The sequence below is a fragment of the Ferruginivarius sediminum genome, assembly GCF_003344765.1.
Taxonomy (GTDB): Bacteria; Pseudomonadota; Alphaproteobacteria; order Kiloniellales; family Rhodovibrionaceae; genus Ferruginivarius; species Ferruginivarius sediminum.
In genome coordinates, this window is the sequence record NZ_QPMH01000011.1 from 1 (window position 1) to 54,836 (window position 54,836).

Consider the following 54,836-nt stretch of genomic DNA (forward strand, 5'->3'; position numbering starts at 1 on the left):
TCCATGGTCCGTCTCCACTGTGCTTGTGGCTCGGCACCCGCCGGTGCAACCCACGTATCTCAGCACACCTGGAGGCGGGCCACCCGCCCCCGTGACGGACATGTCGTCTAGGTCCCGTTCCCTTCGCCTTGCAGCACCGCCAGCATACGCTGACCGATACGGTCGATGTCGAAGGCGGCTTCGGCATAAGCGCGTCCGGCCCTGCCAAGACGCTGGCGCAGGTCATCGTCGGACCGTAGCCGCCGGGCGGCGGCGGCGAAACCGGCCTCGTCCTCCGGCGGAACCACAAGTCCTGCACCCGCCCCTTCGACCGTCCGCGCGGCCAGGTTGGAGGTCGGCACGGCGCCGAGGATGGGCCGGCCGCTGCACAGGTAGGTCAGTACCTTCGAAGGTACCGACAGCACCCCGGCATAAGGCTCCAGGATCGCCACCAGCACGTCGCCGGCGCCGATGACCTCCGGCACGCGGGCCGCCGGCTGGTAGTCCAGCAGGACAAGGTTCCGCAGTCCCTCGGATGCTTTCGCCCGCTCCAGCCAATCGCGGCCCAGGCCCTGCGTGACGACGACCACCGCCACCTCCGGGTCGTCGCGAAAGGCGCGGGCCAGCGCCGCCAGCAGCGCCGGATTGTGCTTCAGGCCCAGCGTGCCGGAATAGAGGAACAGGAAGCGCCCTTCCAGGCCGTGCTCCTCGCGCCATGTTCGCGTCGCCGGCGGCGTCGCCTCGGCCAGCGGGGCCCAGTTCTCGATCACGTGCACGCGCTCCGCCGCCACGCCGCCCCGCGCCAGGATCGGCCGGAAGTCCTCGGTGATGGCGACGACGCCGTCGCTGTCGCGAAGCGCGGCCATCTCCATGCGGCGCAGCACGCCGACGGCGGGCCGGCCCAGGCGTGGCAGGCGGCTCGCCAACGCCCTCTCCAGCGCGAAGTAATAGATGTCGTGCAGCCAATAGACGAAGCGCGCGCCGGCTCGATGCGCCGCGCGCAGCAGGGCGCGCTGCACCCCCGGACTACAGTTGCCGGAGATCACGGCATCCGGCGCGAAGGCGTCGAGCCGCCGGGCCAGCAGCCGGCCATAGCCTCGCTCCTGCAACAGGCGGCGCGGCAGGTCGTACTTGCTGAGTGCCGCTCCCAGGTTGACGGCCTCGATGGTCAGGGTCGGCGGGTCGTCGGGCCGGGCGTCGGTGCGCCCGCGCGGCGCCTCGATGGAGGTGGAGAACAAGTGCAGCACCTCATGCCCCTGCGCGGCCAACCAGCGGCTGAGCTGAAAGGGAAAGGCATAGCCCGGAAAGTCGTGCACCAGGATGCGCATCGGCGGCTCAAGCTCCGGTGCGGGCCCGGTCGCGGTTCCGCAGGAACCAGTCGCGCGTCGCCCGCAGGCCGTCCTCAAGCGTCGTCCTCGGTCGCCAGCCAAGCGCCGTTTGCCGCGAGACGTCCAGCAGCTTGCGCGGCGTGCCGTCCGGCATCGAGGTGTCGAACGCGATCTCGCCCTCGAAGCCGACGACCTTCGCGATCAGCCGGGCCAGTTCGGCAATCGTCAGGTCCTCGCCCGTGCCGACGTTCAGGTGCATCTCCCCCGAGTAATATTTCAGCATGTGCACCAGGGCGTCGGCGCAGTCCTCGACGTAGAGGAACTCGCGGCGCGGCCGGCCGGTGCCCCAGACGGTGACCCGCGATTCGCCCTGTTCCGCCGCCTCCAGCATCCGGCGCATCAGGGCGGGAACGACGTGGCTTTCGCGCGGGTCGAAGTTGTCGCCGGGGCCGTAAAGGTTCGTCGGCATCGCGGAAATGAAGTCGCGGCCGTGCTGCCGGCGATAGGCCTGGCACAGCTTGATGCCGGCGATCTTGGCGATGGCGTACCACTCGTTCGTCGGCTCCAAGGGCCCCGTCAGCAGCGCTTCCTCGCGGATCGGCTGCGCGGCCTCGCGCGGGTAGATGCACGACGAGCCGAGCAGCAGCAGCTTCTCCACGCCGACGCGGGCCGCGGCCTCGATGACGTTCGCCTCGATCGCCAGGTTATCGTGGAGGAAGTCCGCCGGACGCGACTGGTTCGCCAGAATGCCGCCCACGGTTGCAGCGGCCAGGACAATTGCATGCGGACGCGCCTCGGCCATCCAGTCCTCCGCCTCGCGCTGGCGGCGCAGGTCCAGCCTTTCGCGCCCGGCCGTCACGACCTCGCACGGTTCGCTCGCCAGCCGGCGCGCGACGGCGGCGCCCACCATGCCACGATGGCCGGCCACCCAGAGGCGCTTGCCGGTCAGGTCATAGGGCGGGTCCAGGGGTGCGACGTCGCTCATCCCGCCTCGCGCCGTCCGGCGTTGTGTTCCAGGGCAATCCGCTGCCGGTCGGCTTGCACCATCTCCTGCACCAGTTGCCGGAAGCCGACCTTCGGCTGCCAGCCCAGCGTCGCCCGCGCCTTACTCGCGTCGCCCTGGAGGAACGGCACCTCCGTCGGCCGGAAATAGCGCGGATCGACCTCCACCAGCACGCGTCCGGTGGCGGCGTCGATGCCCGTCTCGTCCACGCCGCTGCCGCGCCATTCGATACCGATACCGACGTGGGCGAAGGCCGCTTCGACGAACTCGCGCACCGAATGCGCCTCGCCGGTAGCAAGGACATAGTCGTCGGGCGTCTCCTGCTGGACGATGCGCCACATTCCTTCGACATAGTCGCGGGCATGGCCCCAGTCGCGCATTGCATCCATGTTGCCCAGGTACAGCCGCTCCTGCAGGCCGGCCTCGATGGCCGCGACCGCGCGGGTGATCTTGCGCGTGACGAAGGTCTCGCCGCGCGTCGCGCCCTCGTGGTTGAACAGGATGCCGTTCGAGGCGTGCATGCCATAGGCCTCGCGGTAGTTCACCACGATCCAGTAGGCATAGAGCTTGGCGGCGGCATAGGGGCTGCGCGGACGGAACGGCGTCGCCTCGCTCTGCGGGGCCGGCGCGTCGCCGAACAGCTCGGAGGTGGAGGCCTGGTAGAATCGGGTGCGCTCGCCCATCCCCAGAATACGCAGCGCCTCCAGGATACGCAGTGTGCCCAGACCGTCGGCATTGGCGGTGTATTCCGGCGTCTCGAAGCTGACCTGCACGTGGCTCTGGGCCGCCAGATTGTAGATCTCGTCGGGCTGCACGTCCTGGATGATACGGATCAGGTTGGTCGGGTCCGTCATGTCCCCGTAATGCAGGATGAACCGCCGGTCCGCCTCGTGCGGGTCCTGATAAAGATGCTCGACCCGCCCGGTGTTGAAGGACGACGAGCGGCGCTTTATCCCGTGAACGATGTAGCCCTTGGCCAGCAGGAACTCCGCCAGCAGGCCGCCGTCCTGGCCGGTGGCGCCCGTAATCAACGCCGTTTTCATTTTCCCCTGCCCCCGAGGTTTACGCGATGCCCCCGTTTACAAATCAAGGTTAACCTGGGCGAAATCGGGTCGCTACGCAACTCGAACCCGGAGCCGCGCGCGCCGGGAAGCCATGTTCCGCGGCACCGGGCCGGCGGCGGGTTCCATCGTCCGCGTGGCGCGATATAGTCGTCGCCCATGAATCGGGCTTCCAGCAACACCACCATAAGCGGGAATCGACGCCAGCGCCCTGTCTTCAAGGGCATCCGGGAGGCGGTCGGCGTGCCCGCCATCGTCATGTGCGCCAGCTTCGTCGGCTTCGGCGCGCTGGTGCGTCATGCCGGGCTGTCGGTGTGGCACGGCATGCTCTCGACCGCGACCGGCTGGGGCCTGCCGGGGCAGATCGCACTGGTGGAGATGTACGCGGCGGGCGCCTCGCTGTTCGCCATCTCGCTTGCCGTGGCGATGGCGCAGGCGCGGCTGCTGCCCATGACGATCACGCTGATGCCGGTGCTGAACACGGGGAAAACGCCACGCTGGCAGCCCTTCGCGGCGGCGCACCTGGTCGCGGTCACCGGCTGGGCCGTGGCGATGCGCGAGTGCCCGGATATGCCGGGCGAGTCGCGGATGCCCTACTACTTCGCCTTCGCCGGGACGCTTTGGGTGCTCACCATCGTCGCGACGGCGGCGGGTTACGCGCTGGCCGGGGCCGTGCCGGCGATGGTCAACCTGGGTCTCGTGTTCCTGAACCCGCTCTATTTCATGCTGCTCTTCGTCGGCGACGTGCGGCGCAGGGCGCGGGCGCTTTCCCTCGGCTTCGGCGCGGTCTGCGGGCCACTCATGCACCTGGCCTCGCCCGATTGGGGTCTGCTGGCGACGGGACTTATCGCCGGCACCGCCGTCTACGTGGCCGACCGTCAGCTTGGTGCGCGCCGCCGTGCCTGAAGCGCTACAGGAATCGTCCGTATACTGGCCGCTGATCCTGCTGGCCGCCGGTGCTGTCGTCACCTACGCATGGCGCGCGCTCGGGGTGCTGCTTTCCGGGCGCATCGACCCCGACGGCGCCGTTTTCGCGTGGGTGGCCTGCGTCGCCTTCGCGCTGCTGGCCGGGCTGGTCGCGCGGATGATCGTCCTGCCGATGGGCATCGTCGCCGAGACCGCGCTGCTGGACCGTCTGCTCGCCGCCGGCGCGGCGCTGGCGGCATTCTTCCTGCTCAGCCGCCGCAACATGCTGATCGGCGTCGCCGCCGGCTCGGGCACGCTGATCCTGCTGACCTGGGCGCGGACGGAACTTGGACTTTAGACTTCGCGGCTGGGCCGGCCGTTGAGGTCGCAAGGGCGCTGCGCGGCCCAGCGGCGGCCTAGAGGTATTCGCCCTCGATATCGATGGTGGAGCGCTGGCCCAGGGCGTCGAAGTTCTCTTGCAGCCATGCCTCGCCCTGCCGGTTGCCGAGTTCGCGCAGGTGGCAGAGGAAGTCCCACTCCGCGTTCATCTTGGACGAGGCGTTGTAGCGGGTCATTTCCTCCGGCACGTCCACGCGGTGCATCAGCACCCGTTTGTAGCGCTTGGGATCGATCTCGTGTTCTTCCAGCAGGCGGGAGACGAAGGCGATGGCGCGCATCTCCCGCATCAGGGTGGCATTGAAGGTGACTTCATTGAGCCGGTCCACGATCTCGGGCGTCGTGGTGGGCGTCTCGCTGCGCTCGATCGGATTCACCTGCACGATGACGACATCGGGAGAGGCGCAGTTGTAGATCAGGGGGTACAGCGCCGGGTTGCCCATGTAGCCGCCGTCCCAATACGGCTCGCCGTCGATCTCCACCGCCTGGAACACCTGCGGCAGGCAGGCCGAGGCCATGACCGCCTTCGCGGTAATCTCCTCGCGCCCGAATACCCGGATCTTGCCGGTGCGCACCGAGGTGGCGGAGACATAGAGCTGCACCTGGTCGCAGCGGCGCACGAGGTCGAAATCGACCGCGCTTTCCAGGACGTCCAGGACCGGGTTCAGGTTCGCCGGATTGAACTGGTAGGGGGAGAGATAGCGGCTGATCGCGTCAAATATCATGTAGCTGGGCGTGTAATCCAGGTTCCACGCCTGCCCCGCCATATCGAACGGCGTTCGCACGAAGGGGGCGAAGCGGCCAATCCTCGACACCGCGCCCCAGAAGTGCTCCAGCGCCCGGATCGCGCCTTGCCGGCCGCCCTGCATCAAGCCCTCGGCCACGACGGTGCCGTTCATCGCGCCCGCCGAGGTGCCGCTGATGCCCTCGATCTCCAGCCGCTCGTCGGCGAGCAGACGTTCCAGCACACCCCAGGTGAAGGCGCCATGCGCACCGCCGCCCTGCAGGGCCAGGGTGACGGCCTTGCGCTTCGGCTTGGCGCTGCTGCCGACGCTGTCGTCCGGCTCAGCCATCACGCCGCCTCGGGCGGCAGGCATTCCAGGAAGCGCACCGGCTCACCGGCGGGTTTGCCTTGCAACTCGCCGTCGCGCGCCACCGGCTGGCCGCGCAGCACCGTCGCCACCGGCCAGCCCGTCACCTGCATGCCGGCGAAGGGCGACCAGCCGCTTTTCGAGGCCAGCCAGTCCAGCGTGATCTCGCGACGCGCCTTCAGGTCCACGAGCGTCAGATCCGCGTCGAAGCCGACCGCGACGCGGCCCTTGCGGGCGACGTTATAGACCCGCGCCGGGCCGTGCGCCGTCAGCTCCACCAGCCGCTGCAGGCTCAGCCGCCCTTCGGCGACGTGGTTCAGCATGATCGGCAGCAGCGTCTGAACGCCGGGAATGCCGGAGGGCGAGGTCGGGTAGGCGCGCTCCTTCTCCTCCGCGCTGTGCGGCGCGTGGTCGGAGCCGATGACGTCCACGATCCCCTGCGAAAGCGCGCGCCACAGGCCCTCGCGGTGCCGGGCGTCGCGGATCGGCGGGTTCATCTGCGCGTGCGTGCCGAAGCGCTCGTAGCACTCCGGCGCGGCCAGGGTGAGGTGCTGCGGCGTCACCTCGACGGTGGCGACGTCCTTGTAGGCGGCCAGCACCTCCATCTCCTCGGCGGTGGAGACGTGCAGCACCTGCACGCGCCCGCCATACCGCCGACAGAGTTGCACGATCCGCGTGGTCGCCAGCACCGCCGCCTCGACGTCGCGCCAGTTCGGATGGTCGCGCACGTCGCCGCTGTCGCGTGCGATGCCAAGGCGCTCGCGCAGCCGGGCCTCGTCCTCGGCATGCACGGCGAAGCGGCGGCGAACGCTGCTCGCGACAATGGCCAGGGTCTCCTCGTCCTCGACCAGCAGCGTGCCGGTGGACGAGCCCATGAACACCTTGATACCGGCGCAGCCGGGCAGGCGCTCCATCTCCGCAAGCTCGTCGGCGTTGTCCGGGCTGCCGCCGACGAAGAAGGCGTGGTCGCACCAGGCACGGCCGCGCGCGCGATCCAGCTTGTCCCGAAGCGCCTCGGGCGTCACCGTCGGCGGCTTGGTGTTCGGCATCTCGAAGATGCTGGTGACGCCGCCCAGGATGGCCGCGCGGGTGCCGCTCTCCAGGTCTTCCTTGTGGTCCAGACCCGGCTCGCGGAAATGTACCTGGCTGTCGATCACGCCCGGCAGGACGTGCAGCCCGGCCGCGTCCACCGTCTCGCCGGCAGAGGCGCCGCCCAGGTCGCCCAGGGCGGCGATCAGGTCGTCGCGCACGCCAAGATCGCAGGTCTCCGCGCCCCACGGAGTGACGACGGTGCCGCCCCTGATGAGCAGGTCATAAGTGTCGGTCATGCGCTCTCCTTCCAGCGTTCGCGTTCGGCCAGCAACCGCTCGAACATCTCGCGATAGCGCCGCACACAGGCCTCCTCGGTGAACTCGGCCCGGTAACGTTGGCGGCCGGCTTCCACCAACCGCGCGGCCAGTCCCGGCTCTTCCAGCACGCGGCGGATGGCGTCGGCCAGCGCCTCGGCGTCGTCCTTGGGCACCAGCAACGCGTCCTCCTCCGGGCGCACGAGGCCCGCCGGGCCGGCGGCGTCGGCGGCGACCAGCGGCCGCTCGTAGGCCCAGGCCTCCAGGCTGACCGTGCCGAACGGCTCGTAGCGCGAGGGGAAAACCACCACGTCGGCGGCGCGGAACACCGCCCCCTTGTCGGCCCGCCAGCCAAGGAAACGCACACGCTCCGCCACGCCAAGCTCGTGTGCAAGGTTTTCCAGCGCCGCGCGTTCCGGCCCCTCGCCCGCCAGCCAAAGATACACGCCCGGCAGGCTTGTCAGCGCCCGCAGCATCACGTCCAGCCCCTTGGCGGTGTGCAGGCGGCTTGGAACCATCAGCAGCGGCGCGTCCGCCGGCGTGTCGTGCGCGGCGCGCTCGGCCGCCGGGTGCGCGTCGGGCGTGGCGAAGTTCGGCATGTAATGCGCTCGCGCCGCTGGCCAGCCCTGGTCGATAACATGCCGGCGGATGTCCTGCGTGATACACAGCAGATGGTCGCAGCGGCGGTAATACTTGATGTCGTAGTAACCGCCCAGCCGCGCCAGCTTCAGGTGCGGGCCGGCGGGCATCCACGACGCCGCCCGGTTCATGTAGGCCAGCACGATGTCCGGGCGATAGCGCGCGACCTCCCGCTTCAGCGCCCGTCCCGTGCTGAAGTCCAGCCACTGGCCGAAGGGAAGCTGCACCGGCTCCACGCCGCCGTTGCGCAGGGCCTCCGCGCGGGCTGGATTGCCGCGGATGACCGCATGCTGGTCGAAGCCGGCCCTGTGCAGTGCCGTCACCAGCGAGACGAAGAAGGTCTCCGCCCCGCCCTGCGGCGCCCCGGCCAGAAGCTGCATCACACGCATTGGTCCTCTTGCCTCCGCAGCCTTCTTTGCATAGCGGACACGGCCGATCTTGTGTAGGAGGGGACGGCCGCTGTCCATCGTTTGCTTGCAATACTCATGGCCGAACCGCAGCGTATCCTTATCATCAAGCATTCCGCCCTGGGCGATTTCGTCCTGGCGACGGCGGCGTTCCAGGCCATCCGGCGGCATCACCCGGCCGCGCACATCACGCTGCTGACCACCAAGCCCTACCGCGCCATCGCCGAGGCCAGCGGCCTGTTCGACGCCGTCTGGATCGATTCGCGCCCGCCGCTGACGCAGCCGGCAGCGTGGTGGCGACTGGCCCGGCGGCTTCGCGGCGGCGGGTTCCAGCGGGTCTACGACCTGCAACGCTCCAGCCGCACGGGTTGGTACCTGCGGCTGTTCGGCCGGCGCAAGCCGGAATGGGTCGGCCGCGCGCCGGGCGCCAGCCACCGCTACGACGGCGCCGGCGACCGCCGCCACATCGCCGAGCGCGAGGCGGAGCAGCTTGCGCTTGCCGGCATCACCGCCATCGGTCTGCCGGACCTGTCGTTCCTCACCGCCGACACCGCCCGCTTCCAGCTGCCGCCGCGCTTCGCGCTGCTGGTGCCCGGCGGGGCGCCGCATCGCCCGGCGAAGCGCTGGCCGGCTGCGCACTTCGCGGCCTTGGGCCAGCATCTGGCGGATCTCGGCATGGTTCCCGTCCTTCTCGGTACGGCCAGCGAAGCATCCGAGATCGCGGAAATCCGGCAAGCCTGCCCGGCGGCGCGCGACCTGCACGGGCAGACGGACTTCGCCGATCTGGCGGAACTGGCGCGCCGGGCCAAGCTGGCGGTCGGCAACGACACCGGGCCGATGCATCTGATCGCCGCCGCCGGCTGTCCGTCGGTGGTTCTCTTTTCCGCCGAGTCCGATCCGGTCAAGGTGGCGCCGCGCGGTCCCTGGGTGCGTACGCTGCAACGCGAGACGCTGACAGAACTACGGGTCGAAGACGTGGTGGCCAGCCTGCCCGAAGCGGCGCCGAGCTAACCGACCCGCGCCCACAAATCACGAGCGGCGGCCTCCACGGCATCGATGCTCAGGCTGTCCATCAGCGTGTCCGTCGTGCGGTGATCGTAGTCCGCGTGGCCGATCAGTTCCGCCATGCTTTCCGGCGTGCGCACATAGGCCGCCTTCGCGCCCCAGGGGCGATAGCGCTGATGCGGGCTGGGGCCGAACAGGCCGAGAGTCGGCGTCCCCGTTGCGGCCGCCAGATGCATTAAGCCGCTGTCGTTGCCCACAAAAAGCGCGCAGCGCGACAGGCACGCCCCCGCCTGCGGCAGGTCCACCTCGCCAACAAGGTCGATGCGGCGCTCAGCCGGCAGCGCCTCCAGCACCGGCTTCGCCTGCTCCCGCTCGTGCGCGGCGGCGAAGACGGCGACCCGCGCGCCCGGCAGCAAGCCGTCCGCCGCCGTCAAGCGCGTCACCAGTTCAGCGAAACGCTCGCCCCGCCATTGCTTGCCGCGCCAGTTCGCCGCTGGCCCGACGGCCAGCACGGGACCGTCGTCCGGGATCAGCTTCGCCGCCATCTCTCGGTCGGCGTCGCCCAGCCACAGGCGCGGCGCCGGCGCCTCCGGCAGGTCGAGAAGCGCGGCCAGTTCCTCCACCCGATGCAGGCTGTCGGACTTGCGCCGGCTGATGACGTGGCGCCGCCCCGCCCATAGGAAATAGGCCGTGCCGGTCGCGCGCAGGTCCACGATCAGGTCCCAGCGGCGCGTGGCCAATCGTCCCCACAGTTCGAACCAGTGCCAGTGCCAGCGCCGCTTGCGCATCGCGATCAGCCGCTCCAGCCCCGGAACACACCGGAACAGCGGCGCCGCGACCGGGCCGGCAACGACGGTGACGCGGGCGTCCGGATGCTGCTTCAGCAGGTGGTCGAGCACGCCCGTGGACAGGATGGCGTCGCCGATGCGGGTGGCCGTGATGAAGAGGATGCGCATGACTCTTTCGGTGACGCGGCAGCTTCGGCGCCGCTTATAGGCGTGGAGGGGATACCTTGCCAACCCGCCCGCGCTTGCCCAAATGCGGAACGGAACTCGAAACCAATGGCGCGGGAGTGGCCGAAGCCCACATGACACAGCCGATTGCCGTACCGCTTGCCCATCGCGGCGTCCTGCGCGTCACCGGCGCGGACGCGCGCAGCTTCCTGCAAGGCATTGTCAGCAATGACGTCATGCAGGTCGGCGCCGAACGCGCCATCTGGTCCGCCTTCCTGACACCGCAGGGCCGCTTTCTGCACGAGTTCTTCCTCGCGGAAGGACCGGACGGCAACCTTTGGCTGGACTGCGAGGCGGAGCGGCGGGAGCATCTGCGCAAGCGGCTGTCGATCTACAAGCTGCGCGCGCAAGCGGATATTCTGGACGCGAACGAGGAGTTGGCAGTCGCGGCGCTGATCGGCGAGCGCGCGCTGGGCCTTTTGGATTTGCCGGCGCTGGAAGGCTATGCAAGGCCATTCGGCGCGGGCGTGGCGTTCACCGATCCGCGCCTGGGCCCGCTTGGCGCGCGGGCCATCCTGCCGCGCGCGTCGATGGAGGAAACGCTGAGCGAGGCCGGATTCGCGCTGGGCGAGGTCGCTGACTACGACAGGCACCGCCTGAGCCTCGGCGTGCCCGAGGGCAGCGGCGACCTGGAAGTCGAGCGCGCAACCCTGATGGAAAGCGGCTTCGACGAGCTGCATGGCGTGTCGTGGGAAAAGGGCTGCTACCTGGGCCAGGAGCTTACCGCACGCATGAAGTACCGCGGGCTCTCGAAGAAGCGCCTTGTCCCGGTCGAGATCGAGGGACCGGCCCCGGAGCCGGGCACCGACATCCGCCGCGACGGCAAGCCGGCCGGGACGCTGCGCTCCGCCGTCGATGGCGTGGGCCTGGCGCTGATCCGCCTGGACCAGCTCGACGGCGCCGAGGCGGGTGCGTTCGAGGCGGGGGAGGCCCGGCTGACCGCGCGCAAACCGGACTGGGCGAACTTCTGAACCCGCCATGCGCGAGGCCGTGCGCAGACTGGTCGCCTTCACCGCCGGCGTGATCGTGGAAGACCACCAGCCTGACGGCGTCTTCGACTTCGCCACCGGCAGCCGGTTTCCGGTGACGGGCGACATCGACGGCGACAGCGTGGACATCGCGGACGAGACAGAGGGTGTGCGGCTTACCGGAACGCTGCCAAACCTGCAAACGGGCGACGGCCAAGCGCTCACTCTCAGGATCGAGGACGACGCGTTCAGTGGCACCGACAGCCTCAGCGGGACGGCATTTCACGGGCGCGTGTCGGGGCGCAATATCGACCTCGCCGACACGGAAACAGGCGACAGCTATACGTTTTGCCTGTAAGTCGGTGACTGGATGCCGGGCCGGCTCGCTTCCAACCGTCTACTCGGCGGCGTCGGACGCGTCCTCGGCCGCCCGGCGCTTGACGATCTGCATCGCGGTGAAGGTCAGCACCGCCTCGTCCTTCTGGTTCTTCACCGTATAGGCCACCCGGATCCGGCCCCGGTCGGGGCGGGATTTCGATGGCTCGGCGTGGACGACCTCCAGCTCCATGTGGAGCGTGTCGTCAGGGTAGACGGGCTTCAGCCAGCGCACCTCGTCCAACCCAGGCGAGCCCATCGAGGCGGCCGTGAAGATATTCTGCTGGATCGCCATGCGAAACGCCGCCGACAGCGTGTGAAACCCGCTGGCGATCAGCCCGCCGTATTGCGAGCGGGCGGCCGCGACCTTGTCGATATGGAACGGCTGCGGGTCGTACTTGAAGGCGAAGTCGATGATCTCGGCCTCGCTGAGCGTCACGCCACGGGTGACGAAGCGGCGGCCAACGTGGAAGTCCTCGAAATACAGCGCGTCACGGTCCGGCATGCGTTCTGGTTCTCCATCGTGCGGGGTCGGCGGTCGGCGCGGGCATTATGCCCGCACCGCCACCACGCGGCCAGACGTCAGGCGCGCCAGAACGGCTTGTCGGCTTCGCGGCGGACGTCTTCCCACGAGAGGCCCATGTCCCGGCGCATTCGCTCGTCCATCGCGGCAAGATGCGCGCGCTCGGCCGCGCGCTGTTGCCAGGTAAGGACCACATGCCAGACCGCGACGGGAATCCGCTTGATCGCCCCACCGACATCGCGCGGCTCGGGGATCGGGATCGTCACATTGACGGTCAAGGCCTTGCGGGACATGGCTGTTTCTCCTTTCATGCTCGCTTGCCGGGCAGCCTAGACCCGGCCTCGCGGGCGCCGCACTCCGAAGCTTGCGCTCAGATCAGCAGGCGCCCTTCCAGATAGAGGGCACAGCGCCCTCCGATCTTCACGCGGTTTTCATCCAGGCGGCAGTGCAACTCGCCGCCGCGCGCGGAAATCTGCCGCGCGGTCATCTCCGCCTTGCCCAGGCGCGCGGCCCAATAGGGAATCAGCGCGCAGTGCGCCGAGCCGGTCACGGGGTCCTCGGGAATCCCCGCCTTCGGCACGAAGCAGCGCGAGACGAAGTCGTGCGCCTCGCCCTCGGCCGTCGCCACCACGGCGCCATCCGGCAGCGCCGCGACCTTTTCCAGGTCCGGGCGCAGATCCGCGACGGCCGTCTGGTCTGCATAGACCGCCAGCGCGAAATCGCCCCCGCGCCAGACATCGGCCGGCGCCGCGCCCAATGCGTCCGCGTAGGACTGCGGTTCCGCCACGCGCCGCGGCGGGGCGGCTGGGAAGTCCAGGACGAAACGTTCTCCCTCCCGCGCCACGGCGAGCGGACCGCTCATCGAGGAGAATCGAATCACCGGCTTGTCGTCGCCGAACTGCTCGGCAAGAACGTAGGCCGTAGCCAGCGTGGCGTGGCCGCACAGGTCCATCTCCACCGTCGGCGTGAACCAGCGCAGGTCGTAATCCGCGTCAGCGTCCCTTGAGGGCACGAAGAAAGCGGTTTCCGCCAGATTGTTCTCCGCCGCGATCGCCTGCATCGTCTGGTCCGGCAGCCACTCGTCCAAGGGGCAAACGCCTGCCGGATTCCCGCTGAACAGCCGCTCGGCGAAGGCATCGACCTGGAAGAAGCGTATTGTCATGACGCGTACCCCATTCACGTCTTTCGCGGATATTATATCGATACAATCCACATCGCTCTTGGATTGTTTCTGGCTTTGTGATACTTTGTCTCCAAGAAGAGGGTCAATAGCTTTTTTGTAGCGATACAATGTGGCAGCCAAACCTGGACAATCGACACGGCGCTCTCTACCGGATGATCGCCGATGCACTGGCCGACGACATCGCCGCAGGTCGCCTTCCGGGCGGAACGCGCCTGCCGACGCACCGTGCGCTGGCCGACCGTATCGGGGTGACGGTGGGGACAATCACCCGCGCCTACGCCGAGGCGGAGCGGCGTGGCCTGGTCGATGCGACCGTCGGCCGGGGGACATTCGTGCGTCAGGGGGCGGTCTTCGACGACGGCGGCGACGGCCGCTTCCCCGCGATGCGGCCCGATACGCCGGTCGGATCGTATCGAGACAATCTGGGGCAGGCCCTGCACCGCACCCTGCCCTCGGCCGAACGCACTAGCGAGGTCGCCGACTTCTCGGCGAACTATCCGGTCAATGCGCCGATCGGGCCCGCGCTGGCGCAGGCCATGCAGCAGCTTGCCGACCCGGCGCGGTGGGCAGAGGTCGGTGGCTATCAGCCGGCGAATGGCCGGGCGGACCATCGCAGGGCGGGCGCGGACTGGCTGGCGCGCACGGGCCTGCACGTCGATCCGGACGAGGTGATCCTGGTTTCCGGCGCCCAGGGCGGGCAAAGCATCACCTTCCAGGCACTCTGCCGGCCCGGCGACGCGGTCATGGTGGAAGAACTGACGTGGCCCGGCATCAAGGCGGTGGCGCAGGCGCAGGGCCTTCGCCTTGTCCCCGTCGCGATGGACGGCGAGGGGCTACGCCCCGACTCGCTGGCCGAGGCCTGCGCGCGCAGCGGCGCCCGCGTCCTTTATTGTATCCCGACACTGCACAATCCGACCAACGTGACGATGAGCGCGGAGCGGCGGCGCGAGATCCTGAAGGTTGCCGCCGCGCACGACATCACCGTCGTGGAAGATGATGTCTACGGCTTCCTGCACGCCGGCCGGCACGAGCCGCTGGCCCAGATGGACCGCGACCGCGTCGTCCACGTCACCAGCGTTTCCAAGTCGGTGGCGCCTGGCCTGCGGACCGGCTTCCTCGTCGCCCCGCGCGGCCAGGTCGGGCGCTTCGCCGGAGCGATCCGGTGCAGCACGCTGATGGCGTCGTCGGTGGCGGCGGAATGCGCGCGCATCCTGATCGGGAATGGCGGCGCCGAGGCCGCGGCGGATGCCCAGACACGGGAGGCCGAGGCAAGGCAGCAGCTTGCCGCGAGGTATCTCGGACACCTGCCGCTCCATGCCGACCCCCGCTCCTTCCATGTCTGGCTGGAACTGCCGGCGCCGTGGCGGACGGCGCAGTTCGCGGCGCAGGCCCTGTCGCGCGGCATCGTGGTGACACCCGGACACGCCTTCGCCATCAACGAAGACCCGGACGCCGTGCGCATCTGCCTCAGCGCCGTGCCGGATCGCGGGCTTCTGGAACGTGGCCTGCGCGACATCGCAGACCTCCTCGCCGTCAGGCCGGAAGCCGCCCTGCCCGTGGTCTAGGCGTGGGGTTGGGCGGCGGGCGCTTGCGAGCGGCCCGCCGCGCCGGGATGGAATCAGAACCGCAGCGGTTTCACCTGCTTGATGTGCGGCAGCTTGCGGACCTGGTCGAGGACAGGGGGCGACAACGGTTCGTCGATCTCGATCAGGGCGATGGCGTCCGACCCCCTGGCCGCGCGGCCCAGGTGGAAGGTCGCGATGTTGACGCCCGCGTCGCCCAGGGTCCGGCCGAGGTTGCCGATCAGGCCCGGCTTGTCCTCGTTGGTGATGTAGAGCATGTGCGGACCGACCTCAGCCTCCACCGGGATGCCCTTGATCTCGACGAGACGCGGCTTGTCGCCGCCGAACAGCGTGCCGGCGACCGAGCGCTTCTGGTTCTCCGTCTGGACCGTCAGGCGGATCAGCGTGTGATAGTCGCTGGGCCGCTCGTACTTGATCTCGGCCACGTCGATGTCGCGCTCGCGGGCAATGACGGGCGCGTTCACCATGTTCACCGTGTCCAGCATCGGCCGCAGCAGCGAGGCCAGCGCCGTCTGCGTCAGCGGCCGGGTGTTCAACTCGGCGACATGGCCCTCGTACTCCAGCGTCACCGCGCGGAGCCCGCTTTCGGTCAACTGCCCGGCGAACGAGCCAAGCTGCTCCGCCAGCGTCATATAGGGGCCCAGGCGCTCGCTCTCCTCGGCCGTCAGAGAGGGCATGTTGAGCGCGTTGGAAACCGCGCCGGTCAGCAGGAAGTCGGACATCTGCTCGGCAATCTGCACCGCCACCTTCTCCTGCGCCTCGTTCGTGGAGGCGCCCAGGTGCGGCGTGCAAATGGTCTCTTCAAGCTCGAACAGCGGGTTGCTCTTGGCCGGCTCCTCCTCGAAGACGTCGATGGCCGCACCCGCGACCTGGCCCTCCTGGATGGCCGCCTTCAGGTCCTCCTCGACGATGAGGCCGCCGCGCGCGCAGTTGATGATGCGCACGCCCGGCTTCATCTGCGTCATCGCGCCGGCGTCGATCATGCCCTTGGTCTGATCGGTCATCGGCACGTGGAGCGTGATGAAGTCGGCGTCCTTGTAAAGCTCGTCCAGGGTGTCGACCTTGCGCACGCCGATGTCGCGCGCGCGCTCGTGCGAGAGGAAGGGGTCATAGGCCACGACCCGCATCTTCAGGCCGCGGGCGCGGTCGGCGACGATGGCGCCGATATTGCCGCAACCGACGACGCCGAGGATCTTGTTCGTCACCTCGACGCCCGTGAATTTGGACTTCTCCCAGCGGCCCGCCTTCGTCGACTCGTTGGCCTGGGGAATCCGCCGGGCCAGCGCCAGCATCATGGAGATGGCGTGCTCGGCCGTGGTGATCGCGTTGCCGCCGGGCGTGTTCATCACGACGATGCCGCGCTGGGTCGCGGCGGGCACGTCGATGTTGTCGACGCCGATGCCGGCACGGCCGACGACCTTCAAGCCGCTGGCCGAGGTCAGGATGCTCGAGGTGACCTTGGTCGCCGAGCGCACGGCCAGGCCATCATAGGCGGAAATCTTCTCCTTCAGCTCTTCCGGTGTCAGGCCGACGGCAACGTCCGCCTCGATGCCGTTGCGGCGGAACACCTCAACGGCGCTGGGGCTGAGTTTGTCGGCGATCAGAACTTTCGGCATGTCCTTGGGTTCCATCAATTATTCGCAGCCATCGTGTCCGGGCGCGGGCGCGCGCCGGCTGCCTCGGTAAGGGCGCATTGATATTCGCGGGGCCGCCGTCGAGGGCGGCGGCTGAATCCGACCCTGGCGGCTCAGGCCGCCGCGCGCTCGGCCTTGACGCTTTCGAACGCCCAGTCGAGCCAGGGCAGCAGGGCCTCGATGTCCCGGGTTTCCACCGTAGCGCCGCCCCAGATGCGCAGGCCGGCCGGCGCGTCGCGGTAGCTGCCGAGGTCGTAGCCGGCGCCGGCCTTCTCCAGCATCTGCACCATGCGCTTTGCCGTGTCCGCCTTGCCCGCGTCGTCCATGCCCGCGAACCAGGGATCGACAATCTTCAGGCAGATCGACGTGCAGGAGCGCACGGCCGGGTCCTGTGCCAGGAAGTCCACCCAGTCGCGCTCGCCGGCCCAAGCGGCGATGGCGTCCAGGTTGGCCTCGGCCCGGCGGATCAACTCGGGAAGTCCCCCGATTTCCTCCGCCCATTTCAGCGCATCGAGATGATCCTCGACGCACAGCATCGACGGGGTATTGATCGTCGCGCCCTTGAAGACGTCCTCGTTGAGCTTGCCGCCCTTGGTCAGCCGGAAAACCTTCGGCAGCGGCCACGCCGGCGTGTAGCTCTCCAGCCGCGCCACCGCCCGCGGAGAGAGCACCAGCATGCCGTGCTGCGCCTCCCCGCCGAGGACCTTCTGCCAGGACCACGTCGCCACGTCGATCTTGTCCCAGGGAATGTCCATCGCGAAAACGGCGGAGGTGGCGTCGCACAGCGTCAGACCCTGCCGGTCGCCAGCGATCCACTCGCCGTTCGGGACGCGCACGCCCGATGTCGTGCCGTTCCAGGTGAAGACGACGTCGCGCGCCGCGTCGACCTGCGAAAGGTCCGGCAGCGCGCCGTAGTCCGCCTCGAAGGTGCGCACGTCGGGGAGCTTGAGCTGCTTGACGATGTCCGTCACCCAGCCCTTGCCGAAGCTTTCCCAGGCCAGCACGTCGACGCCGCGCGCGCCCAGCAGCGACCACATGGCCATCTCGAACGCGCCGGTGTCGGAGGCGGGCACGATGCCCACGCGATAGTCGTCGGGAATGCCCAGCAGCGTGCGCGAACGCTCGATGACCTCGGCAATCCTGGCCTTGCCGTCCTTGGCGCGGTGCGAGCGCCCGAGAAAGGCCCCCTCCAGCGCCGCCAGGCTCCAGCCCGGGCGCTTGGCGCAGGGACCGGAAGAAAATCGGGGATCGGCCGGCCGATTCGCCGGCGGTTGAGGACCGCTCATGGCGTGCTCCATCGTAAGCTGAAAGCTTTTGGGCGGGCTGCGGCGCGATAGTAGGCAGCATGCTGCAGCGCGTCAACTTGCGGTTCGGATTTTCCGTTGCAGCGCAGCATGGGCCTCGCCTCAGATCGGCTGTGGCCCATCATTCTACGAAAGATAGACTCGCGCTCTTATCGACACCGGGGCCGCGAACCCTTAAAAGGGCGCTTCGGCCGATGAAGCGACGGTGGGAAAGCTGGCCTGAACGGCATGACGACCGAACAGATAATGCTGTTCGCCATCCTGGCGACGGCCCTGCTGCTTTTCGCATGGGGGCGCTGGCGCTATGACGTGGTGGCCGTCGCGGCGCTGTTGGCCGCCGTGGTGCTTGGCATCGTCCCGATGCGCGAGGCTTTCCAGGGATTCGGCCACCCCGCCGTGATCACCGTCGTCGGCGTGCTGATTCTTTCGCGCAGCCTGCGCAACTCTGGCCTGATCGAGTGGCTGACGCGGGTGCTGCGCCCCACGACGGGACGGCCAACCTCGCACATCATGGCGCTGTCCGGCCTGACGGCCGCGTGCTCGGCCTTCATGAACAACGTCGGTGCCATGGCGCTGATCCTGCCGGTCGCGTTGCAGTCGTCGCACAGCAGCAAGCGGCCGGCCAGCATGATCCTGATGCCGCTGTCGTTCGCCTCGCTCCTGGGCGGGCTGATCACGCTGATCGGCACGCCGCCCAACATCATTATCGCCAGCTATCGCGGCGGCGAGACTGGTGAAGCCTTCGGCATGTTCGATTTCAGCCCGGTGGGACTCGGCGTGGCCGCGGCCGGCGTGGCTTTCGTCTCGCTTCTCGGCTGGCGGCTTCTACCAACGGAGCGCCAGGGCGAGGTCGAGGGGAAATCGCTGTTCCAGCTTGAGGACTACATCACCGAGGTGCGCCTGCCCGAGGGGTCGAGCTATGTCGGCCGCCGGCTCGTGGAACTGGAAACGCTGGCGCAGGGCGACGTCGCGGTGGTGGCACTGGTGCGACGCAAGGACCGGATGCTGGCGCCATCCGGCTATCTGCGTCTGCAGGCGGGCGACATCCTGATCATCGAATCGGACACGGCCGCACTGCAGCGGCTGGCGAAGCAGGCCGGGCTGGACATGGTGGGGGAGGCCGAGCTGTCGGCCGAGAACCTGCGCAGCGAGCGCGTCGGCCTTGTCGAGGTGGTGGTGACCCCCGGCTCGCGCCTGGAAGGGCGAACCGCGCGCAGTCTGCGCCTGCACACGCGCTATGGGCTGAACCTGCTGGGTGTTGCCCGGCAGGGTCACCCCATCACGGAACGTCTGGGCCAAGTTCGCTTCCTCGCCGGCGACGTGCTGCTGCTGCAAGGCGAGCGCGACGCCATGCCGGAGGCATTCCAGGCGCTGGGCTGCCTGCCGCTTGCCGAACGCGAGCTGCCGCTGGGCCGGCGCGGGACCAGCGCGACGGCGCCGCTGATCTTCGCCGGCGCTATCGGACTGGTCGCCTTTGGCGTCCTGCCGCCGCACATTGCCTTCATTCTGGCCGTGCTGGTCCAGGTCCTCACGAACGCGATCTCGGTCCGCGAGATCTACGACGCGGTGGAGTGGCCTATCGTCATCCTGCTTGGCGCCATGCTGCCGGTGGGACAGGCGCTGGAAGCGACGGGCGGCACGGCCGTGATCTCGGATCCGATCCTCGGACTGGCGGGGTCGGTGCCGCCCTGGGGCATTCTGACGCTGTTGATGATGGTGACGATGCTGCTGTCGGACATCATGAACAACGCCGCCACCGCCGTGTTGATGGCGCCCATCGGCGTGTCGATCGCGCAGGGCCTGGGCGTCAGCATCGATCCGTTCCTCATGGGCGTGGCGATTGCCTGCTCGTCCACCTACCTCACCCCGATCGGGCACCAGTCCAATCTGCTGGTGATGGGGCCGGGCGGCTACAAGTTCGGCGACTACTGGCGCATGGGGCTGCCGCTGGACGCGTTGATCCTGATCGTCGCGGTGCCGCTGATATTGCAGGTCTGGCCGCTATAGCGCCGCCGGCATCGCCGCGTTGCGCGCCCTGGCATTGCCATATCCGCCGCCCGCGCCTTATTGAGGGCAGAGTTTGTTCCAAGGAACGGTCAGGCGAATGAAGTCCCCCCGCTTTCTTATCGCCGTTCTTGTTCTGGCCGCCATGGGCGCCGGCGGCTACTGGGCCTATTCCACCTACGCGGCCCAGAAGGACGACGGCGTTCTGACGCTCTACGGCAACGTGGATATCCGGCAGGTGGACCTGGCCTTCAACGCCGAGGGCAAGATCACCGAGGTGCTGGTGGAAGAAGGCGACGACGTCGGTTCCGACCAGCTTCTGGCCCGCCTGGACAAGGAACTGTACAAGCACGCCGTGGCGGCGGCCCGCGCCCGCGTGCAGCAAAGCGAAGCGCGCCTACGGGAGCTTGAGAACGGCACCCGCCCGGAAGAGATCGACCGCGCCCGCGCCGCCTTGCAGCAGGCCAAGGCGAGCGTCGAGGAGACGGAAGCCACGCTTGAGCGCCGCCGTCGACTCCTGGCGAGCAACAACGTCTCCGAGCAGGCATTCGACGAGGCGAAGCGCGCGTACGAGGAGACCAAGGCCCTGCGGGACCAGCGCGAGGCCGAGCTGGCGCTGGCGCTTGAGGGGCCGCGCAGCGAAACCATCGCCGCGACGCGCGCCGAGCTGGACTTCAACCGCGCGACGCTGCGTTTCGCGCACGAACGGCTGGACAACACCGAGCTTCTGGCCCCGGCCGCCGGGACCATCCTGACGCGTATCCGCGAGCCCGGCGCGACGGTGGCCCCGACAACGTCGGTGCTGACCCTCGCCATCCGCGATCCGGTGCGGGTGCGCACCTATGTGGACGGCCCGAACCTCGGCAAGGTGGTGCCCGGCATGAAGGCAGAGGTCACGACCGACAGCTATCCGGACAAGGCCTACACCGGGCATATCGGCTACATCTCGCCGACGGCGGAATTCACGCCGAAAAGCGTCGAGACGCCCGAGCTTCGCACCGACCTCGTCTATCGGGTCCGCGTGATCGTGGAGAACCCGGACGACGGCCTGCGCCAGGGCATGCCCGTCACCGTACGCCTGCCCGATACCGCCAAGCGCCAGGGGTCCGGGGGATGAGCGAGCCGGTGGTGGCGCTGGCGGGTGTCGGCAAGCGCTTCCGCAAATCCGGTCGTCCCGCCCTGGACGACATCGCCGCGGAGGCCGAGGCCGGCAGCATCACCGGGCTGATCGGACCCGACGGTGCCGGCAAGACCACGCTGCTTCGCCTGATTGCCGGATTGTACAAGCCAAGCTCGGGCACGCTGCGCGTCGCCGGGCGGAACGGCGCGCCCGAACCCGGAACGCTGGGCTATATGCCGCAACAGTTCGGCCTCTACGAGGATCTCAGCGTTGCGGAGAATCTGGACCTCTATGCCGATCTGCAGAACCTGCCGCGCTCGCAGCGGCGGGAGAGAATGGCGCGCCTGCTGTCGTTCACCGGGCTGGAACCCTTCACCGACCGGCTGGCCGGCAATCTTTCCGGCGGCATGAAGCAGAAGCTGGGCCTGGCCTGCGTGCTGGTGCATCCGCCCAGGGTCCTGCTGCTGGACGAGCCTAGCGTCGGCGTCGATCCGCTCTCCCGCCGCGAGCTGTGGCGGATGGTCCGGGAACTCAGCGAGCAGGGCATGGCGGTGCTGTGGTCCACCGCCTACCTGGACGAGGCGGCGCGCTGCAGCCGCGTCTGGCTGCTGGACGAGGGCCGGCTGCTGGCCCAGGGGCCACCGGACAATTTTTTGGCCGAAGTACGCGGCCGCTGCTTCCGCATGCCGCTGGGCGAGACCGGACGGCGGCACGTTCAGGCGTTGGCAAGCGCGCATCGGGGCGTGCTGGACGCGCAGATCCAGGGGCGCGGGCTACGCTTGGTACTGGAGAAAGACACGCCGCCGCCCGACGCGAAGGAGGTTGGGGCCGCCGGCGAGGCCGAGTCCGTCGAGCCCCGGTTCGAGGACGCCGTCGTCGCCCGGCTTCGCGGCCAGCACGCATCGGAGACGGAAGAGGCCAGCGGACACGAGGACGACTGGCGAAAGCATGCGGACGGCGACGACACCGCCATCGAGACGCGCGAGCTGACCAAGCGTTTCGGCGACTTCACGGCGGTGGACCGGGTCAACTTCACGGTGCGGCGCGGCGAGATATTCGGCCTGCTCGGACCCAACGGCGCCGGCAAGTCGACCACGTTCCGGATGCTCTGCGGCCTGCTGCCGGCCAGCGGCGGCGAGGCGCGGGTCGCCGGCTTCGACCTTGCCCATGCCAGGGCCGACGCGCGGGCGCGGATCGGCTATATGAGCCAGGCGTTCTCGCTTTATGGCGGCCTGTCCGTGCGGCAGAACCTCAACTTCTTCGCCGGCGCTTACGGCCTATACGGCCGCGGCGCGCGCCAGGCGATCCGCCGGGCATTGAAGGACTTCGAGTTGGAGCCCTATGCCGGTGCCTCGGCCGCCGGCCTGCCGCTTGGTTTCAAGCAGCGGCTGTCGCTCGCCTGCGCCCTGATGCACGGGCCGGCGATCCTGTTCCTCGACGAGCCGACGAGCGGTGTCGATCCCTTGACCCGACGGGAGTTCTGGGCCCGCATCAATGCCATGGCCGAGCGCGGGGTGACGGTGCTGGTGACCTCCCACGTAATGGACGAGGCGGAATACTGCGACCGGCTGGCGATCATGTACCGCGGCCGCGTCATCGCCAGCGGCCCGCCCGACGAGTTGAAGCAGACGCATCTGGGACGGCTCGACGCCAGCCTGGAGGACGCCTTCATCAGGCTGATCGAGGCGCAGGAAGGGCCGGCGGCAGCGGAGGCGCCGGCATGACCGGTGGCGCGGGCAGCCGGATACGCGGCCTGGTGCGCAAGGAGTTCCTGCAGGTGCGCCGCGACGCGTCCTCCTTCGCCATCGCCTTCGTACTGCCGGCGGTGCTGCTGTTCCTGTTTGGCTTCGGCGTCTCGCTGGACGCGCGCGAGGTGCCGGTGGCCGTCGTGGTCGAGGACCCCACGCCGGAAGCAAGCGACTTCGTCGCCTCGCTGATCAACTCCAAGTACTTCGTCCCCCGGATCATGCATGCCCGCCCGCCCGCGGAACGGGCGATGCTGGCGGGGGAAATCGACGCCATCGTGGTGCTGCGCGAAACCTTCGCTGGCGAGTTGAATGCCAGCGATATCCGGCCGGCGCCAATCCAGGCCATCGTCGACGGCACCAACGCCAACCGTGGGCGCGTGCTCCTGGGCTATCTGCGCGGCGCCTGGGCCAACTGGCTGGCGCAGCGCGGCCTGGAGGACCCGGCCCTCGCCCGTGCGACCATCGATGTGGAGCAGCGCGTCTGGTACAACCCCGCCGTCGACAGCCGCAATTTCATCGTCCCCGGCCTGGTGGCGATCATCATGACGTTGATCGGCGCCCTGCTGACCGCGCTCGTCGTCGCCCGCGAGTGGGAACGCGGCACGATGGAGGCGCTTTTCGCCACGCCGGTGCGTACCTCGGAAATCCTGCTGGGCAAGCTGATCCCCTATTTCACGCTCGGGATGGGCGGCATGGCGCTGTCCGTGGCGATGGCCGTGTTCGTCTTCGAGGTGCCGCTGCGCGGGTCGTTGCTGGTACTGACCGCGGCGTCGGCGGTATTCATGGTGACGGCGCTGGGCATGGGACTCGTCATCTCGTCCGTCACGCGCAACCAGTTCGTGGCGGCGCAGACGGCGATCCTGTTGACCATGCTGCCCGCCATCATGCTCTCCGGCTTCATCTTCGACATCGAGGCGATGCCGGCGTGGGTGCAGGCGGTGACCTACATCGTCCCGGCGCGCTATTTCGTCGCGATCCTGCAGACGCTGTTCCTGGCCGGGAACATCTGGCCGCTGATCTGGCCCAATCTGCTGGCCCTGGCACTCTTCGGGACGGGGCTGCTGCTCATCGCGGGCCGGCGCACCCGCAAGAGCCTGGAGTAGGCGGATGATCGCGCGACTGTTCGCCCTCGTCATCAAGGAGTTCCTGGCGATCTGGCGCGATCCGCGCAGCCGGGCGGTGCTGTTCGGCCCGCCGCTGATCCAGCTTTTCCTCTTCGCTTACGCCGCGACCTACGACATTGAGAACGCGCGCCTTGCCGTCCTGAACGAGGACCGCAGCCGGGAATCGCGCGAACTGGTGGCGCGTTTTACCGCCTCGCGCGGATTCGAGCCGGTAAGGCGCCTGACACACGTCCGCCAGATCGCGCCGACCATCGACCGCCAGGACGCCATGGCCGTGCTGCATATCGGTCCGACCTTCGCCGCCGACCTCAAGTCGGGCAACACCGCGCAGGTCCAGATCATCGTCGATGGCCGGCGATCCAATTCCGCCTTGGTGCTGCTTGGTTATGCCGGCGAGATCGTGACCGGTTACGCCAGCGACATGGCGGCGGAGAACGACCAGCCCGGCCCGCCGGCGGAACTGGTGACGCGCGCTTGGTTCAACCCGCAGCTTGAGAGCCGCTGGTTCATCGTCCCCGGCCTTGTCGGGACGCTGACGCTGGTGGTCACGACGGTGGTGGCGGGGCTATCGGTCGCGCGCGAGCGGGAGCTGGGCACCTTCGATCAATTGCTCGTCACGCCGCTTCGCCCGCTGGAGATATTTGTCGGCAAGACCGTCCCGGCGCTGGCGATCGGCGTGATCGAGGGAGCCTTCATCGTGCTGGCCGCGATCTGGTGGTTCGAGGTGCCGCTTCGAGGCTCCCACCTCCTGCTGGCGCTGTCGCTGGTGCTGTTCCTGTTGTCGGCGACCGGGGTGGGGTTGATGATTTCCGCCTTCGCACGCACGCAGCAGCAGGCCATCGTGGGCAGCTTCCTGTTCCTGATGCCGGCGGTAATTCTCTCGGGCTTCGCGACGCCCGTCGATAACATGCCCGATTTCGTGCAGGCGCTCACCTACGCCAACCCGCTGCGCTACATGCTGGTGATCCTGCGCGGCCTGTTCTTGCAGGACCTGCCGGGCGATCTTGTCGTGCAGCAGCTCTGGCCGATGGCGATCATCGCCGTGGTGACGGGCGCGGTTGCCGTGTGGCTGTTCCGCCACCGGCTGGCGTAGACGGTTGCCCTAAAACCCGAACAGGCGCGCGAATACCCGATCCACAATCCGGGCGAACCACCAGCCGCGCTCGACATCGCCGCCGCCAAGGCCGCCGCGCCAGCCGAGGCCGCCGTTGCTTCCGCCACCTATAACGGTGCCGCCGCCACTGGCGCCCGTGGTGCCGCCGGCGCCGCCGCCACCGAACGAGCCACCGGAGGGGCCGCCGCCATAATCGCCCCCCGTGTCGCCGCCCACGACGACGCGGCCATGCGAGGCCAGGGCGTTGCGGCTTGAGGCGAGCAGCATAACCGTGGGCGGCACGGCCATGCCCATCTTGCCGCAAAGTTCGAGGAACTCCCGGCGACGCTCGTCGTGGTCCTGACAGGACTCGGGAACATTCGATATTTCGGACATCGGCGATGGCCTCGGTAATGCGGTGGATGTTTGTTAAAAAATATCGGCCAGTGCGATCCGATTGACCACCTATCTTTCGGATTTACTCCTTTTGGTAAAAAATGCCCAGAGTCCGGTAAACCGAATATACCCGCTGGAGTTAGCGTAAAAAACCAGGTCGGTCCAAACCTGGCCGTCCCAGGCTTTAGTCAGGGGTGAGGTCGATCACCGGGCCGATGATCGCAGCGACCTCTTCGGGCGGTTCCGTGAATTTGATGCCAAGGCGCCCGCGCCCGCACCAGACCACCTTGGCAGGGAATTCGCCGATGCTGGGCAGCATAAGGATGGTGGCGACGTCGGGGTCGAGCTGGTCGGCGACGACCGCCTCCGCCTCGTTTGGGTATTCCGCGAATACCAGCTTGGCGCCGCCGGCCGAGATATTCGCGACCGTGACGGAAAGCGTACCCTCGTCACCCGCGCACCGCAGCGATGCGCCCCAAAGCACGCGCGTGCGCCTGTATGCGCGCCGGTCCCTGGCGTCGGCTTCGGACTGGCATGAATCGGAAAACTGGCCGCCGTCGTCGCGCACCGCTCTGCACTCCCTGCTATATCCCGGCCAAGCGTACCTCTCCAGCGCGGCGAGAATGCGGGCGAAAGCATGTCGAAATCCTTAACGTCGAAAGAGTTCGTCGTTCACGATTTCGAAACAGATGCTTGCCTAGAGATGCGCCCCATGAGCGAAGAACAGCCCCGCCGCCTCAGCGACAAGATCGCCGCCGCCCACGAACAGGCCTGCAACCAAGGCAAGGCCGACGTGGCGCGTTCCCTGCTGCACGCCCTGGAGCTGGAGCTTTCGGCCCACGGCGGCGCGCCAGAGAAGCGAACCATCGACGAGGCGATCGAATCCGCCTTCACCCGCCAGCGGCTGCTCGACACCACCTGAACAGCCCCCTGCCCGTCCACGCCCCCTGGCCGCGAAATCCGGCCCGGCAACGTTCCTGCCCTGTTCGGGCTTGGCGAACGCGGCTGCGTGCGCCAAAGTCAAGGATCGGGTGTTGCCCGCACGGAAGGGAGCATTGAGGCGATGGTTCAGGATCCACGCACCGAACGCCTGCTGGGAGACATCGAGTTGGTGCGAAGCCGCGGCGACCCGGCACGCGGACGCCTGTGCGTGATGTCGCTGGTGGCCGTGCTGGCCGGAGAAGTCCACAGCGACCGGCCGGCCAGTGCCTCGCCGTTGATCGCGGCCTTCGCCCGGCCGGTCAACGATGCCATGGACCGCGCCACGCGCCAGCGCCTGATCCCCTTCGCCCCGCGTATCCTGGGCACCGTCGCCGGCGACGACGCCTTGCGGCGGGAGATCGTACAGGCCGAATTGATGCACACGCTTCTGCCGGCAATCGTCACGGACCTGCAGGCGGGCGCCCACGATCACGCCCAGAGGCGCGCCGCGGAGCTGACGGCGATGCTGGCCGGGGAACTGGCGGCAACGCCCGTGGACCGGCAGCCCGCGCTGGCGCAGGACGCGGGGTGGGACCACGCCGCGCTGATCGGTCCACTGCGCGTCGCGATCACGGCTTATCGCGATTGCGCGGGCGTGCAACAGGCCGAGGCCGTCGCGCGCCTGTTGATCGCGGCCGTGTCGTGCCTGGCGCGGCCAACGCGCCGGGCCTGGTACTGGGATCGGGCCATCGGCCTGCTGGACCGGCTGTGCGAGGTCGGCCGCGAGGCCGCCGTCCCCGCCGGCCGCGAGGATGTGGAAAGCAATAGGAGGAATGTCACGGCATGACGCTTCGTCTGCCTGTCACCGCCGCACCGGGTGCGGCGACGATGTCGAGCTTCCGCCGGGAGGAGGTGCCAGCCCCGAATGTGCGCGACACCCGGCGCTTGCGCGGCTCGGCAAAGCACACGGTCTTCGTCGGCACCACGCGCCGCCCGTTGCAGGAAGAGGCCCTGATGGCGCCCGAGAAGTCCTGGTGCGAAGGCCATTGCAAGGGCTACTGGACGATCGTCTACGGCCCCGAAACACGTAGCCAGGGCCGGTCGATGTCCTTCGGCTTCTCCGACCGCGAGGATGCCGAGGCCTTCCAGCGCTGGCGCCGCGAACGCCGCGACCATCACGCGGAGCCGGAGGACTTCGAGTAGGCTGCCTCGGCCTATCAATTGCTCAATAGAAGTCTGAACGCCAGGGCGCAGAGGACCAGCGATGCCGTGCGGTCGATGTAGGCTTTGGCTTTCATGTACCGCCGGCTGACCGCATAGCTGTTCATGACAAACGCGAGTGATGTATAAAAGATCAACTCGATAAGCAAATGGTTGAGAACCACAAACGAATTCTCAGCCATCGTGATATCCGGGGGAATGATAACCACCAAGACACCGGCTGCGAACAATATTGCTTTTGGGTTGAGAAAGTTGACGAGGAAACCTTGCCGGAACGCATGACGTTCCAGCTTGAAATGAGCCTTGATCGGCTCATTCGCCCCCATCCACATCCGCCACGCAATGTATAGAAGATATCCGGCGCCAATGAATTTCGCTACGCCGTAGAACCATGGAACGGTTTCGAAAACGGCGTTGAGGCCGAGCAGCGCCATCATGGTCCAAATGGCTGCCATCAGGCCAAGTCCGCATCCGATGGCGATTCCCGGCCCGCGGCCGGCACTCAGTGTCGTCTGCATCGCAATCAGCAGCGCGGGCCCCGGGCTTGCAATCGCCGCCAGAAGAGTGATGTTGAACGCGATGAAATGTTCAACCTGCATGGTGGGCTGTTCTTGGTTGTCCTTGCACGGTCAGGCGCACGACCCCTTGCCATTGAATACTTCGGCAGACCGGGATCCTTGAAAAAATATATCTTCCTCTTTTTTTCTTTCCAGAAGAAACGTATTCCGCCACCGCTTCCGCTATGCGGCTATCCCTCCACCGCGTTCGGGAGAAGCATGGCGATCTCCGGAAACGCCAGAACGAGGGCCAACGCCAGGAGCTGCAACAGGACGAAGGGGACGATGCCGCGGTAGATGTGGCTCATCGCCACCGACCGCGGCGCCGCCCCTTTCATGTAGAACAGCGCGAAGCCGAAAGGCGGCGTCAGGAAGCTGGTCTGCAGGTTGATGGCGACCAGCACGGTGAACCAGTACACCACGTCGCCGCGCGCCACGTGCTCGCCGAAGTCGAGCAGCTCCACCACCGGCGCGAAGATCGGCAAGACGATCAGGGTGATCTCGATCCAGTCGAAGAAGAACCCCAGGACGAATACGATCCCCATCAAAACCAGCAGGATGCCCCAGGTACCCACGCCCACGGCGTTGATGAAGTCGATCACCATGTGCTCGCCGCCCAGTACGCGGAAGACGTAGGAGAACGCCGTCGCGCCAACGAAGATCAGGAACAGCATGGCGGTGGTGAGCACCGTCTTCTCCACCACCTTGTCCAGCGTGCGCAGGTCCAGCCTGCGGTTCACGACAGCCAGCAGCGTCGCCCCGGCAGCGCCGATGCCGCTGGCTTCGGTCGGCGTGGCGAAGCCGCCGACGATGGAGCCGAGCACCAATACGATCAGGAACACCGCCGGCAGGAAGCTGCGCGCCATCATGACGATCAGCCCGCGCAGGTCTTGCGGCCCTTCCGAGGCTGGCATCGGCGGCGCCAACGCCGGCCGCAGCGTGGCGATCCCGGCGATGTAGGCGACATAGAACACCGACAGCATCAGGCCCGGCACCAGCGCGGCAACGAACAGCGTGCCGACCGAGATCGACAGCAGATCGCCCATCACCACCAGCATGATGGACGGCGGGATCAGGATTCCCAGCGTGCCCGACGCGGCCACCGTGCCCGACGCCAGCGTCTGGGCGTAGCCGCGCTGCACCATCACCGGCAGGGCCAGAAGCGTCAGCAGCACGACCGACGCGCCGATGATACCCGTGGTCGCGGCGAAGATCGTGCCCATCAGCGCCACCGACAGCGCCAGTCCGCCGGGCACCCGGCGCATAAGCACCTGCAAGCAGCGCAGCAGATCCTTCGCGATGCCGCTGACCTCCAGCATCGCGCCCATGAAGATGAACATCGGCACGGCGACAAGGACCAGGTTCTCGACGATGCCGCCGAAAATGCGGTTGGTGATCAGCGCGAACTGCATCGGCCGGAACTCGCCCACGCCGATACCGACAACCGCGAAGGCCAATCCCACGCCACCCACGACGAAGGCGACCGGCAAGCCGGTGAAAAGCAGGCCGCCCAGCGCGACGAACATCAGCGCCGGCAGCAGATCGATCAGAGCCTCCATGTCGCGCCCGTGCCCGTCACGTCGTGGCCTCGTCGTCGTGCACGCCCGGCTCCTGCATCAGGTAGGCGCGCCCCCGTCCGTCCGCGTCCCGGTCGGCCAGGACCGCCACCAGCCGCAGCAGCACGGATATCCCCGCCAGCGCCATGACGGCAAAGCCGACCGGCAGCATCGACTTGATGATCCAGCGATGCGGCAGGCCCATGCCGCCCATCGAACCCTCGTTGCGGACGAACGCCCGCTCGGCAAAGTCGTAACCGAACCAGATCACGATGCCGCAGTACGGCAGCAGGAACAGCACGATGCCCGCGATCTCGATCCAGGCGCGCGGCCGCGCGCGCCAGCGCTCGCGCAGCAACTCGATGCGCACGTGGGCATCGCGAAGATAGGCGAACCCGAAGGCCAGCAGGAACATCGCCCCGTGCAGGTGCCACTCCAAGTCCTGCAGCATGGTGGAACCGGTATGGAAGAAGCGCCGGCCGACGACGTCGAAGACGATCACCACCATCATCGCCACCGCCAGCCACCCCGCTGCCTTCCCGGCGAGCGTGACGACGGCGGCGAGCCGGTCGCTCAATCTCAGAAGGGCGGGCATGCGAGGCTCGCGTCAGACAGCAGGAACCGGCCCGCCTTCCCCGTGGCGGAGGTCATCCGCGAGACCTGAGCGGGCGTTCTTACCGGCATCGCGCGCTGGCACTCATGCAAGCGCGTCGACGATCCGCGCGACGCCGTCGCGCACCGGGTCCACCGCCGGCAGGCCCAGCGAATCCTCGATCTCCGCGAGGCAACGCCGCGCCGCCTCCGCGTCCAGGGCCGAGGTGTTGACCGCCACGCCGATGGTCCGCGCCGCCGGGTTGGTCAACTGGGCGACCTCCTCGTTCCGGCGGCGGCAAAGGTCGAGCGGCGGCAGCCCGTAGTCCGGCAGGCCGCGCATGTGCTTGCGCGTGGGCTCGTGGCACAATACCAGCGCGTCGGGCTGCGCGCCGTGCAGCAGGCCGGTGGAAACGCCCGCGAAGGACGCGTGGAACAGCGAGCCCTGGCCCTCGACGACATCCCAGTGGCCGGGATCGTTCGCCGGCGTCAGCCATTCCACCGCGCCCGAGATGAAGTCGGCGATCACCGCATCGACCGAGACGCCGTCGCCGGCGATCAGGATGCCGGTCTGACCCGTCGCGCGGAAATCGGCGCTCATGCCGCGCCGGCGCATCTCCGCCTCGACCGCAAGGGAGGCGTACATCTTTCCGACCGAGCAGTCGGTGCCCACCGTCAGCAGGCGCTTGCCGGGGCGCTTCTTGCCGTCGGCGACGGCGAAGCCGCGCGTGGGATGGCGCACGTCGAACAGCTTGCGGCCGTTGCGCTCCGCCGCCTCTTTCAGGCGCGGCACGTCGGCCAGCTTGCCGTGCAGGCCGGAAGCGATGTCCATGCCGAGATTCAGCGCCCGGACGAGGACGTCCGTCCAGGCCTCGGAGATCACGCCGCCACGGTTGGCCACGCCGACGACGACGGTGCGGCAGCCGGCGTCGGCGGCCTCTTCCATCGTCATGTCGTCGAGGCCCAGCGAAGCCTGGCAGCCGTCAAGCCGGAACTGCCCCTTGCACCACTCCGGGCGCCAATCCGCCACGCCCTTCGCCGTCTTCGCGGCAAGCTGGTCGGGCGCGTCGCCCAGGAACATCAGGTATGGATGCTCGATCGCCATTGGTCGGCGGGTCCCTTCTTCGTATCTTTGTCACTCGCGCTTCACGGTTTCGCCGCGCGCGCCGGCGGCGCATCCTAGACGAAGCCGCCTGTCTTGTCGCCAGTCGCGGCCGCCTTGCGAACGCCGGCCTGCAAAGCTACCTGCGCAATGCTTCCCGATGACAGCCTGAGCACCCAAGGCCACGAAGCGAAAGGAGGCCCTGAGTTGACCTTCACCACCCGCCCGGAACTGCGCGGCACCCATGGCGCCGTCGCCTCGACCCACTGGCTTGCATCGGCCGCCGGGATGGCGATCCTGGAAAAGGGTGGCAACGCCTTCGACGCGGCCGTTGCGACGGGCTTCGTCCTGCAGGTGGTGGAGCCGCACCTGAACGGACCCGGCGGCGAGGTGCCGATCCTTCTGCACGACCGGCGCCGCGATGGGCCGGAGGTGATCTGCGGCCAGGGCACAGCGCCGCGCGCGGCAACCATCGCACGCTTTCGCAGCCTGGGCCTCGACATGGTTCCGGGCACCGGGCTCCTGGCCTCGGTCGTCCCCGGCGCCTTCGACGCCTGGATGCTGCTGCTGCGCGACCATGGCACACTGCGCCTGCGCGACGTGATGGAGCCGGCGGTCCACTATGCCGAGTACGGCTTCCCCGTGGTCCCGCGCATCAGCCAGACGATCCGCACGGTCGCGAAGATGTTACGGGAGGAGTGGCCCACCTCGGCCGCCGTCTACCTGCCGGGCGACACCGTGCCGGCGCCGGGAACGCTTTTCCGCAACCCGCGCCTCGCAGAGACCTACCGACGCATCGTGGACGAGGCCGAGCGCCGCGGCGGCGGCCGCGAGGGGCAGATCCAGGAAGCGCGCAAGTCCTGGTACGAGGGCTTCGTCGCCGAAACCATCGGGCGTTTCTGCCGCAGCCGGGAGGTAATGGACGTCTCCGGCCGCCGCCACGGTGGCCTGTTGAGCGAGGACGACCTGGCCAACTGGAACGCCACGAAGGAAAAGCCGGTTACCTACGACTACGCCGGCTACACCGTGTGCAAGGGTGGCCCGTGGAGCCAGGGGCCGGTGTTCCTGCAGCAACTGGCGCTGCTGGACGGCTTCGACCTCGACGCGATGGACCCGAACGGCCCGGACTTCGTCCACACCGTCGTCGAGTGCGCCAAGCTGGCCTTCGCCGACCGCGAGGCGTTCTATGGCGACCCGGATTTCGCGGACGTGCCGATGGAAACGCTGCTCTCCGCCGACTACGCCGCGTCCCGCCGCGCGCTGGCGGGCGAGCAGGCCTCGCGCGAGCTGCGCCCCGGCACGGTCGAGGGTTACGGCGGCGCCCTGGACAGGGTCCTGCGCACCAGGGCGGAGCACGGGGAGGCGTTCGACGCCTTGGGCGGCGGCGAGCCGACGGTGCAGGACGCCGAGCCGGGCGATACCTGTCACCTCGATATCGTCGACCGCCACGGCAACATGGTGAGCGCCACCCCTTCCGGCGGCTGGTTGCAGTCGTCGCCCGTCATTCCCGAGCTTGGCTTCTGTCTCAACACGCGCGCGCAGATGTTCTGGCTGGACGAGGACATGCCCAGCGCATTGCAGCCCGGCAAGCGGCCGCGCACGACGCTTTCCGCCAACTTGGCGCTGAAGGATGGTGCGCCGGTGCTGGCCTGGGGCACACCCGGCGGCGACTATCAGGACCAGTGGTCGCTGACCTTCTTCCTGCGTCACGTCCACCACGGCCTGAACCTGCAGGAATCCATCGACGCGCCGATGTTCCAGATCGACCACATGCCGGCGTCCTTCTTCCCGCGCCTTGCCGATCCCGGCAGCCTGACCCTGGAGGATCGCTTTTCCGAGGAAACCATCGCCGAACTGCGCCGGCGCGGCCATGAGGTGGAGGTCGCCGACGGCTGGTCGCTGGGCCGACTCTCGGCCGTCGGGCGCGAGGCGGACGGCCAGGTCAAGGCGGCGGCCAACCCGCGCTTCATGCAAGGCTACGCCGTGGCGCGGTGAGGCTTATCCGGCCCATTGCCGCGAGTTTCATCTGAGATTATATTATGCCTCAGATGAAGCGGAGGTGGTCATGACCGTCGGTTCCGGCGAGGTCGCCAAGGTGCTTGGCCTTGGACGTAATGGACCGATCGAAAGCGGGCTGGATCTGGCCGAGGCGCTGGAAAAGGGGTTTCCGGTGGCGGCGCTGGACCGAGTCTGCCGACTGATCGCGCCCGGCGACCCGGCGTTCCGTGGCCATGTCATTGCCCGCGCCACGCTGGCCCGGCGCAAGCGGCAGAACCGCCTTACGACGGAAGAGAGCGAGCGGGTGGAGCGCCTTGCCCGCCTCTGGGCCTTCGCACTCGACGTCTGGGGCGACGACGAGGCGGCCCGGCGCTTCCTGAGCGAGCCGCATCCCCTGCTTCGCGGCCGCCGGCCGCTTGATGTGGCCCGCACCGACGTGGGCGCGCACACCGTCGAAGAAATCCTCGGCAGGTTGAAGTACGGCACGGCCGCATGACGGCCCAGCGGCTGGACCGCACCCTCACGTGTTTTCGCATCGGCGACCCGGACGGCACCTATCCGATCTTCAGCGCGGCGGGCTCCAGGCTTTATCCGGGACGATGGAACACGGTCGACACGCCCGTCATCTATGCCAGCGAGAACTACGCCACGGCGATGCTGGAGAAACTGGTGCACGGCGCGGGGCGCCTGCCGCCCAACCAGCATTTCGTCACGATCACCGTGCCGCGCGGCGCAACCTACGAGGTCGTCTCGAAGGACCATCTACTCGGCTGGAACAGCCCCGAGGCCAGCGTTTCTCGGGACCACGGCGCCGCCTGGGTGCGGGAGTGCCGCTCCCTTGTCTTGCTGGTGCCGTCGTTCGTTGCCCGGCTGGAACGCAACGTCGTCATCAATCCAGCGCATCCCGATTTCGGCGAGATCGAAACCGGTCTTGCCGAACCCGTCTGGTGGGACCGGCGGCTGTTCGAGGGCTGAGCCCCCTTTACTCCTCCTCCATCTTCAGCGCGGCAAGGAAGGCCGACTGCGGGATTTCCACCTTGCCGAACTGGCGCATCTTCTTCTTGCCGGCCTTCTGCTTCTCCAAGAGCTTGCGCTTACGCGTGATGTCGCCGCCGTAGCACTTGGCGGTCACGTCCTTGCGCATCGCCGGCACGGTCTCGCGCGCCACCACCTTGCCGCCGATGGCGGCCTGCACGGCGACCTTGAAAAGCTGGCGCGGGATCAGGTCCTTCAGGCGCTGGCACACGCTGCGCCCGCGCGGCTCGGCCTGGCTGCGGTGAACGATCAGGGCCATCGCGTCGACCTTCTCGCCGTTCACCAGGATGTCCAGCTTGACCAGGTCGCCCTCGTGGTAGCCTTCCATGTGGTAGTCGAAGGAGGCATAACCCGAGGTCACGGACTTCAGGCGGTCGTAGAAATCATAGACCACCTCGTTCAGTGGCAAATTGTAGACCACCATCGCCCGGTCGCCGGCATAGGTGAGGTCCACCTGCCGGCCTCGGCGCTCCTCGCACAGCTTCAGGACGTTCCCGAGGAACTGGTCGGGCACCATCACGGTCGCCTTGATCCAGGGTTCCTCGATCGCCTCGATGTGCACGGGGTCGGGCAGGTCGGTCGGGTTGTGCAGTTCGAGGACCTCGCCGTTGCGCTGCATGACGCGATAGACCACCGACGGTGCCGTGGTGATCAGGTCGAGGTCGTATTCGCGCTCCAGCCGCTCCTGAATAATTTCCAGGTGCAGCAGCCCCAGGAAGCCGCAGCGGAAGCCGAAGCCCAGCGCGGGCGAGCTTTCCGGCTCGAACTGGAACGAGCTGTCGTTCAACCGCAGCTTGCCCAGCGCGTCGCGCAGGTCCTCGTAATCCCCCGCGTCCGCCGGGAACAGCCCGCAGAACACCACCGGCACACTGGGCTTGTAGCCTTCCAGCGGTTTGGCGCAGGGGTTCGCCTCGTCGGTGATGGTGTCGCCGACCTGCGTCTCGTCGATGTCCTTGATGCCGGCGATCAGGTAGCCAAGCTCGCCGGGACCAAGTTGCTTGGCCTTGGTGCGCCGGGGATTGAAGGTGCCGACCTCGCTGACGTCGTGCAGCGCGCGCGTGCCCAGCATCCGGGCCCGTGTCCCCGGCTTCAGCGTGCCGTCGAAGACGCGCGTCAGCGTGACGACGCCCAGGTACTGGTCGTACCAGGAATCGACCAGAAGGGCCTGCAGCGGCGCCTTCGGATCGCCCTTGGGCGCGGGAACCCGCTTCACGATGGCCTCCAACACGTCGCCGACGCCCTGCCCGGTCTTGGCCGAGATCATCAGCGCGTCGGTGGCGTCCAGGCCGATGACGTTCTCGATCTCCTCCATCACCCGCTCGGGCTCGGCGGCGGGCAGGTCGACCTTGTTCAGCACCGGAATGATTTCGAGGTCGTGGTCCAGCGCCAGGTAGACGTTCGCCAGCGTCTGCGCCTCCACGCCCTGGCTGGCGTCGACCAGCAGCAGGCAGCCCTCGCACGCCTTCAGCGAACGGCTGACCTCGTAGGAGAAATCGACGTGCCCCGGCGTGTCGATCAGGTTGAGAGTGTACTCCGTCCCGTCAGGCGCGCGGTAGTTCAGGCGCACCGTCTGCGCCTTGATGGTGATGCCGCGCTCGCGCTCCAGGTCCATGTTGTCCAGGAACTGCTCGCGCATCTCGCGCTCACTCACCCCCTCGCAAAGCTGGATGATGCGGTCGGCCAGGGTCGACTTGCCGTGGTCGATGTGTGCGATGATCGCGAAGTTCCGGATCAGTTTCTGATCGGTCATAAGCTGCGTCTGTCGTTGTCAGATGGCGCGCGCCGCTGGGACGCAACGATTTCATTCAGATGGTCCCGCACCGGCGCGCCGAACATAGGGGTGCGCGGCGATCGGTGCAACGTTCCCTCGCGAACGAAGAACCTTCACCGCGAAGCGATTTTTCCGCCAGGCCCGGTGAACCGGACGCGCCTTGTCCGCGTAGAGAGGTCTGTCCAGGGCGGTTTTCCGTCTTCTACCGCCACTCGGACGGGGGCCCCCGCCCCCATGGCCGCCCGCCGCGTGTATGTGCCCGTCCGCGCGGCGGGTGGCCACCCCTCTCATTCCCCTGACGTGACGCGCCCCCACCGGGGCAACATCGGAAAAGCTTTCGTCGCTCGCCCGCAAGACGGATCCTTCCCTTCCCGCTATGGCGGCTTATCGAGGCTCTATCGCACCTCGAAAACGTCAGGCATGATGCGCGCCGAACCGGCCGGACAGCGCCGGAATGGGCGGTTTGAAGACAAGAATTGGTGGGGCGGACGTGGACCTGAAATCGCATGCTCGGGTGGTTGTCATCGGCGGCGGCGTCGTCGGCTGCAGCGTTCTCTATCATCTGACCAAGCTGGGCTGGACCGACGTCGTCCTGATCGAGCGCTCGGAGCTGACCTCCGGCTCGACCTGGCACGCGGCGGGCGGGTTCCACACACTGAACGCCGACACCAACATGGCGGCGCTGCAGGGGTACACCATCCGCCTCTATAAAGAGCTGGAAGAGATCAGCGGCCAGGCCTGCGGCCTGCACCACGTCGGCGGCCTCACGCTGGCGGATTCGCCGGAGCGCCTGGACTTCCTGAAAGCGGAGCGGGCGAAGCACCGCTATATGGGCCTGGAAACCGAGATCGTCGGGCCGGAGGAAATCCGCAAGCTCTCGCCCATCACCGACACCGATGGCGTGCTGGCCGCGCTCTACGACCCGCTGGACGGCCACCTCGACCCCTATGGCACGACGCACGCCTATGCCCGCGCGGCACGGCGGAACGGCGCGGAGATCCACCTGCACACCAAGGTGGAAAGCCTGGCGGCCAAGGCGAAGGGCGAATGGGACGTCGTCACCGACAAGGGCACCATCACTGCCGGGCATGTCGTGAACGCCGCCGGTCTCTGGGCGCGCGAGGTCGGCCGCATGGCAGGGGTGGAGCTGCCGCTGCACCCGATGGAGCACCAGTACCTCATCACCGACGACATCCCCGAGGTCTACGAGCACCACACCGAACTGCCGCACGTCATGGACCCGACGGGCGAGAGCTATCTGCGCCAGGAGGGCCGCGGCCTCGTCATCGGCTTCTACGAGCAGGACTGCACGCCCTGGGCCACCGGCGGCACCTCCTGGGACTTCGGGCACGAGCTGCTGCCGAACGACCTCGACCGCGTCGGCGAGTCGCTGGAGTTCGCCTTCCGGCGCTATCCCGTGCTCGCGCGCGCCGGCATCAAGCAGATCATCAACGGCCCCTTCACCTTCGCGCCCGACGGCAACCCGCTGGTGGGTCCGGTGCCGGGCCTGCGGAACTACTGGTCGGCCTGCGCCGTGATGGCGGGCTTCAGCCAGGGCGGCGGCGTCGGGCTGTCGCTGGCGGAGTGGATGGTGGAGGGCGAGCCCTCGCGCGACATCTTCGCGATGGACGTCGCACGCTTCGGCGACTACTGCACTCGCCCGTACACGCGCGAGAAGGTGCGGGAGAACTATCAGCGCCGCTTCGCCATCTCCTATCCCAACGAGGAGTTGCCCGCCGGACGGCCGCTCTACACGACGCCGGCCTACGGCATCTGGAAAGCGCAGCGCGCCGTCTTCGGCTCCGGCTACGGGCTGGAGCACGTGAACTACTTCGCGCCCGAGGGCGAGCCGCTGTTCGAGACACCGACCTTCCGCCGCTCCAACGCCTTCGCGGCCGTGGCCGAGGAGTGCCGGGCGGTGCGCGAGGCCGTCGGCATCAACGAGGTGCACAACTTCGGTAAGTACGAGGTGACGGGCCCCGGCGCGGAGGACTGGCTGAACCGGATCATGGCGAACCGGATGCCACGCGAGGGCAAGCTGGTGCTCTCCCCGATGCTGAGCCCGGCCGGGCGCATCATCGGCGACTTCACCATCGCCCGCCTGGGGCCGGAGCGCTTCCAGCTCGTCGCCGCCTATGCCGCGCAGGCCCACCACATGCGCTGGTTCCAGCAGCACATGCCCGACAGCGGCGTCGCGGTGCGCAACGTCTCGCTGGACCGCCTGGGCCTCCAGATCGCCGGGCCGAACGCGCGCAAGCTGCTGGAGCGCGTGGCCGACATCGACGTGTCGAAGGAGGCCTTCCCGTTCCTGTCGGTGCGGGAGATGAACATCGGCATGGTGCCGGCCATCGTCAGCCGCGTCACCTTCTCCGGCGACCTGGGCTATGAGATTTTCACGCCCGCCGCGTTCCAGGCGGCGCTCTACGAAACCCTGGCCGAGGCGGGCCGCGACCTGGGCCTGAAACCGTTCGGCATGCGCGCTATGATGTCGCTGCGGCTGGAGAAGTCGTTCGGCGCGTGGCTCAGGGAGTTCAAGCCGGAGTACACGCCGGCGGAGACCGGGCTGGAGCGCTTTGTCTCGTTCCAGAAGGAAGACTTCATCGGCCGCGAGGCCGCGCAGCGCGAGCGCGACAATCCGCCGGCCCGCCAGCTCACGACCTTCGTGGTCGACGCCGACGACGCCGACGTCTGGGGCGACGAGCCGATCTATCGTGACGGCAAGATCGTGGGCTACGTCACCAGCGGCGGCTACGCGCACTATGTCCGGAAATCGGTGGCCCTGGGCTTCGTCCCGCGTGAGATGGTGGAAGACGGCGCCGGCTTCGAGATCGAGATTCTTGGGGATTTGCGCCCGGCGACGCTGACTACCGTGCCGCTGTACGATCCGGACGGCACGCGAATGCGGGGATAGTGTTGCGGACAAGGGGCGACGATCCCCTCTGCTCGCCTGACGGCGAGTTGTCTCCCCGGCGGGGGAGCTGTCTGCGAAGCAGACTGAGGGGCGCTACCCGCGAAGTTCGCCGCCGGTGTCCTTTTCCACCTTCTGCACGATCTTCTTGCCGACCGCCTCGATCTCGGCGTCGGTCAGGGTCTTTTCGGTCGGTTGCAGGGTCACGGCGATGGCCAGCGACTTCTTGCCCGCGCCCACCTTGTCGCCGGTGTAGACGTCAAACAGCTTGACCTCGGTGACAAGCTGCTTCTCCGCGCCCTTGGCGGCGCGGAGAAGCTTCTCCGCCGGGACGTCCTCGTCGACGACAAAGGCGAAGTCGCGTTCCACCGGCTGGAACGGCGACAGCATCAGCGCGGGCTTCAGCTTGCCGCCCTTCGTCTTGGGCGCGGGCACCGCGTTCAGGAAGACCTCGAACGCGACCGCCGGGCCGCGCAGGTCATAGGCTTCCAGCACCTTCGGATGCAACTCGCCGAAATTCGCCAGCACCTTCGGACCCAAATGCAGCACGCCCGAGCGGCCGGGATGGTACCAACCCGGCGCGTCCGCGGAGGTTTGCAGGTTGTCCGCCGGCGCCCCCACTGCCGTGAGCGCGGCAATGGCGTCCGCCTTCGCGTCGAAGGCATCGAGCGGACGGCCCGCAATCGCCCAGTGACGCGGATTCGGTCGCCCCGCGCGCACGCCGGCGGCGACATCGTCCTGGCCGTCGGGTTCGGAGGTGCGGTACTGCGGCCCGATTTCGAACAGGGCCACGTCAGGAAAGCCACGATCGGCGTTGCGGCCCGCGGCCTCCACCAGGTTGGCGAGCGCCACGGGACGCATCACGTCCAGCTCGCTGGAGATCGGATTGGCGAGGTGCAGTTCCTGTGGAACACCGCCGAAGATCTCCGCCTGCCGGCTGCTCATGAACGAGAAAGTCACCGCCTCGTCCAGGCCGCGCCAGGCCAGCGTCGTGCGCGCCAGCTCCGCGCGGCGTTGCTGCGGCGAGACGGCCGGCTGCGGGATCGGCGAAAGCTGCGGCAGCGGCTCCACGGGAATATCGTCGTAGCCGTGGACGCGCAGCACCTCCTCGATGAGGTCTGCCTCGCCCTCGACGTCCGCGCGCCAGGACGGAACTTGCGCCCGGATCACCCCATCCACGCTCTGCGTGGCGAAGCCCAGCCGGTCCAGAATGGCGCGGGCCTCCACCTCGTCGATCTCGATGCCGCCAAGCTGCGCGATGCGGCCGGGGCGCAGGTCGATGGTGCGGCTGGTGTCGGGAATCGTGCCGGCGTCCACCGGACGGCTCGCCTCGCCGCCGCAGAGGTCGAGGATCAGGCGCGTGGCCACCTGCTGGCCCCAGTCGGCGCTTTGGGGGTCCAGCCCGCGCTCGAAGCGGTAGCGCGCGTCCGAGATCACGCCCAGCTTGCGCCCCGTTTTGGCGATGCGCACCGGATCGAACAGGGCGACCTCAAGGAAGACATTCGTCGTCTCCTCGCTCACCCCGGACGTCTCGCCGCCCATGACACCGCCGATGCCGTGCGCGGCATTCGCGTCGGCGATGACGACCATCTCGGGATCGAGGGTGTAGGCGCGCTCGTCCAGCGCGGCGATGGTCTCCCCCTCGCCCGCCATCCGCATGGTGAGGTCGCCGGCCACCTTGTCCGCGTCGAAGACGTGCAGCGGGCGGCCCAGGTCGAAAGTGACGTAGTTGGTGATGTCCACCAGCGCCGAAATCGGCCGCAGGCCAATGGCGCGCAGCCGGCGCTGCATCCACTCCGGGCTGGGTCCGTTCGTGACACCCCGGAAATAGCGACCGGCGACGTAGGGACAGGCGTCCTCCAGCCCGGCGGGCAGGTCGCGGCGCCAAGCCATCGGGCTGTCGAAGCTGCCCTCCACCGGCTTCGCGATGTCCAGCGGCTTCAAGGTGCCGAAGCCGGCGGCGGCCAGGTCGCGCGCCACGCCGCGCACGCCCAGGCAGTCAGCCCGGTTCGGCGTGATGGCGATATCGAACACAGGGTCGTCCAGGCCCATGACCTTGGCGAAGGGCTCGCCCACCGGCGCGTCCTCGGGCAGGTCGATGATGCCCTCGTGCTCGTCCGACAGGCCCATCTCGCGTTCCGAGACCAGCATGCCGTTGGAGTCGACACCGCGAATTTTCCCAGCCTTCAGCTTCAAGTCGATGCCGGGAACATAGCTGCCAACGGGCGCGAAGACGCCCTTCATGCCGGTGCGCGCATTCGGCGCGCCGCAGATCACCTGCACCTCCTCGCGGCCGGTATCGACCGTGCAAACCCGCAAACGGTCGGCGTCGGGGTGCTGCTTCGCCTCCTTCACGTAGGCGACGGTGAAGGGCTTGAGCGCCGCCGCCTTGTTCTCCACGCCCTCGACCTCCAGGCCAAGCATGGTGAGCGCATGGGCGATCTCGTCGGGCGAGGCCTCGGTGTCGAGGTGATCTTTCAGCCAGGACAGGGTGAACTTCATGGCGTCGCGCGTTCCGTGCCGCTAAAGACCGCGCACCGGGGCCGGCACGTCGACGGGCAGGAAGCCGTAGTGCTTCAGCCAGCGCAGGTCGGAATCATAGAAAGTGCGCAGGTCGGGGATACCGTATTTCAGCATCGCCACCCGCTCGATCCCCATGCCGAAGGCATAGCCCTGGTACACGCTGGAATCGATGCCGCAGTTTTCCAGTACCTTCGGGTGGACCATGCCGCAGCCCAGGATTTCGAGCCAGTCCTTGCCGCCACCGATCTTGAGTTGCCCGCCCTCTTTCGAGCAGCCGATATCGACCTCGGCGGAGGGCTCGGTGAAGGGGAAGTAGCTGGGGCGGAAGCGCACCGGCAGGTCGTCCACGCCGAAGAAAGCGCGGCAGAACTCGATCAGCGTGCCCTTCAGGTGGCCCATGTGCGTCGCCTTGTCGACGACCAGCCCCTCGATCTGATGGAACATCGGCGAGTGGGTGGCGTCGTCGTCGCTACGGAAGGTCCGCCCCGGCACGATCACGCGCAGCGGCGGCGCGTGCGTGCGCATCGAGCGGATCTGCACGGGCGAGGTGTGCGTGCGCAGCACCTTGCGCTCCCCGTGCTCTTCCGTCGCCTGCAGGTAGAAGGTATCGTGCTCCTGCCGGGCCGGATGCTCGGGCGGGATGTTGAGTGCGGTGAAGTTGTGGAAATCGTCCTCGACGTGCGGCCCCTCGGCCACCTCGAAGCCCATCTCGCCGAAGATCGCGATCATCTCCTCGACGGTGCGCGAGATCGGGTGGATGCGGCCGATATCGACCGGCCGCGCCGGTAGGGTGACGTCGATGCGCTCGCGCTCCAGCCGGGCATGCAGCTCGGCCTCGGCCAGTTCGGCCTTGCGTGCCTCGATCGCCTGCTGCACCGCGTCCTTGACGGCGTTGAGCCGCTGTCCGGTCGCCTTGCGCTGTTCCGGGTCCAGGCCGCCAAGCTGCTTCATCAGCCCGGTGACGCGCCCCTTCTTGCCGAGTGCCGAGACGCGCAACTGCTCCAGCGCGTCGAGACTGTCGGCCTCGCCGACTTCGCGCAGCAGGCGTTCCTGCAGGGTGTCGAGGTCTTCCATCGCCTTCACGCCGGTCCCTGGCCGGCGTCGGCCACCGAGGCCGGCGCCGGCATCCATCGGTGGCTCAGCCCTTGGCGCCCTGCGGCAGGGCCTTGCCGGCCTGCTCCACCAGCGCCTTGAAGGCCTCGGGCTCGTGCACGGCCAGGTCGGCCAGCACCTTGCGGTCGACCTCCACCCCGGCGTTCTTCATGCCGGCCATGAACTGGGAATAGGTCAGGCCGTGCTGGCGCGCGCCGGCGTTGATGCGCTGGATCCAAAGGCTGCGGAAATCGCGCTTGCGCTGCCGGCGGTCGCGATAGGCGTACTGCAGCGACTTCTCGACGCGCTGGCGGGCAACGCGGATGGTGTTCTTCTGGCGCCCCCTGGCGCCCTTCGCGGCCTTCAGGACCTTCTTGTGCTTGGCGTGAGCGGTAACGCCGCGCTTCACTCGCGACATGGCGGCTCTCCTTTATAGGATGAGTACGGGTGTTCGTACGACTGTGTTCGTGGGATCTGCGCCTGGACCCGAACGCCTAGGCGTTGGGCAGGTAGTGCTTCTTGACGATGTTGCCGTCGCTCCGGGTCAGGACGTTCATGCCCCGGCTCTGACGCTTCATCTGCTGGGAACGCTTGCGCAGATTGTGCCGCTTGTAGGCGTACTGAACACGCACTTTGCCGCTGCCCGTCAGCTTGAACCGCTTCTTGGCACCGCTCTTGGTCTTCAACTTGGACATTTTGACCTTCCTCTCGATCGTGGCGCGCGGTCGCGGGAACGGCCGCGCGCGGGTCGCTTGTGACGATAGGCTCCCGGGCATGTCCAACCTGGCCACGGTCGCCCTTGCTGCGAAGGTCGGCGTTATAGCGACCCGCCGCGCGCAACGCAAGACGGCCCGCTTCACACCGGGCATATCCCCCTTCACTCAGTATCCAGAAGGCGGCGCGCCAGTGTCGGCAAGTCGCGGATCCCGTGCAATGCTCGCGAAACCGGCCGGCCTTCACCTCGGACGCCGCCACGTGCTATGGAGCCGCGACAAGAGCAGTTTCGCCGCCGAATCAACACGGCAACAACTTGCATATCCCTACAATTTTCGCAGCCGAGGTGACATAGGGGTAGAAAATTAGTATACTTGTGCGATAGAATACGGTTAACGCGCCAGATCACTGTGGATATTGCGTTCACATGCTGGCGTAGGTAGGGGCGAATTCGTGCCCTGGCGAGAGCGGTTTTTGAGATGGGAAAGATCGAGACGAATTTGGAACTTATGAATTAATCATTTTCTTAAACTTGAACTCGCCGGGTCACGAACTAAAATCCAATGAAAGAAACCGGGCCCGAAGGACGCATTACCGCGTCCCTTCGACTGGTCCGAAAGCGAATCGAGGCGGCGCACGAATGACGAAGATAGACCGAGAAGACCAATACATGTCTCAGAATGGGCAAATGGCTGTCGATGCCCTCAAGGCCGCGAACGGCGGCGGCGACACGGCCAAATCTCCCGAAGAGATCGCAGCGGGGCTTGAGCAGCTTGTCCGGCTTCAGTTCAGCCAGAGCTTCCGCAACGGCCTGAAGCCCGCGCAGTGGCATGCCTTGCGATATTTCGCGAACGCGGCGGAGGAAGATCGCACCGTCACGGCGTTTGCGCGCCACCGTGCCTCGACGATGGGCACGGCGTCGACGACGATCTCGACGCTGGTTCGCAAGGGCTATCTGGCCCGCGACTATGGTCAGGGCGTCCCGCGTAACCGTGGTTTGCACCTGACGGAAGCCGGGCAGCGACTGCTGGACGAAGACCCGGTGCAGACCCTGGTCGATGCCATCCGCCGGCTGGACGCACAGGAACAGGGCTTGCTGGCCGGCACCATCGAAAAGCTGGTGGCGAGCCTGGCGGACGCCCGGACCGCGACGACTCAGTCCGTCGGATAGCTTTTCGGCCCTCTCGGCTTTCTATCGGCCGCCCCACGGCACCCGTTTGTCGTGGCGTGGGACGGGTGCGATTCGCGCTTTGACTGCCGCCCGTGCCGCTGCTTCATGGCGGCATGGGCGATTTCCCGTGGGCCTCACGCGTCATACGCGACCACCAAAAGAGCATTTGTAAGCCGGTCCGGGCCGCACGGAAGAGATCGTGCGGCCCGGCAACGCGACTTTGCGGAATGCTGAGGTGCGTCCGCCTCAACGCGGCGCGATGACCATGATCATCTGGCGCCCTTCCATCTTCGGGCTGGCCTCGACCTTGGCAAGGTCGCCGACCTCCTCGCGGACGCGTTCCAAAAGGCGTTGTCCCAGTTCCTGGTGCGCCATTTCGCGTCCCCGGAAGCGCATGGTGACCTTTACCTTGTCGCCCTCGCCCAGGAATTTTTGGATAGAGCGCATCTTCACGTTGTAGTCGTGCTCATCGATGTTCGGACGCATCTTGATTTCCTTGACATCGATGATCTTCTGCTTTTTCCGCGCTTCGTTCTGGCGCTTTTGAAGTTCATATTTATAGCGCCCGAAATCGAGGATCTTGCAGACAGGTGGCGTACTTGTGGGCGAGATCTCGACAAGATCGAGTCCCGCATCCACGGCACGCTGACGCGCATCGTCGGTGGACACGACTCCAACGTTTTCGCCGTCCTGATCGATCAGACGAACTTCGCGCACATTGATCTGCTCGTTCACGCGCGGCCCGTCGCGTGACGGCGTGCTATCGGCGGGTGGCCTGGCTATGGATCAAATTCCCTTCGTAGCAGTTGCACTTACCGCGCGCCCGGATTTCCATCCCTCGGACGCGCACACCTCGTAACATCCCGCGCCGCCCACCGCGCCAGCCGCCGGCAGCCCGGTGACCTTGCAGCGGTACATAGCCCGCGTTGTCAATTGGCCCGCGGAGGCAAGGCCTCATCCCGGAGTTTAGTCACAGCGTCTTCAAGCGCAAGCACCTCTTGCGCCTTACCCCCCAAACGGCGCAGCGCGACGGTCCGCCGCTCGGCCTCGCGCCCGCCGACCACGGCCATGACCGGAACCTTCCGGTTGCTGTGCTCGCGCACCTTGTAATTGATCTTCTCGTTCCGCAGGTCCGTCTCCACCCTCAGCCCGGCGGCGTGCAGCGTCTCCGCCACCTCCGCGGCATAGTCGTCCGCGGCATCGGTGATCGTCGCCACAACGGCCTGCACCGGCGCCAGCCAAAGCGGGAAGCGGCCGGCGTGCTCCTCGATGAGGATGGCGATGAAGCGCTCGAACGAGCCCAGGATCGCGCGGTGCAACATGACCGGGCGATGCTTGTGGCCGTCCTCGCCGATATAGTTCGCATCCAGCCGCTCGGGCAGGACGAAATCCACTTGCAGGGTGCCGCACTGCCAATCGCGTCCAATGGCGTCGCGCAGCACGAACTCCAGCTTCGGCCCGTAGAACGCGCCCTCGCCGGGGTTCAGGGTATACGGCAGGCCGGTCTTCTCCACCGCATCCTTCAGCGCGGTTTCAGCCCGGTCCCAGACCTCGTCGGCACCCGCCCGCGTCTCGGGCCGGTCGGAGAACTTCACCTTCACGTCCTCGAAGCCGAAGGCCTTGTAGATATCCTGCAACAGGTTGCAAAAACGCACCGTCTCTTCGTTGATCTGATCCTCGGTGCAGAAAATGTGTGCGTCGTCCTGCGTGAAGCCGCGCACCCGCATCAGGCCGTGCAATGCACCCGACGGTTCGTAACGATGGCACGAGCCGAACTCCGCCATGCGGTAGGGCAGATCGCGATAGCTGGTGATGCCTTGCTTGAAGATCTGCACGTGGCCGGGGCAGTTCATCGGCTTGATCGCCAGCGTGCGGTCGTCCTCGGTCTTCGCCGTGAACATGTGCTGGCGGAACTTCTCCCAGTGGCCCGACTGCTCCCAAAGGGCGCGGTCGATGAGTTGCGGCGTCTTCACCTCGACATAGCCGCCGTCTTCCAGGCGCTGGCGCATGAAGCGCTCAATAGTGCGGTAGAGCGTCCAGCCGTTGGGATGCCAGAAGACGCTGCCGACCGCCTCCTCCTGCTGATGAAAGAGATCCATCTCGCGGCCCAGCCGGCGATGGTCGCGCCGCTCGGCCTCCTCCAGCATGTTGAGATAGGCGTCGAGCCGCTTCTTGTCCTCCCAGGCGGTGCCGTAGACACGTTGAAGCTGCTCGTTGCGCTGGTCGCCGCGCCAGTAGGCGCCGGAGACCTTGAGCAGCTTGAACGAATGGCCCAGACGGCTGGTCGAGGGCAGGTGCGGCCCCCGGCACAGGTCAAGCCAGTCGCCCTGCTTGTACACCGTGATCACGGTGTCGCGCGGCAGCGTCTCGATATGCTCGGCCTTGTACTTCTCGCCGATGTCGCTGAAGTAGCGGATCGCGTCCTCGCGGTCCCAGACCTCGCGCACGATTTTCTCGTCGCGTTCGACGATCTCGTGCATGCGCTGTTCGATCTTCTCCAGGTCCTCGGGCGTGAATGGCGTCTTGCGGGCAAAGTCGTAGTAGAAGCCCGTCTCCGTCGCCGGGCCGAAGGTCACCTGCGTGTCGGGATACAGCTCCTGCGTCGCCTCCGCCAGCACATGGGCGGCGTCGTGGCGAAGCAGTTCCAGCGCGTCCGGATGCTTGCGGGTGACGATCTCCACCGTCGCGTCGCCGTCGATCGGGCGCGTCAGGTCGCGCACCTCGCCGTCGACCTTGACGGCCAGCGCGTCCTTGGCCAGCCGCGTCCCGATCCGCTCCGCCACCTCGAAACCGGTGGGCAGGTGGTCGAATTCGAGCTTCGCCCCATCGGGCAGGGTAATCGTCACATCGCGCTGGGCTTCGGCTAGGCTGCTCACGTAACTCGCTCCACGAGTGGCAAGAGGTGCCCCATTCACACCTTCTCCAATGTCGCGGCCAAGCTAGCTGTCCGCAAGCCCCTGTCAAGCATCGCGGTCCAGCAGCTCGTCATAAACCGCCAACGTGCGCTGACACATCAGCTCCTTCGAGAAATGCCGGGCCTGCGCCTGGCCGGCGGCGAACACCTCCGCCCGCGCCGCGTGGTCCAGCGACAGCGCCCAGTCCAGGCCACGCGCAAGGTCATCCGCATCGCCGGGGCGGACCAGGGCCGTCGTGGTGCCTTCCAGCACCTGCTCGGGCACGCCGCCGTGGGCGCTGGCCACCAGCGGCCGGCCCATGGCCTGCGCCTCGCTGGCGATCCGCCCGAAGGCCTCGGGGTCGGTGGAGGCGGAGACGACCACGTCCGCCAGCATGTAGGCCGCCGGCATGTCGCGGCAGTCGTCGCTGATGAACACCCGGTCCGCGAGCTTGCGCCCGACGACCAGCTTCTCAAGCTCCCGCCGATAGCCGGTGCGCCCCTGGTCCGAGCCCACCAGCACGCAGCAGAACTCCCGCCCGCGCAGCCGCGCCAGCGCCTCGATCAGGACCGCCTGTCCCTTCCAGCGGGTCAGGCGCCCCGGCAGCATCACCACGGGCACGCCGTCGGGCAGCCGCCATTTCGTCGCCAGCGCCACCATCCGGTCGCGGGAAACGGCGCCCGGATCGAACTGCCCCAGATCGACGCCGCGCGGCACCACGCGCAAGCGATCCGTGTCCAGCGGGTAGTTCGCCAGGATATGCCGGGCGATGAACTCGGAGATGGCGATCACCCGGTCGCCCTTCGTCATCACCGCGTTGTAGGCCCGTTTCGGCGGCATGCGGAAGTTGTAGGTGCCGTGGAAGGTGGTCACGAACGGCACGCCCGTGCGCCGCGCCGCCAGGAGCGCGCTCCACGCCGGCGCGCGGGAGCGGGCATGCACCAGATCCACGCCCTCGGCACGGATCAGCGCCTCCAGCCGCCGGGCGTTGCGCCACAGCGACAGCAGCCCCTTGCGGTGCAGCGGCAGTTCCACGTGCCGGGCACCCAGCCGCGCCAGCCGGTGCGCCATCGCCCCGCCGGCCGAGGCGACGAGCGCGGTGTCGCCGCGCGCGGCCAACGCGCCGGCGATGTCGAGCGTGCCCCGCTCCACCCCGCCAGTTTCCAGCGCGGGCAGCACTTGCAGCACGACGCGGCCGCGGCCTTCCGCCACCGTTGTCCCGGTGATATCGTCCCTCAACATTCAGCTTCCGCCGCGCTTTCCCCAACACCCGCGCCCCAAAGAACGCGCGGCCACCGTCATAGCGGAAAGCGCGGCAAGTCGAAACGGATTCGCGTTCTCGCTTACCGCACGGGATGTCAAAGCATGGACCAGGCCAGCGAACCCGCGCCGCAGACGCTGCACACCGCCGACGGCGCCACCATCGCCTATCACCGGCTGGAGGGGAAACTGCCCGGCATCGTCTTTCTGGGCGGCTTCGCTTCCGACATGACGGGCACCAAGGCGCTCGCCCTGGAGGCCTTTGCGCGGGAGCGCGGGCACGCCTTCGTGCGCTTCGATTATCAAGGGCACGGCCAGTCCTCGGGACGGTTCGAGGACGGCACCATCGGCCAGTGGTCGCGCGACGCCATCGCGGTGCTGGACGAACTGACCGAAGGGCCGCAGATCCTCGTCGGCTCGTCCATGGGCGGCTGGATCATGCTGCTGGTGGCGCTTGCCCGCGCCAGCCACGTGGCCGGGCTGATCGGCATCGCCGCCGCGCCGGACTTCACCGAGGACCTGATGTGGGAGCGCATGGACGACACCGTGCGCGCCACCATCGAACGCGACGGCGTCTACTACGAGCCCTCGGAGTACGGCGAGCCGCTGCCGATCACCCGCCACCTGATCGAGGAAGGCCGCAGCCATCTCCTCTTGCGCGGCAATATTCCCCTCGCATGCCCCGTCCGCCTGCTGCAGGGCATGGACGACCGCGACGTACCCTGGGAGTGGGCCTTGAAACTCCAGTCGGCACTGCAAAGCGAGGACGTCGAGACCGTGCTGATTAAACACGGCGACCACCGCCTCTCCGAACCCCACGACATCCAGCGCCTGCGCTTCCAGCTCGACCGGCTGCTGCATCAGGTGGAGGGGGTGGTGGATTAACTTGATCGCAAAAGCCGGTGACGCATCAGGCTGAGCGGCATGCGAGACCGCATCGCTATCGGATGAAACGCTGGGCTCCGGCCCGTATGCTTTTGTGTTGACTTTCGTACATACAAACATACATCGTATAAAAGATGAAAAATCTGATTGCGGGCTTTGATTGGGACAATGGCAACGTTGAAAAGTGCCAGAAACACGGGGTTTCCAGGTTCGAAATCGAGGAATTGTTCCATCGAACCGTGATGCTGTTGCCGGATGGCGATCATTCGAACAGTCATGAGCAACGGTTCCGAGCCATTGGGACGACGCAGGCAGGCCGATACATATTCGTCGTTTTCACCATGCGTGCCCTTGATGGGCAAATGATGATCCGGCCAATCAGCGCCCGCTACATGCACCGAAAGGAAGTTGACCGTTATGAGCAAGAAAATCCCACGCTTCAAGAGCGACGCGGAGGCTGAAGATTTCGTCGCCACCGCCGACTTGAGCGAATATGACCTGTCTGGTGCAAAACCGGTTCGGTTCGAGTTTGAGAAAAAGGCAGCGCGCGTCAACATGCGGCTGCCGGAATCGCTGCTTGATGCCATCAAGGCCCGTGCCAAGGCACGCGGCATCCCGTATCAGCGCTATATCCGGGAAACCCTTGAGGAAGCCGTTGGGAAACACCACGGCTAGGAAAGGTCATTTACCCTATCCGCCCGATGCAGCTCCAATCCGGCCGCCGGAAAAACCAGTACGTGCTCCGGCCCGGCGTAATACGGAATCCCGGCCTACCCCCCACCCCCCAGCAACGCCTCCAACCCCGTCCGATAGTCCGGGTACGCCAGCCGCACACCCAGTTCCTCGTGCATGCGGCGGTTGCTGACGCGTTTGTTGTCCTGCCAGAAGGTCTTGCCCATGTCGGACAGGCCGGCATCCTCCAGCGCCACGAGCGGCGGCGATTCCACGCCCAGGAGGCGGCAGGCGTGTTCGGTGACCTCGGCCGGGGCGGCGGGTTCGTCGTCGCAGACATTGTAGACGCGGCCCGGATTCGGGCGCGCCATCGAGGCCTGGAGCACCGTGGCGATGTCCTCGACATGGATGCGGCTGAACACCTGCCCCGGCTTGTCGATGCGCTTCGCACGGCCCTGGCGCACGGCGTCCAGCGGGCTGCGGCCGGGGCCGTAGATGCCGGCAAGGCGGAAGACGTGGACGGGAATGCCCTGCCCCGCATGCAGGCGCAGCCAGGCGTGCTCGGCCGCGACGCGGCGTTCCGCCCTGGCACTGGTCGGATGAAGCTCCGACTCCTCGTCCACCCAGCCGCCCTCGCGGTTGCCATACACGCCGGTGGTGGACAGATAGCCGGCCCACGCCAGCCTGCCGGCCAGCGCGGCGATGTCGCCGGCATGGTGGTCCAGAACCGGATCGCCCTCGCGGTTGGGCGGCACGGAACTCAACAGGTGCGTGGTGCCGGCCAGCGCCGTCGCGGCGTCGGCAAGCGGCTGGCCTCGGTCGAAAACGCATGCCTCAACCCCGGCCGCGCGCAGTTCCCCGGCCTTCGCCTCATCGCGCGTGGTCCCGGCGACCCGCCAGCCCTCGGCCAGCAGGCGGTCGGCCAGACGGCGGGCGCTGTAGCCCAGGCCAAAGCAGAACAGCCGCTTCGATGTCATGGAAACGCCCCGATTGATGTCTTGCGCCCGCGCCGGCAAGCCGCGACGGTATGACCCGGAAAAGCGCAAGGCAAGGAGAGCGATGTTCCGGCAAGCGAAAGTGCTCCTGACGGCGGCGTTGCTGCTGCTTCCGCCCACGGTGGCCGCGGCGCAGGACGGCACGAGCGACGGCGGGGACGACGCGGCGCTGCAAGCCGCGGAGCAGTACGCGGACTGCATGCGGCTGGCGGCCGAGAACCCCGCCAAGGCCATCGAGACGGCGCGCACCTGGGTGGATCAGGGCGGCGGCGACCCGGCCCGCCATTGCAAGGCCATCGCGCAGTTCAACAAGGGCCACTATGCCGAGGCGGCGCGGCAACTGGAGCAGCTTGCCAAGACGATGGACAAGGACAGCCGCCCGGCCCTGCGCGCGGACGCGCTGGCGCAGGCGGGGCAGGCCTGGCTGCTGACCGGCGAGGTGGCGCGCGCGGAGGCGGCGCAGACCGCCGCGCTGGACATCGCGCCGAAGTCCGCCGAGCTGTGGATCGACCGGGCGCTGACGCGCTTCGAAATGGCGGACTACTGGAAAGCCATCGACGACCTGAACCGCGCCAGCGAACTGGCGCCGAAAAATCCGACGGTCTATGTCTTCCGTGCCAGCGCCTATCGCCACGTGGACACGCTGGAACTCGCGCGCGACGACATCAACCGGGCCCTTCAACTCGACCCGGACAACGCCGAGGCGCTGCTGGAGCGCGGTATCGTCCGGCGACTGTCGGGCGACACGGCCGCCGCGCGTAAGGACTGGCTGAAGGTCATCGACATGGCGCCCGAAAGCCCGGCCGCCGCCGACGCGCGCGCGAACCTGGAGAAGATGGACGTCAAGGCAGACGGCAACGGCGAATAAGCCGGCGGACACGCGCGGCCTGTTCCCCGTCTGCGCCCCGAAAGCCGTTGCGTTACCGGCCCCCGCGGCTCACCATGGAAATTGGACTCTTGAAAATCCCACTTGGCTGTGCTCCTGACCTGTCCGGAGGGAAGCATGGGCGGACTCGGCGTGGCGGGGGGCGCGATGGCGCGGCCGACGAAAATACCGACCGATTTCGGGATCTGGCCTCCCGTCCATAAGCGGAAGTCCGAGAGGCGGCGTTGACGTCCGGGCCGCGGTCACCGCACGCGCGCGGCCGGATGCCGGTGCTTCAACGCCGGAGTTCCCGGCTGGCCCTGCTGGCCGTCATCTATCTCGGCCTGATCGTCGCAGGCCAGTTCCTTGGCGTGTCGACGATCGAGATGCTTGGCTGGGACGCGCGAAGCGGTCCCGACGGAACGATGCACCGCGCGATCATGGCGGTCGTAGGGGTCTACGCGCTGCTCATGATGATGCCGTTCATGCCGGCCATCGAGGTCGGCGTGGCGCTGATGCTGATGTTCGGCGCGGATATCTGCGTGCAGATCTATCTGGCGACGGTTGGCGCGCTCAGCGTGACGTTCATGATCGGACGGCTGGTGCCGGTGCACGTTTGCGCAGCCGTGTTCCGCTTTCTCGGTTTGCGTCGGGCCCGCGAGCTTATCCTGGCCCTCAGCCCGCTGGACGAGCGCGGACGCCTGGAACTGCTGCTGGAGCACGCGCCGAGGCGGGTGGTGCCGACGCTGCTGCGTCACCGTTATCTGGGGCTGGCGCTGATACTGAACCTTCCCGGCAATGCGCTGCTGGGCGGCGGCGGCGGAATCGCGATGATCGCGGGGATGAGCGGCCTGTTCGCGCCGCCGCTCTACCTCGTGGTGGTCGCAGTCGCCGTGCTGCCGGTGCCGGCGGCGGTGGCGCTGACGGGCGGTGGCATCCTTTGGTGACTGGTGGGATGAGACCCCGCAGCGGGCGGCCCCGCTTCAGAAATCCAGGTCGGCGTAGTGCGACGGCGGTGGCAGGCCCGGAACCTGGTCGGCCAGGATGCCGCGAAAGCTGGGCCGCGACTTGACGCGGGCGTACCAGTCCTTGGCACCCTGGTGCTGCTCCCACGGCACATCGCCGACGTAGTCGACGCAGGAAAGCTGCGCCGCCGCCGCGATGTCCGCCATCGAGAAGTCGTCGCCTGCCAGCCACGTGCGCCGGTCGCACAGCCAGGCGATGTAGTCCAAGTGGTAGTGGATGTTGGCGTGCCCGGCCCGGATCGCCTGCGAATCCGGGTGGCCCAGCTTCATGAAGCGTTTCAGGATCTTCTCGTCGACGAGGTTGATCGTCACCTCGCGGTTGAACTTGGCATCGAACCACAGGGCCAGACGGCGCACCTCCGCCCGCTCCATCGGGTCGTGGCCCAGCAGCGTGGGCTCGGGGCAAGTTTCTTCCAGGTACTCGGCGATGACACCGGCGTCCGGGATCACCGCGCCGCCGTCCTCCACCAGGACCGGCACCTCGCCCGCCGGGTTCAGGCGCAGGAAGCCCTCGCGCCGCTCCCACACCTGCTCGGCCTTCAGCTCGAAGTCGAGCTTCTTCTCCCGCATCAACACGCGGATCTTGCGGCAACCGGGATGCAGGGGCAGGTGATAGAGGACGCGCATGGCGGGCAAACCATATCCCGCGAAATGGTTAATGAACAGGGCGACTCGGCACGAAGCCGCCCCCCTCTACATACCAACCAGAAGGCCGAGCGCCACCATGCCGACGATGGACAGCCCCACCGCGCCGAAGACCGCCGTACGGCTGGCCTCGTTGAGCGCCTCGGGGATCATCTCGCGCATCGTCATCCACAGCATCGCCCCGGCGGCGAGGCCCAGGCCGACCGGCAGCACCGGATGGAACACCGCGACGAAGAGAAAGGCGGGAATCGCAAGAAGCGGCTGCGGCAGCGAGGAGAACACGCTCCACCACGCGGCCATCAGGACCGACACGCCACGCGGCACGAGGACGAGCGAAATCGCCAGCCCCTCCGGCACGTTGTGGATGGCGATGGCGATGGTCATCAGAATTCCAAGATCCTCGCCGCCGCCGAAGGAGACGCCGACCCCGATGCCCTCGGCCGCCGAGTGCAGCGTCATCACGCCGACGATCATCAGCGCCTTGCGCGCGTCGGCGCCTGTCAGCGCGCCGACGCTGACATGCCCGTGCCCGTCCATCAGACGGTGGCTGTAGACCATGAACACCGCGCCCAGGCCGATCCCCAACAGCGTCCGCCAGGGACCGATGTTCACGCCCTCGTTGATCAGGCCCAGGCTGGCGGCGATCATCAGCCCGGCGGCGACGGCGTTCCCGATCGCCTCCCACCGCCGCGACATGTCCCGCACAAACAGGAACGGCAGCGCGCCCAGCCCGGTCGCGACCGCCGTGATCAGCGCGGCGATGAACACCGTCCAGACGCTCGTCTCGATCATGCACCCATTCCCCGAATCCGGCCCGCCGCTTTCGCGGGTGTCGTTACCTCGGGCATATTATCTGGAACTATTCTAAAAAACGAAAGCCCCCGTGCCCGCATACAATTGTCCGGCAGCCATGCGCCGAACGCAAACGGGTTGGGGGTTGGATTCACACCCGGTTGTCGGTGCCGCCGGCATCCCTTGCGGCGCGCCACGCCGCCAAGCGCTCGTCCATGTCCTCCGTGGGGAGCAAGGACTGCCTGGCGCGCTGGTTCAAATCCCTGCGAATCGCATCCAGGCGGGCAAGCTCCTCGGCCCTGCTATGACGGGTGCTGTCCACGACTCACGCTTCCTACGCCGCCTCCCCTTCCCCGAAGACGGCTTCGAGCAGGACCGTAAAAGGCACGTCGAACAATTCCGCCATTTCGCCAA

55 protein-coding genes (1 of these 55 running past the window's edge) are annotated in these 54,836 nt (G+C 67.6%); 24 read left to right on the top strand and 31 right to left on the bottom strand.

The genetic code is table 11. The features are described 5' to 3' along the window. Positions 1 to 107: 107 nt before the first annotated feature. Genes DRB17_RS12245 through gmd form a run of 3 tightly spaced genes read right to left on the bottom strand, consistent with a single transcriptional unit; the run spans position 108 to position 3,353 of the window. Positions 108 to 1,307 (bottom strand): glycosyltransferase family 4 protein, encoded by a 1,200-nt coding sequence (locus tag DRB17_RS12245; protein WP_114582504.1) that lies wholly within the window; start codon positions 1,305 to 1,307, stop codon positions 108 to 110. 7 nt (positions 1,308 to 1,314) lie between these two features. Continuing rightward, positions 1,315 to 2,292 carry a GDP-L-fucose synthase gene (fcl, locus tag DRB17_RS12250; protein ID WP_114582505.1) on the bottom strand — a complete coding sequence of 326 codons (978 nt, stop codon included), beginning with the start codon at positions 2,290 to 2,292 and terminating at the stop codon, positions 1,315 to 1,317. Further along, entirely contained in the window at positions 2,289 to 3,353 is a 1,065-nt protein-coding gene (gene gmd, locus DRB17_RS12255; protein WP_114582506.1) for a GDP-mannose 4,6-dehydratase, read from the bottom strand. The genes fcl and gmd overlap by 4 nt, the downstream gene beginning before the upstream one ends. Positions 3,354 to 3,530: 177 nt before the next feature. Here gmd and DRB17_RS12260 point away from each other — a divergent pair, with 177 nt between their 5' ends. Continuing rightward, entirely contained in the window at positions 3,531 to 4,277 is a 747-nt protein-coding gene (locus DRB17_RS12260) for an AzlC family ABC transporter permease (protein ID WP_114582507.1), read from the top strand. Further along, positions 4,270 to 4,635 (top strand): AzlD domain-containing protein, encoded by a 366-nt coding sequence (locus DRB17_RS12265; RefSeq protein ID WP_114582596.1) that lies wholly within the window; start codon positions 4,270 to 4,272, stop codon positions 4,633 to 4,635. The genes DRB17_RS12260 and DRB17_RS12265 overlap by 8 nt, the downstream gene beginning before the upstream one ends. Before the next feature lie 58 nt (positions 4,636 to 4,693). On the opposite strand, the gene DRB17_RS12270 is transcribed toward DRB17_RS12265, so the two are convergent. The 3 genes from DRB17_RS12270 to DRB17_RS12280 are packed head-to-tail and all read right to left on the bottom strand — an operon-like array spanning position 4,694 to position 8,138. Further along, complete coding sequence (locus tag DRB17_RS12270; protein ID WP_114582597.1) at positions 4,694 to 5,746, bottom strand: patatin-like phospholipase family protein; 1,053 nt, start codon at positions 5,744 to 5,746, stop codon at positions 4,694 to 4,696. Beyond that, positions 5,746 to 7,092, bottom strand: coding sequence for a dihydroorotase (locus DRB17_RS12275; RefSeq protein WP_114582508.1), 1,347 nt, complete (start codon positions 7,090 to 7,092; stop codon positions 5,746 to 5,748). The genes DRB17_RS12270 and DRB17_RS12275 overlap by 1 nt, the downstream gene beginning before the upstream one ends. After that, complete coding sequence (locus DRB17_RS12280; protein ID WP_114582509.1) at positions 7,089 to 8,138, bottom strand: glycosyltransferase; 1,050 nt, start codon at positions 8,136 to 8,138, stop codon at positions 7,089 to 7,091. Before DRB17_RS12280 ends, DRB17_RS12275 begins: the two co-directional genes overlap by 4 nt. Positions 8,139 to 8,234: 96 nt before the next feature. On the opposite strand from DRB17_RS12280, the gene DRB17_RS12285 reads away from it, so the two are divergent. Continuing rightward, positions 8,235 to 9,167 carry a glycosyltransferase family 9 protein gene (locus tag DRB17_RS12285; RefSeq protein ID WP_114582510.1) on the top strand — a complete coding sequence of 311 codons (933 nt, stop codon included), beginning with the start codon at positions 8,235 to 8,237 and terminating at the stop codon, positions 9,165 to 9,167. On the opposite strand, the gene DRB17_RS12290 is transcribed toward DRB17_RS12285, so the two are convergent. Beyond that, positions 9,164 to 10,117 carry a glycosyltransferase family 9 protein gene (locus DRB17_RS12290; protein ID WP_114582511.1) on the bottom strand — a complete coding sequence of 318 codons (954 nt, stop codon included), beginning with the start codon at positions 10,115 to 10,117 and terminating at the stop codon, positions 9,164 to 9,166. The genes DRB17_RS12285 and DRB17_RS12290 overlap by 4 nt on opposite strands. A 131-nt stretch (positions 10,118 to 10,248) precedes the next feature. On the opposite strand from DRB17_RS12290, the gene ygfZ reads away from it, so the two are divergent. Both ygfZ and DRB17_RS12300 read left to right on the top strand, forming a co-directional pair. Continuing rightward, positions 10,249 to 11,145: a CAF17-like 4Fe-4S cluster assembly/insertion protein YgfZ gene (gene ygfZ, locus DRB17_RS12295; RefSeq protein ID WP_114582512.1), complete on the top strand. Its 897-nt coding sequence runs from the start codon at positions 10,249 to 10,251 to the stop codon at positions 11,143 to 11,145. 7 nt (positions 11,146 to 11,152) lie between these two features. Next, a complete protein-coding gene (locus DRB17_RS12300; protein ID WP_114582513.1) occupies positions 11,153 to 11,500 on the top strand; it encodes a hypothetical protein in 348 nt (115 codons plus the stop codon). A 39-nt stretch (positions 11,501 to 11,539) separates the two neighbouring features. Here the strand turns inward: DRB17_RS12300 and DRB17_RS12305 are convergent, their stop codons facing one another. The 3 genes from DRB17_RS12305 to DRB17_RS12315 all read right to left on the bottom strand — a co-directional run bounded on the left by DRB17_RS12305 (position 11,540) and on the right by DRB17_RS12315 (position 13,202). Then, positions 11,540 to 12,022, bottom strand: a complete 483-nt coding sequence (locus tag DRB17_RS12305) for a MaoC family dehydratase (RefSeq protein ID WP_114582514.1) — start codon at positions 12,020 to 12,022, stop codon at positions 11,540 to 11,542. A gap of 77 nt (positions 12,023 to 12,099) precedes the next feature. Beyond that, complete coding sequence (locus DRB17_RS12310) at positions 12,100 to 12,333, bottom strand: DUF1127 domain-containing protein (RefSeq protein WP_161958801.1); 234 nt, start codon at positions 12,331 to 12,333, stop codon at positions 12,100 to 12,102. A gap of 77 nt (positions 12,334 to 12,410) precedes the next feature. Next, positions 12,411 to 13,202 carry a PhzF family phenazine biosynthesis protein gene (locus DRB17_RS12315; protein WP_114582516.1) on the bottom strand — a complete coding sequence of 264 codons (792 nt, stop codon included), beginning with the start codon at positions 13,200 to 13,202 and terminating at the stop codon, positions 12,411 to 12,413. Between the two features lie 128 nt (positions 13,203 to 13,330). On the opposite strand from DRB17_RS12315, the gene DRB17_RS12320 reads away from it, so the two are divergent. After that, on the top strand, positions 13,331 to 14,788 hold the full coding sequence (locus DRB17_RS12320; RefSeq protein ID WP_114582517.1) for an aminotransferase-like domain-containing protein: 1,458 nt from the start codon (positions 13,331 to 13,333) through the stop codon (positions 14,786 to 14,788). Between the two features lie 53 nt (positions 14,789 to 14,841). Here the strand turns inward: DRB17_RS12320 and serA are convergent, their stop codons facing one another. Together serA and DRB17_RS12330 are read right to left on the bottom strand one after the other, a co-directional pair. Beyond that, a complete protein-coding gene (gene serA / locus DRB17_RS12325; protein WP_114582598.1) occupies positions 14,842 to 16,422 on the bottom strand; it encodes a phosphoglycerate dehydrogenase in 1,581 nt (526 codons plus the stop codon). 131 nt (positions 16,423 to 16,553) lie between these two features. After that, on the bottom strand, positions 16,554 to 17,726 hold the full coding sequence (locus DRB17_RS12330) for a phosphoserine transaminase (RefSeq protein ID WP_114582518.1): 1,173 nt from the start codon (positions 17,724 to 17,726) through the stop codon (positions 16,554 to 16,556). A 246-nt stretch (positions 17,727 to 17,972) separates the two neighbouring features. Between DRB17_RS12330 and DRB17_RS12335 the strand changes: the two genes are divergently transcribed. The 5 genes from DRB17_RS12335 (at position 17,973) to DRB17_RS12355 (ending at position 24,833) form a co-directional block, all read left to right on the top strand. Then, complete coding sequence (locus DRB17_RS12335; protein WP_114582519.1) at positions 17,973 to 19,751, top strand: SLC13 family permease; 1,779 nt, start codon at positions 17,973 to 17,975, stop codon at positions 19,749 to 19,751. 97 nt (positions 19,752 to 19,848) lie between these two features. Next, positions 19,849 to 20,865 (top strand): HlyD family secretion protein, encoded by a 1,017-nt coding sequence (locus DRB17_RS12340; protein ID WP_114582520.1) that lies wholly within the window; start codon positions 19,849 to 19,851, stop codon positions 20,863 to 20,865. Then, positions 20,862 to 22,592: an ATP-binding cassette domain-containing protein gene (locus tag DRB17_RS12345; protein ID WP_114582521.1), complete on the top strand. Its 1,731-nt coding sequence runs from the start codon at positions 20,862 to 20,864 to the stop codon at positions 22,590 to 22,592. The genes DRB17_RS12340 and DRB17_RS12345 overlap by 4 nt, the downstream gene beginning before the upstream one ends. After that, positions 22,589 to 23,719, top strand: a complete 1,131-nt coding sequence (locus DRB17_RS12350) for an ABC transporter permease (protein WP_114582522.1) — start codon at positions 22,589 to 22,591, stop codon at positions 23,717 to 23,719. The genes DRB17_RS12345 and DRB17_RS12350 overlap by 4 nt, the downstream gene beginning before the upstream one ends. Positions 23,720 to 23,723: 4 nt before the next feature. Further along, positions 23,724 to 24,833, top strand: a complete 1,110-nt coding sequence (locus DRB17_RS12355) for an ABC transporter permease (RefSeq protein WP_114582523.1) — start codon at positions 23,724 to 23,726, stop codon at positions 24,831 to 24,833. Positions 24,834 to 24,842: 9 nt separating this feature from the next. On the opposite strand, the gene DRB17_RS12360 is transcribed toward DRB17_RS12355, so the two are convergent. Both DRB17_RS12360 and DRB17_RS12365 read right to left on the bottom strand, forming a co-directional pair. Then, on the bottom strand, positions 24,843 to 25,229 hold the full coding sequence (locus tag DRB17_RS12360) for a hypothetical protein (RefSeq protein WP_114582524.1): 387 nt from the start codon (positions 25,227 to 25,229) through the stop codon (positions 24,843 to 24,845). Between the two features lie 184 nt (positions 25,230 to 25,413). Then, the gene (locus DRB17_RS12365; protein WP_161958802.1) at positions 25,414 to 25,797 is read right to left on the bottom strand and encodes a PilZ domain-containing protein; all 384 of its coding nucleotides are present in this window, start codon (positions 25,795 to 25,797) and stop codon (positions 25,414 to 25,416) included. Positions 25,798 to 25,941: 144 nt separating this feature from the next. On the opposite strand from DRB17_RS12365, the gene DRB17_RS12370 reads away from it, so the two are divergent. From DRB17_RS12370 to DRB17_RS12380, 3 genes are all read left to right on the top strand, one after another. Continuing rightward, positions 25,942 to 26,151: a hypothetical protein gene (locus DRB17_RS12370; RefSeq protein WP_114582526.1), complete on the top strand. Its 210-nt coding sequence runs from the start codon at positions 25,942 to 25,944 to the stop codon at positions 26,149 to 26,151. 141 nt (positions 26,152 to 26,292) lie between these two features. Next, positions 26,293 to 26,997 (top strand): hypothetical protein, encoded by a 705-nt coding sequence (locus DRB17_RS12375; protein WP_114582527.1) that lies wholly within the window; start codon positions 26,293 to 26,295, stop codon positions 26,995 to 26,997. After that, positions 26,994 to 27,353, top strand: a complete 360-nt coding sequence (locus DRB17_RS12380) for a hypothetical protein (RefSeq protein ID WP_114582528.1) — start codon at positions 26,994 to 26,996, stop codon at positions 27,351 to 27,353. Before DRB17_RS12375 ends, DRB17_RS12380 begins: the two co-directional genes overlap by 4 nt. A 14-nt stretch (positions 27,354 to 27,367) precedes the next feature. Here DRB17_RS12380 and DRB17_RS12385 read toward each other — a convergent pair whose 3' ends face one another. From DRB17_RS12385 to dgcN, 4 genes are all read right to left on the bottom strand, one after another. Continuing rightward, a complete protein-coding gene (locus DRB17_RS12385) occupies positions 27,368 to 27,970 on the bottom strand; it encodes a LysE family translocator (RefSeq protein WP_114582529.1) in 603 nt (200 codons plus the stop codon). 149 nt (positions 27,971 to 28,119) lie between these two features. Beyond that, positions 28,120 to 29,487 (bottom strand): TRAP transporter large permease, encoded by a 1,368-nt coding sequence (locus tag DRB17_RS12390; protein WP_114582530.1) that lies wholly within the window; start codon positions 29,485 to 29,487, stop codon positions 28,120 to 28,122. Positions 29,488 to 29,503: 16 nt separating this feature from the next. Beyond that, a complete protein-coding gene (locus tag DRB17_RS12395) occupies positions 29,504 to 30,079 on the bottom strand; it encodes a TRAP transporter small permease subunit (RefSeq protein ID WP_114582531.1) in 576 nt (191 codons plus the stop codon). Positions 30,080 to 30,181: 102 nt separating this feature from the next. Further along, positions 30,182 to 31,180: an N-acetyltransferase DgcN gene (dgcN, locus tag DRB17_RS12400; protein WP_114582532.1), complete on the bottom strand. Its 999-nt coding sequence runs from the start codon at positions 31,178 to 31,180 to the stop codon at positions 30,182 to 30,184. A 204-nt stretch (positions 31,181 to 31,384) separates the two neighbouring features. On the opposite strand from dgcN, the gene DRB17_RS12405 reads away from it, so the two are divergent. The 3 genes from DRB17_RS12405 (at position 31,385) to DRB17_RS12415 (ending at position 34,150) form a co-directional block, all read left to right on the top strand. After that, positions 31,385 to 33,172, top strand: coding sequence for a gamma-glutamyltransferase family protein (locus DRB17_RS12405; RefSeq protein WP_338322697.1), 1,788 nt, complete (start codon positions 31,385 to 31,387; stop codon positions 33,170 to 33,172). Between the two features lie 70 nt (positions 33,173 to 33,242). After that, the gene (locus DRB17_RS12410; protein WP_114582534.1) at positions 33,243 to 33,671 is read left to right on the top strand and encodes an antitoxin Xre/MbcA/ParS toxin-binding domain-containing protein; all 429 of its coding nucleotides are present in this window, start codon (positions 33,243 to 33,245) and stop codon (positions 33,669 to 33,671) included. Beyond that, positions 33,668 to 34,150, top strand: coding sequence for an RES family NAD+ phosphorylase (locus DRB17_RS12415; RefSeq protein ID WP_114582535.1), 483 nt, complete (start codon positions 33,668 to 33,670; stop codon positions 34,148 to 34,150). The genes DRB17_RS12410 and DRB17_RS12415 overlap by 4 nt, the downstream gene beginning before the upstream one ends. Before the next feature lie 7 nt (positions 34,151 to 34,157). Here the strand turns inward: DRB17_RS12415 and lepA are convergent, their stop codons facing one another. Next, positions 34,158 to 35,960 (bottom strand): translation elongation factor 4, encoded by a 1,803-nt coding sequence (gene lepA / locus DRB17_RS12420; protein WP_114582536.1) that lies wholly within the window; start codon positions 35,958 to 35,960, stop codon positions 34,158 to 34,160. 484 nt (positions 35,961 to 36,444) lie between these two features. On the opposite strand from lepA, the gene DRB17_RS12425 reads away from it, so the two are divergent. After that, the gene (locus tag DRB17_RS12425; protein WP_206607873.1) at positions 36,445 to 38,892 is read left to right on the top strand and encodes a GcvT family protein; all 2,448 of its coding nucleotides are present in this window, start codon (positions 36,445 to 36,447) and stop codon (positions 38,890 to 38,892) included. 93 nt (positions 38,893 to 38,985) lie between these two features. On the opposite strand, the gene pheT is transcribed toward DRB17_RS12425, so the two are convergent. From pheT to rpmI, 4 genes are all read right to left on the bottom strand, one after another. Beyond that, complete coding sequence (gene pheT, locus DRB17_RS12430) at positions 38,986 to 41,391, bottom strand: phenylalanine--tRNA ligase subunit beta (RefSeq protein ID WP_114582537.1); 2,406 nt, start codon at positions 41,389 to 41,391, stop codon at positions 38,986 to 38,988. Positions 41,392 to 41,412: 21 nt separating this feature from the next. Then, positions 41,413 to 42,486 (bottom strand): phenylalanine--tRNA ligase subunit alpha, encoded by a 1,074-nt coding sequence (pheS, locus tag DRB17_RS12435; protein WP_114582600.1) that lies wholly within the window; start codon positions 42,484 to 42,486, stop codon positions 41,413 to 41,415. A gap of 64 nt (positions 42,487 to 42,550) precedes the next feature. Next, positions 42,551 to 42,922 (bottom strand): 50S ribosomal protein L20, encoded by a 372-nt coding sequence (rplT, locus tag DRB17_RS12440; RefSeq protein WP_114582538.1) that lies wholly within the window; start codon positions 42,920 to 42,922, stop codon positions 42,551 to 42,553. Between the two features lie 76 nt (positions 42,923 to 42,998). Beyond that, a complete protein-coding gene (rpmI, locus tag DRB17_RS12445) occupies positions 42,999 to 43,199 on the bottom strand; it encodes a 50S ribosomal protein L35 (RefSeq protein WP_114582539.1) in 201 nt (66 codons plus the stop codon). Positions 43,200 to 43,906: 707 nt separating this feature from the next. Here rpmI and DRB17_RS12450 point away from each other — a divergent pair. Beyond that, complete coding sequence (locus tag DRB17_RS12450) at positions 43,907 to 44,389, top strand: MarR family winged helix-turn-helix transcriptional regulator (RefSeq protein ID WP_114582540.1); 483 nt, start codon at positions 43,907 to 43,909, stop codon at positions 44,387 to 44,389. A gap of 246 nt (positions 44,390 to 44,635) precedes the next feature. Here the strand turns inward: DRB17_RS12450 and infC are convergent, their stop codons facing one another. From infC to DRB17_RS12465, 3 genes are all read right to left on the bottom strand, one after another. Continuing rightward, positions 44,636 to 45,124, bottom strand: a complete 489-nt coding sequence (gene infC, locus DRB17_RS12455) for a translation initiation factor IF-3 (protein WP_241503825.1) — start codon at positions 45,122 to 45,124, stop codon at positions 44,636 to 44,638. 194 nt (positions 45,125 to 45,318) lie between these two features. Beyond that, positions 45,319 to 47,235: a threonine--tRNA ligase gene (thrS, locus tag DRB17_RS12460; RefSeq protein WP_114582601.1), complete on the bottom strand. Its 1,917-nt coding sequence runs from the start codon at positions 47,233 to 47,235 to the stop codon at positions 45,319 to 45,321. Between the two features lie 114 nt (positions 47,236 to 47,349). Continuing rightward, a complete protein-coding gene (locus tag DRB17_RS12465) occupies positions 47,350 to 48,525 on the bottom strand; it encodes a glycosyltransferase family 4 protein (protein WP_114582542.1) in 1,176 nt (391 codons plus the stop codon). 123 nt (positions 48,526 to 48,648) lie between these two features. Here DRB17_RS12465 and DRB17_RS12470 point away from each other — a divergent pair, with 123 nt between their 5' ends. The 3 genes from DRB17_RS12470 (at position 48,649) to DRB17_RS12480 (ending at position 50,103) form a co-directional block, all read left to right on the top strand. Further along, on the top strand, positions 48,649 to 49,428 hold the full coding sequence (locus DRB17_RS12470; RefSeq protein ID WP_114582543.1) for an alpha/beta hydrolase: 780 nt from the start codon (positions 48,649 to 48,651) through the stop codon (positions 49,426 to 49,428). A 134-nt stretch (positions 49,429 to 49,562) separates the two neighbouring features. After that, on the top strand, positions 49,563 to 49,889 hold the full coding sequence (locus DRB17_RS12475; RefSeq protein ID WP_114582544.1) for a BrnT family toxin: 327 nt from the start codon (positions 49,563 to 49,565) through the stop codon (positions 49,887 to 49,889). Beyond that, on the top strand, positions 49,846 to 50,103 hold the full coding sequence (locus DRB17_RS12480; RefSeq protein ID WP_114582545.1) for a CopG family antitoxin: 258 nt from the start codon (positions 49,846 to 49,848) through the stop codon (positions 50,101 to 50,103). Before DRB17_RS12475 ends, DRB17_RS12480 begins: the two co-directional genes overlap by 44 nt. 95 nt (positions 50,104 to 50,198) lie before the next feature. Here DRB17_RS12480 and DRB17_RS12485 read toward each other — a convergent pair whose 3' ends face one another. Next, positions 50,199 to 51,077, bottom strand: coding sequence for an SDR family oxidoreductase (locus DRB17_RS12485; protein WP_114582546.1), 879 nt, complete (start codon positions 51,075 to 51,077; stop codon positions 50,199 to 50,201). 82 nt (positions 51,078 to 51,159) lie between these two features. Here DRB17_RS12485 and DRB17_RS12490 point away from each other — a divergent pair, with 82 nt between their 5' ends. Both DRB17_RS12490 and DRB17_RS12495 read left to right on the top strand, forming a co-directional pair. Continuing rightward, complete coding sequence (locus tag DRB17_RS12490) at positions 51,160 to 51,963, top strand: tetratricopeptide repeat protein (protein ID WP_161958803.1); 804 nt, start codon at positions 51,160 to 51,162, stop codon at positions 51,961 to 51,963. A gap of 281 nt (positions 51,964 to 52,244) precedes the next feature. Then, on the top strand, positions 52,245 to 52,907 hold the full coding sequence (locus DRB17_RS12495; protein ID WP_114582548.1) for a hypothetical protein: 663 nt from the start codon (positions 52,245 to 52,247) through the stop codon (positions 52,905 to 52,907). A gap of 36 nt (positions 52,908 to 52,943) precedes the next feature. Here the strand turns inward: DRB17_RS12495 and DRB17_RS12500 are convergent, their stop codons facing one another. The 4 genes from DRB17_RS12500 to DRB17_RS12510 all read right to left on the bottom strand — a co-directional run. Continuing rightward, positions 52,944 to 53,612: a glutathione S-transferase family protein gene (locus DRB17_RS12500; protein ID WP_114582549.1), complete on the bottom strand. Its 669-nt coding sequence runs from the start codon at positions 53,610 to 53,612 to the stop codon at positions 52,944 to 52,946. 66 nt (positions 53,613 to 53,678) lie between these two features. Beyond that, positions 53,679 to 54,422, bottom strand: a complete 744-nt coding sequence (locus DRB17_RS12505; protein WP_114582550.1) for a ZIP family metal transporter — start codon at positions 54,420 to 54,422, stop codon at positions 53,679 to 53,681. Positions 54,423 to 54,573: 151 nt separating this feature from the next. Next, a complete protein-coding gene (locus tag DRB17_RS20220; protein WP_153242372.1) occupies positions 54,574 to 54,744 on the bottom strand; it encodes a hypothetical protein in 171 nt (56 codons plus the stop codon). Between the two features lie 12 nt (positions 54,745 to 54,756). Then, on the bottom strand, positions 54,757 to 54,836 hold the end of the coding sequence (locus DRB17_RS12510; protein ID WP_161958804.1) for a helix-turn-helix domain-containing protein. It continues 166 nt past the right edge of the window; the window shows 80 of its 246 coding nt (coding positions 167–246); its start codon lies beyond the right edge, outside the window — the gene reads right to left on this strand; the stop codon is at positions 54,757 to 54,759.

Excerpts from the sequence above, each read along its gene's own strand:
- fcl (WP_114582505.1), bottom strand. The coding sequence starts at position 2,292 with ATGAGCGACGTCGCACCCCTGGACCCGCCCTATGACCTGACCGGCAAG.
- DRB17_RS12475 (WP_114582544.1), top strand. The coding sequence starts at position 49,563 with ATGAAAAATCTGATTGCGGGCTTTGATTGGGACAATGGCAACGTTGAA.
- DRB17_RS12290 (WP_114582511.1), bottom strand. The coding sequence starts at position 10,117 with ATGCGCATCCTCTTCATCACGGCCACCCGCATCGGCGACGCCATCCTG.
- DRB17_RS12500 (WP_114582549.1), bottom strand. The coding sequence starts at position 53,612 with ATGCGCGTCCTCTATCACCTGCCCCTGCATCCCGGTTGCCGCAAGATC.
- serA (WP_114582598.1), bottom strand. The coding sequence starts at position 16,422 with ATGCCGAAAGTTCTGATCGCCGACAAACTCAGCCCCAGCGCCGTTGAG.
- pheT (WP_114582537.1), bottom strand. The coding sequence starts at position 41,391 with ATGAAGTTCACCCTGTCCTGGCTGAAAGATCACCTCGACACCGAGGCC.
- lepA (WP_114582536.1), bottom strand. The coding sequence starts at position 35,960 with ATGACCGATCAGAAACTGATCCGGAACTTCGCGATCATCGCACACATC.
- DRB17_RS12275 (WP_114582508.1), bottom strand. The coding sequence starts at position 7,092 with ATGACCGACACTTATGACCTGCTCATCAGGGGCGGCACCGTCGTCACT.
- rpmI (WP_114582539.1), bottom strand. The coding sequence starts at position 43,199 with ATGTCCAAGTTGAAGACCAAGAGCGGTGCCAAGAAGCGGTTCAAGCTG.
- DRB17_RS12340 (WP_114582520.1), top strand. The coding sequence starts at position 19,849 with ATGAAGTCCCCCCGCTTTCTTATCGCCGTTCTTGTTCTGGCCGCCATG.
- DRB17_RS12465 (WP_114582542.1), bottom strand. The coding sequence starts at position 48,525 with ATGTTGAGGGACGATATCACCGGGACAACGGTGGCGGAAGGCCGCGGC.
- DRB17_RS12390 (WP_114582530.1), bottom strand. The coding sequence starts at position 29,487 with ATGGAGGCTCTGATCGATCTGCTGCCGGCGCTGATGTTCGTCGCGCTG.
- DRB17_RS12335 (WP_114582519.1), top strand. The coding sequence starts at position 17,973 with ATGACGACCGAACAGATAATGCTGTTCGCCATCCTGGCGACGGCCCTG.
- DRB17_RS12315 (WP_114582516.1), bottom strand. The coding sequence starts at position 13,202 with ATGACAATACGCTTCTTCCAGGTCGATGCCTTCGCCGAGCGGCTGTTC.
- DRB17_RS12285 (WP_114582510.1), top strand. The coding sequence starts at position 8,235 with ATGGCCGAACCGCAGCGTATCCTTATCATCAAGCATTCCGCCCTGGGC.
- DRB17_RS12505 (WP_114582550.1), bottom strand. The coding sequence starts at position 54,422 with ATGATCGAGACGAGCGTCTGGACGGTGTTCATCGCCGCGCTGATCACG.
- DRB17_RS12280 (WP_114582509.1), bottom strand. The coding sequence starts at position 8,138 with ATGCGTGTGATGCAGCTTCTGGCCGGGGCGCCGCAGGGCGGGGCGGAG.
- DRB17_RS12245 (WP_114582504.1), bottom strand. The coding sequence starts at position 1,307 with ATGCGCATCCTGGTGCACGACTTTCCGGGCTATGCCTTTCCCTTTCAG.
- DRB17_RS12395 (WP_114582531.1), bottom strand. The coding sequence starts at position 30,079 with ATGCCCGCCCTTCTGAGATTGAGCGACCGGCTCGCCGCCGTCGTCACG.
- DRB17_RS12470 (WP_114582543.1), top strand. The coding sequence starts at position 48,649 with ATGGACCAGGCCAGCGAACCCGCGCCGCAGACGCTGCACACCGCCGAC.
- DRB17_RS12415 (WP_114582535.1), top strand. The coding sequence starts at position 33,668 with ATGACGGCCCAGCGGCTGGACCGCACCCTCACGTGTTTTCGCATCGGC.
- DRB17_RS12355 (WP_114582523.1), top strand. The coding sequence starts at position 23,724 with ATGATCGCGCGACTGTTCGCCCTCGTCATCAAGGAGTTCCTGGCGATC.
- DRB17_RS12360 (WP_114582524.1), bottom strand. The coding sequence starts at position 25,229 with ATGTCCGAAATATCGAATGTTCCCGAGTCCTGTCAGGACCACGACGAG.
- pheS (WP_114582600.1), bottom strand. The coding sequence starts at position 42,486 with ATGGAAGACCTCGACACCCTGCAGGAACGCCTGCTGCGCGAAGTCGGC.
- DRB17_RS12370 (WP_114582526.1), top strand. The coding sequence starts at position 25,942 with ATGAGCGAAGAACAGCCCCGCCGCCTCAGCGACAAGATCGCCGCCGCC.
- DRB17_RS12350 (WP_114582522.1), top strand. The coding sequence starts at position 22,589 with ATGACCGGTGGCGCGGGCAGCCGGATACGCGGCCTGGTGCGCAAGGAG.
- DRB17_RS12330 (WP_114582518.1), bottom strand. The coding sequence starts at position 17,726 with ATGAGCGGTCCTCAACCGCCGGCGAATCGGCCGGCCGATCCCCGATTT.
- rplT (WP_114582538.1), bottom strand. The coding sequence starts at position 42,922 with ATGTCGCGAGTGAAGCGCGGCGTTACCGCTCACGCCAAGCACAAGAAG.
- DRB17_RS12345 (WP_114582521.1), top strand. The coding sequence starts at position 20,862 with ATGAGCGAGCCGGTGGTGGCGCTGGCGGGTGTCGGCAAGCGCTTCCGC.
- DRB17_RS12485 (WP_114582546.1), bottom strand. The coding sequence starts at position 51,077 with ATGACATCGAAGCGGCTGTTCTGCTTTGGCCTGGGCTACAGCGCCCGC.
- dgcN (WP_114582532.1), bottom strand. The coding sequence starts at position 31,180 with ATGGCGATCGAGCATCCATACCTGATGTTCCTGGGCGACGCGCCCGAC.
- DRB17_RS12270 (WP_114582597.1), bottom strand. The coding sequence starts at position 5,746 with ATGGCTGAGCCGGACGACAGCGTCGGCAGCAGCGCCAAGCCGAAGCGC.
- DRB17_RS12375 (WP_114582527.1), top strand. The coding sequence starts at position 26,293 with ATGGTTCAGGATCCACGCACCGAACGCCTGCTGGGAGACATCGAGTTG.
- DRB17_RS12480 (WP_114582545.1), top strand. The coding sequence starts at position 49,846 with ATGAGCAAGAAAATCCCACGCTTCAAGAGCGACGCGGAGGCTGAAGAT.
- DRB17_RS12260 (WP_114582507.1), top strand. The coding sequence starts at position 3,531 with ATGAATCGGGCTTCCAGCAACACCACCATAAGCGGGAATCGACGCCAG.
- DRB17_RS12305 (WP_114582514.1), bottom strand. The coding sequence starts at position 12,022 with ATGCCGGACCGTGACGCGCTGTATTTCGAGGACTTCCACGTTGGCCGC.
- DRB17_RS12495 (WP_114582548.1), top strand. The coding sequence starts at position 52,245 with ATGCCGGTGCTTCAACGCCGGAGTTCCCGGCTGGCCCTGCTGGCCGTC.
- DRB17_RS12380 (WP_114582528.1), top strand. The coding sequence starts at position 26,994 with ATGACGCTTCGTCTGCCTGTCACCGCCGCACCGGGTGCGGCGACGATG.
- DRB17_RS12310 (WP_161958801.1), bottom strand. The coding sequence starts at position 12,333 with ATGTCCCGCAAGGCCTTGACCGTCAATGTGACGATCCCGATCCCCGAG.
- DRB17_RS12300 (WP_114582513.1), top strand. The coding sequence starts at position 11,153 with ATGCGCGAGGCCGTGCGCAGACTGGTCGCCTTCACCGCCGGCGTGATC.
- DRB17_RS12490 (WP_161958803.1), top strand. The coding sequence starts at position 51,160 with ATGTTCCGGCAAGCGAAAGTGCTCCTGACGGCGGCGTTGCTGCTGCTT.
- gmd (WP_114582506.1), bottom strand. The coding sequence starts at position 3,353 with ATGAAAACGGCGTTGATTACGGGCGCCACCGGCCAGGACGGCGGCCTG.
- ygfZ (WP_114582512.1), top strand. The coding sequence starts at position 10,249 with ATGACACAGCCGATTGCCGTACCGCTTGCCCATCGCGGCGTCCTGCGC.
- DRB17_RS12320 (WP_114582517.1), top strand. The coding sequence starts at position 13,331 with ATGTGGCAGCCAAACCTGGACAATCGACACGGCGCTCTCTACCGGATG.
- DRB17_RS12450 (WP_114582540.1), top strand. The coding sequence starts at position 43,907 with ATGGCTGTCGATGCCCTCAAGGCCGCGAACGGCGGCGGCGACACGGCC.
- DRB17_RS12410 (WP_114582534.1), top strand. The coding sequence starts at position 33,243 with ATGACCGTCGGTTCCGGCGAGGTCGCCAAGGTGCTTGGCCTTGGACGT.
- DRB17_RS12385 (WP_114582529.1), bottom strand. The coding sequence starts at position 27,970 with ATGCAGGTTGAACATTTCATCGCGTTCAACATCACTCTTCTGGCGGCG.